This is a genomic window from Streptomyces sp. NBC_01016 (assembly GCF_026341035.1).
Taxonomy (GTDB): Bacteria; Actinomycetota; Actinomycetes; order Streptomycetales; family Streptomycetaceae; genus Streptomyces.
This window is the reverse complement of sequence record NZ_JAPEOQ010000001.1, coordinates 4053319-4110989: the sequence shown is the minus strand read 5'-3', so window position 1 is coordinate 4110989 and position 57671 is coordinate 4053319. Positions and strand designations below refer to the sequence as shown.

The window sequence follows — 57671 nt, the reverse complement described above, 5'->3', positions numbered from 1 at the left end:
ACTTCTTGCGCTGGCGCAGGTCGCTCCAGGTCTGCTTGCCGGTCGACTCGGGGTCGCCCCAGATGCCGAGCAGGTCGTCGACGGCCTGGAAGGCGAGGCCCAGGTGGTAGCCGTACTTCTCCAGGGCGTCGGCGGTCGCGTCGTCGGCGCCGCCGAGGACCGCGCCGATGGAGGAGGCGCAGGCGAGCAGCGCGCCCGTCTTGTTGCCCTCCATCTCCAGGCACTCCACGACGCTGACGCGCTCGCGGTGCTCGAACCCGATGTCCTGCGCCTGGCCGTCGATGAGGGCGCGGGTCGCGGTGGTCAGGCGGCGCGTGGCGCGGCCCGCGTCGACGGTCTCCAGCTCCAGGATGACCTCGTTGGCCAGCGCGAAGAGGGCGTCGCCGACGAGGATCGCCTGGGCGGGGCCGTGCACCTTCCACACCGTGTCGCGGTGGCGGCGCTGCTCGTCACCGTCCATCAGGTCGTCGTGCAGCAGCGAGAAGTTGTGGACGAGCTCGACCGCGACGGCGCCCGGCACGCCGACCTCCGGGTCGGCGCCCGCGGCCTGTGCGGACAGCACGGCCAGGGCGGGGCGCACGGCCTTGCCGCCGTCACCGTCGGCCGGGTTGCCCTCGGCGTCGATCCAGCCGAAGTGGTACGCGGCGACGGTGTCCATCGGTGACGCCAGGCGGTCCACCGCCGCCTTCAGCACGGGGGTGGCCAGGGTTCGGCCGCGCTCCAAAAGCGCGGTCACGTCCACCGCGTCGGCAGCCTCTGGGGCCGAGGGCACAGGTGGCACAGTCTCTCCTTGTGTAACCGGATACAGCGTTGTCGGCTTGTCGACCTGGGGCAGGGCGTTGGTCACGTCCACCCGGGGTAGGTCGCTGGTCACGTCCACCGTGGGAAGTTCGCTGGTCACGCCGCCTCCCGGTATAGATGGCCGCGGGGGCGGCCGAGCGCGGCGAGCGCCGCGTCGGCGGCACTGGTGCCGCTGCGGACAGCGCTTTCCATGGTCGCGGGCCACCCGGTGGCGGTCCACGCGCCGGCCAGGTACAGGCCGGGGGCATTGGTGCGGGCCGTGGGCCGCAGCGCGCCGACTCCGGGGGTCGGCGCGAAGGTCGCCGTCCGCTCCCGGGTGACGAAGAAGTCGTGGATCGTGGCGCCGCGCGCGGCGGGCAGCAGCCGCTCCAGCTCCGGCAGGTACCGCTTGCGCAGCTCGGCGACCGGCGCGTCGATCTCGTCCTGCGCGGCCGACTGGGAGACGGCGAGGTACTGGGCGCCCGGCAGCGTACGGGCGAGTCCCGAGGCGTCGGTGCGGTCGAAGACCCACTGGACCGGCGAGCCGAGCGCGGTGAAGAAGGGCTGCTTGAGGACCTTGCGGCCGTAGACGACGTGCAGGTTGAGGATCGGCGCGGTGCCGATGTCGAGCAGCCGGCCGGCGTCGTCGAGGGCTCCGGCGGGCAGCAGGTCGTGCGCCTCGCGCTGCGGCACGGCGAGCACGACGGTGTCGGCAGCGAGGATCTGGCCGGAACTGTCCGGCCCTTCGGGAACCTCGACGGCCCAACGCCCGTTGTCCGTACGGGAGATGGAGGTGACGCGTGTACGGAGTTCGGTGCGTACGCCCGCGGAGTCGAGCGCCTTGCGGGCGAGAGTGTCGTGGAGTTCACCGAGGGGCACCTTGGCCCACCCGATGTCGGCGGCGCCGGGCTCGGACAGCAGCCCGGTCTTGAAGACCATGGCGGCCAGGCCCAGCGAGGAGTCCCCCGCCACCGCGTTCAGGGTCGCGACGCCGACGAGGTCCCACAGCGCATCGATGGCCCGCTGCGTCTGACCGTGTTCGGCCAGCCAGGAGCCGAAGTCCCGTTTGTCGAGCGCCGGATCGGTGGGGTCGAGGCCCTTGAGGGCGAGCGCGGCGCGGCCGACGTTGGCCCGCTCGGCGAGCGACAGGTGCGGGTACGTGGCGAGGCTCTTGGCCAGGTGCAGCGGCACGGGCAGCGCCGAGCGCCGCAGCCGGCCGAGCCGGTTCCTCTCTGCGTCGAGTACGGGCACGTCGAGTCGTTCCTGCAGGGGCGCGAGCGCGGCGGCGTCGACGCGGTCGAGGAACCAGCGGTAGGCGGTGCAGCAGCGCAGGTACACGTGCTGGCCGTTGTCGACGGTGAGGTCGCCGCGCTTGAAGGAGAACGCGAGGCCGCCCAGCCGGGGGCGCCCTTCGAGGAGCGTGACGTCCATGCCTCCGTCGGCGAGCGCGAGCGCGGACGTGATCCCCGCGAGCCCACCGCCGACGACCACCGCGGTGGGGCGCCCGCGGTCCCCCGCGGCGTCCGCCTGGCGCACGTCGCCGGACGTGCTCCCCTCGCTCATGCGCCCTCCCCCTGGGTGGTGCTCTCGGTGGTGCGTACGGCCCCTGTGGGGCCGGGTTCGACGGATGTGGCGAACACGCGACCGACCGTTGCATGCAGGGACGCCTCGCCGCTGCGGAGGGTTGCCCGCCGCTTCGGTCCGGCTACGCCGCTCTGCCCCGCGCTTGCCATCAGGCGCGCCTCCTGGTGGTGCCGCGGGTGGCGCCGCGCACGACGGTGCGGGTGTCAAGGCCTGACAGGCCGCGCACGGCGACGTACGCTTTCTCGTGCCCGGGCAGCGAGACCCGGCCGCGCAGCACGGCCTCGGGGTCGCGCTCGATGCGGTCGAGCAGCCGGCGGTAGATGCCGGCCATGGCGGCGACGCAGGCGCCGGAGCGCCGGTCGAGCATGGGCAGCAGCCGGTAGCCCTCGGCGAACAGGGCGCGGGCGCGCCGCACTTCGAAGTGCACGAGCCCGGCGAAGTCCGAGCCGGCGGGCGGCACGGAACTCTGGAACCCCGCCGAGCAGCCGAACTTGGCGAGGTCGTCGGCGGGCAGATAGGTGCGCCCGTCGGCGGCGTCCTCGCGCACGTCGCGGAGGATGTTGGTGAGTTGGAGCGCGAGGCCGAGCGTGTCGGCGAGCTCCGGCGCGCGCTCGACACCGCGCGCCCCCGGTTCCGTACCGAACACGCCCAGCGAGACCCGCCCGATGGCGCCCGCGACGCACCGGCAGTAGACCTTCAGGTCGTCCCAGGTCTCGTAGGTCTCTCCGCGCAGGTCCATCAGGACGCCGTCGATCAGCTCGTCGAGCGCGTCCAGCGGGATCGGGAAGCGGCTCGCGGCATCGGCGAGGGCGACGGCCACCGGGTCGGTGTCGTCCTCCTCGACCTTGCCGTCCTGGACGCGGCCGAGCAGCGCCCTGGTCTCGTCGAGCCGGTGCGCCTTGATGTCGGGCTCCAGGCCGCCGTCGCCGATGTCGTCGACGCGGCGCGAGAACGCGTAGAGCGCCGACATGGCGCGCCGCTTCGAGGTCGGCAGCAGCCGGATCCCGTAGGCGAAGTTGCGGGCCTGCTGCCCGGTGACGGTCTCGCAGTAGCTGTATGCGGCGAGCACCGGCGCCGACACGGTCTGGTCAGACTCCACGGTGTTGCTCACCCCTCTCCTCGCAGAGTCGCTCCCACCTCGCGCAGCAACCGCGCCTTGGTGGGTTTGGGTGGTCCCGGAAGCACGTCGTACGAAACGGCGGTGATCGCGTGGACCGCCGCTTTCCCTCCTGCGACGAACCCTGCCAGCAGCAGCTTCAGCCTGCCGTGGACGCTACCCACCAGCGGGGTGCCTTCATTCAGCAGCTTCAGGGCGCGTTCGGCCTCGTACGCGACCAGCGCGCGCACCGATGCGCCCGCGCTCGGGGCGGCGAGATCCGTCTCGTCGACGTGGAACTTCTTCAGGTCTTCGGCCGGCAGGTAGATCCGGTCGCGGTCCAGGTCCTCGGCCACGTCCTGGAGGTGCTCGACGATCTGGAGCCCGGTGCAGACCGCGTCCGAGAGGCGGATGCGCTCGGGGGTCGCGGTGCCGGTGATGGCGAGGACGAGGCGGCCCACGGGGTTGGCGGACAGCTCGCAGTAGGCGAGCAGGTCGTCGTACGTCTCGTAGCGCGTGACCAGCTGGTCCTGGCGGTTCGCGGCGATGAGGCCGAGGAACGGCTCGGGGGTCAGCGAGCGGCGGCGGACGGTGGGCTGCAGCGCCTTCAGGAGCGGGTGGCGGGGCGGGCCGTCGGAGTCGCCGAAGACCCGGCGCAGGTCGGCCTCGAAGGCGTCCAGCATCGCGAGGCGGTCGTGCGCCTGATCGGGTGACACGCCCAGGAAGCGGGCGTCCGCGCCGCCGGGTGCGAGGTCGCCGTCACCGATGTCGTCGACGAGGCGAGCGAACCCGTATACGGCCATCAGGTCGTCGCGCCAGGCGCGGGGCAGGAAGAAGGGGGCCACCGGGAAGTTCTCCTCGGCGGCCTTGTCGAGGGTGGCGCTCACCGGGCTCGCTGTGTCGACAGGGCTCTCGGGGCGCACTCGGGGGTGCGCGCTCACCGGGTGCGGCCCGCTTCCCCGAGGACGGCGAAAGCCCCGTGGAGCTGGAGAGTTTCCATAGCCATTGCCGTCACAACTCCCGTTCTACACTGCGGACCCAATGCATCTCATTTCGGACACGCCGCCCGGTCGCCCGCGCGGCGACCCGGCCCCGCAGGGGTCGGGATGTCGCGCCTTATCGCCCCACATGCCGCGATTGAGGCCGGTACAGCTTACGTTGTACAACGCCCGCCCTCGCGTCGGGGTGTTCTGCACATCACAACAACACACCGATTGACGCCAAGATTCCTTCAGGGCAAGGAAGTTGACCCGCCCTTGACCGTGATCGTCAATTGCTTGGTACCTACAGGCATATCAGAGGCCCCACCGGACGGAAGCCGGTAGGGCCTCATATGACGTGGTCCAGAGGCGGGCGGTTACTTGCCCGTGAACTTCTCGTACTCCTTGAGTACCTCGGCCGTCGGACCATCCATACGCAGTTCCCCGCGCTCCAGCCAAAGGACGCGTTCACAGGTGTCGCGGATGGACTTGTTGTTGTGACTCACCAGGAAGACCGTTCCGGCCTCCTTGCGCAGTTCACGGATGCGGGCCTCGGAGCGCTTCTGGAACTTGCGGTCACCGGTGGCCAGCGCCTCGTCGATCATCAGCACGTCGTGGTCCTTGGCGGCCGCGATGGAGAAGCGCAGACGCGCGGCCATGCCGGACGAGTACGTCCGCATCGGCAGCGTGATGAAGTCGCCCTTCTCGTTGATGCCGGAGAAGTCGACGATGTCCTGGTAGCGCGACCTGATCTCCTCGCGGGACATGCCCATGGCGAGACCGCCGAGGATGACGTTGCGCTCGCCCGTGAGGTCGTTCATCAGGGCCGCGTTCACGCCGAGCAGCGAGGGCTGGCCGTTCGTGTAGACCTTGCCCTTCTCGGCGGGCAGCAGGCCCGCGATGGCGCGCAGCAGGGTCGACTTGCCGGAGCCGTTCGACCCGATGAGGCCGATGGCCTCGCCGCGGTAGGAGGTGAAGGAGACGCCCTTGACGGCGTGCACCTTGCGCACGCCGCGCTCGTCGCCGCGCTTGACGATCCGGCTCAGTGCCGAGGTGGCGCTGCCCTTGCCGGTCTTGGCGCCGTTGACGCGGTACACGATGTGCAGCTCGTCGGCGATGACCGTGGGGACGTGCGCGTCGGTGGGGTTGTCGAGATCAGCCACGGCCGTACCGCTCCTCTGCCTTCCAGAAGTAGATGAAGCCGCCGACCGCGACGACCAGGGCCCAGCCGAGCGCGATGAACCACACGTGGTGCGGCAGGTTGCCCCGGTCGTACCCGTCGATGAGCGCGAAGCGCATCAGGTCCATGTAGACCGCAGCCGGGTTCCATTGCAGGACGTCCGTGACCCAGGGCGCGACGTTCTTGTCCGCGAGCATCGTGGGGATGCTGAACATGACGCCGGACGCGTACATCCACGTACGCATGACGAACGGCATCAGCTGGGCGAGGTCCGGGGTCTTCGAGCCCGCCCTGGCCATGATGAGCGCGAGTCCCATGTTGAACAGGAACTGCAGGGCCAGGATCGGCACGATCAGCAGCCAGGACAGCGACGGGTAGCTACCGAACGCGCACGTGATGACGACCAGCACGATCATCGAGAACAGCAGCTGCTGGAGCTGCTGCAGCGCGAAGGAGATGGGCAGCGAGGCGCGCGGGAAGTGCAGCGCGCGCACCAGGCCCAGGTTCCCGGAGATCGCCCGCACGCCCGACATCACCGAGGACTGCGTGAACGTGAAGACGAAGACGCCCGTCACCAGGAACGGGATGAAGACGTCCTGCCCCATGCCCCGGTCGGTGCCGAGCAGCTTGCCGAAGATGAAGTAGTAGACCGCCGCGTTCAGCAGCGGTGTCGCCACCTGCCACACCTGGCCGAGCTTGGCCTGGCTGTACTGGGCGGTCAGCTTCGCCCGCGAGAAGGCGAGGATGAAGTGACGCCGCCCCCACAGCTGCCGTGCGTACTCGAACAGTCCGGGGCGGGCCCCGCTCACGGTCAAGCCGTACTTCGCGGCGAGCTCCCGCCGGGAGAGCCCGTCGTCCGGCGACGGCGTCGCGCTCACCGCGACACCGGCGTCATGCGTTGTCTCACTCACAAGAGGAACTTTCGTCTTCAAATGCACGGCCTGCCGTCAGGCACGAGCTTGTCAGATGACAGGGGGTCGGCCCAGTCGGGTCAGCCGCCACACGGTACGCCACTTCATGGGACGCCTGGGCCCGCAGGGGGTCGTCCAGCCTTCCTTGAAGCCGCCCAGCCAGGCCTTCAGTGCCGGGCCCGAGGGCCGGCGGGCCAGGGTGAGGAGCAGCCAGACGCCGAGGTACACGGGCACCAGGAGCGCGGGCAGATTGCGGCGGGCCAGCCAGACCCGGTTGCGGGCCACCATGCGGTGGTAGACCGCATGCCGGGACGGGGCCGTGGTGGGGTGGTGCAGCACCATGTCGGCGCGGTAGTCGATCATCCAGCCCGCGTCGAGGGCACGCCAGGCGAGGTCGGTCTCCTCGTGGGCGTAGAAGAACTCGGCGGGCAGCGGTCCTGCCTCGGCGATGACCCGCGTACGCACGGCGTTGGCACCGCCCAGGAACGTCGTCACGCGCGAGGAGCGCATCGGGTCGGCGGCGCGAAGCCGCGGCACGTGCCGGCGCTGCGTCTCGCCGGTGTCCGGGTCCGCGATGCGGAAGCTGACGATGCCGAGCTTCGGGTCGCCGGTGAAGGCCTCGCGGCACTTCTCGGCCGTGTCCGTCAGCGGAAGCAGCCCGTCGTCGTCCAGGAACATCAGGATGTCGACGTCGGAGCCGGACGGGCCGAAGGCCTCGATGCCGACGTTGCGGCCGCCGGGGATGCCGAGGTTCTCGGGCAGCTCGATGGTCCGTACGCCCTCGGGGACGTCCGGGACCGGGGAGCCGTTGCCGACCACGACCACCTCGACGGGGTCGCCGTCCTGCTTGGCGACCGAGTCGAGGAGGGCGCGCAGCTCGGCCGGCCGGTTGCCCATGGTGATGACAACCGCGCCGGCCTTCAACTGCTGTGTCCCGCCGCTCACTTGAGCCTGCTCGAAGCGAGGATGGACACGAGGTGGAGCAGGGTCTGGAGGAGCGCGATGCCCGCCAGGACGGCCACACCCAGGCGCGAGAAGAACAGGTCGCCCCTGATCTGGTCCACGACCGCGAGGACCAGGATGAGGAGCGTCGCCTCGATGCCCAGGATGAGCCGGTGGAACTTCAGCATGGCCGCGGCCCTGCGGGCCAGGGCCATGCCGGAGGAGCGCATCTCGGACGCGGACTCCTTGACCTGCTCCTTGCCGGTCGCCGCGCGGGCGAGCCCGACCAGGTCCGTCTCGGCCTTGATCAGGATGGCGCCGAGCGCGGCGAGCGTGCCGAGGAAGGCCCACAGCCAGTCGATGCGTCCCGTGCCGAACAGGTCGGCGGCGCGCAGCCCGAAGCCGACGAGGACGGCGGCGTCGGTGAGGTACGCGCCGACCCGGTCCATCCACACGCCGGCCAGCGAGTACTGCTTGCGCCAGCGCGCGATCTCGCCGTCGACGCAGTCGAGCAGCAGGTACAGCTGCACCGCGACGACGCCGAGGACCGCGCCCCAGATGCCCGGCACCAGGAGCGCCGGGGCCGCGAGGACACCGCAGACGGTCATCAGGTAGGTCAGCTGGTTGGGCGAGACCTTGGTGTTCACCAGGTGGCGGTCCACACGCAGCGAGAGCTCGCGCATGTAGAGCCGGCCCATCCAGTGCTCACCGCTCCTGCGGTCCTTCACCCCGGCGGGGTGAACGACCGGGCGGAGTTCAGCTACCGATGGCTTTTGCATAGTCGGCGTAGGCGTCCCTGATCTGATCGGTGGAGAGGTCGAGGTGCTCGAGGATCGTGTAGCGGCCCGGACGGGTCTGCGGAGCGAACTCCACGACCTTCACGAACTCGTCCACGCTGAAGCCGATCTCCTCCGGCAGCACCGGCAGGCCGTGCCGGCGCAGCACCGAGGCCATGTACTTGGACTGCTCGTGGGCACCGCGCAGGTGCATCGCGAACGCCGCGCCCAGGCCGCACTGCTCGCCGTGGCTGGCGGCGCGCTTGGGGTAGAGGAGGTCGAAGGCGTGGTTGATCTCGTGGCAGGCGCCGGAGGCGGGCCGCGAGTCACCGGAGACCGACATGGCGATACCGGTGAGGACCAGGCCCTCCGCGAGCACCTGAAGGAAGTCGTCGTCGCCGACGCCGCCGGGGTGCCGCAGGACCGCCTCGCCCGCCTGGCGGGCCATGGCGGCGGCCAGGCCGTCGATGTCCTCGCCGCGCTCACGGGCGCCCAGCTCCCAGTCCGCGACCGCGGAGATGTTGGAGAGGGCGTCACCGATGCCGGAGCGCACGAAGCGCACCGGGGCCTCGCGGATGATGTCGAGGTCGATGACGACGCCGATCGGGTTCGGCACACCGTACGAGCCGCGGCCCGCGTCGTTGTCGAGGGTCGCGACGGGCGAGCACAGGCCGTCGTGCGACAGGTTCGTCGCGACGGCGACCAGCGGCACGCCGACGCGCGCGGCCGCGAACTTGGCACAGTCGATGATCTTGCCGCCGCCGAGGCCGACCAGGGCGTCGTAGCGCCCGGCCTTCTTGACGTCGTCGGCGAGCTTGATCGCGTCGTCGATGGTGCCGCCGCCGACCTCGAACCACTCGGCGCGGGGCAGCGAGGGCTCCAGGCGGGCCCGCAGGGCGGCGCCCGAACCACCGCTGATCGCGATGGCCAGGCGCCCCGTGGACGACGAGATCCTCCCGTCGGCGAGGACCTTGGCCAGGTCGTCGAGCGCCCCGGACCGAATGTCGACGACGACCGGCGAGGGGATGAGTCTCGTCAGTACTGGCACGCGATCTCCCGCCCCTTGGCCAGGTCGTCGTGGTTGTCGATCTCGACCCACGGGACGTCGCCGATGGGCGCGACGTCGATCTTGAAGCCGCGGTTCACGAGCTCCTGGTAGCCGTCCTCGTAGTACAGCTGCGGGTCACGCTCGTACGTGGCCTTCAGGGCGTCGGCCAGCTCGTCGGCGGCCTCGCCCTCGATGAGAGTGACGCCGATGTACTCGCCGGTGGCCTCGGACGGGTCCATCAGCTTCGTGATCTTCTGGACGCCCTTGTCGGGGTCCACGACGACCTTCATCTCCTCTTCGCCCAGGTCCTTGACCGTGTCGAGCGCGAGGATGATCTTCTTGCCTTCGCCGCGGGCGGCGAGCAGCGTCTTCTCGACGGAGACCGGGTGCACGGTGTCGCCGTTGGCGAGGATCACCGTGTGCTTCATGGCGTCACGGCCGCACCACAGGGAGTAGGCGTTGTTCCACTTCTCGGCCACGTCGTTCTCGATCAGCGTGAGCTTCAGGCCGTACTTCGCCTCGAGCGCGGCCTTGCGCTCGTAGACGACCTCCTTGCGGTAGCCGACGATGATGCCGACCTCGGTGAGGCCGATCTCCGCGAAGTTCTTCAGCGTGAGGTCGAGTACGGAGAGCTCGTTCTCGGTCCCCTCGCCCACGACGGGCACGAGCGCCTTGGGAAGCGTCTCGGTGTAGGGACGGAGCCGGCTGCCGGCGCCGGCGGCCAGGACGAGGCCGATCATGCGGGTTCTCCTTCATCGTGTACGGCGGGCTCTCCGCGCTGAGCGGAGGCGACCCAGAAGCGGATGCTCTCTGCGAGCACCACGAGTGCCACGGCCACGGCGAACACCGTGAGTGCAGTGGCGAAATCTGTGGGGGTGAGCAGCGCGGCGAGGACCGTGACCACCAGGGTCCGGCCTTCGTGCCCGCCGATCGTCCGCACCAGCCAGTGCGGGGGTGCCCCGGCGTTGCCGCGAATGCGGTACACCGTGTCGTAATGATGGTAGGCGACCGCCGCCACGAGCCCGAAAGCCGCGGGCAGGGCGCCCTGTACGTCCGCGCGGGCGGCGAGGACGAGAATCGTGAGGTACTCCCCGGCCCGGAATATCGGGGGCACGAGCCAGTCGAGGGAGCCCTTGAGGGGGCGGGAGACGGCGAGGCCCGACGTGACGCAGTACACGGCCGCGGCCACGATCGGCCAGACGCTGCCGAAGTCCGTGAGCGCACTCACCGCGACGACCGCGACGGCTCCGACGGCGGCGACCACGGGAGCGGCCTTCGCCTTGACGGCCTTCGCGACCACCTCGGCGATCGGTCCGGAGTCGGCGAGGTCACCGAGCGCCGCGGCGGCCCGGTCCGTACGGCGCGCCCTGCGGGTCAGCGAGCGCAGGACGCGGCCCGCGGTCGTGTAGCAGGCGGCGAGCGCACAGCCGATGAGCAGCATGTAGAAGGTGATGCGCGGCGTGGTCAGCGCGGTGAACAGCGCGATCAGCGCCCAGCGTTCACCGATCGGCAGCACGACCATGCGGCGGGCCCAGACGGTCCAGCCGACGGAGTCGAGCTTGCCCGAAAGGGACGCGGTGGGGCTGGCCCCCGCCAATTTACCCAGCGCCTCGGCGTCGTGGTTCGCCTCGTTGAACGAGAAGTCGATCACGTGCCGGCCGGTCTGCAGCACCATCGCGCCCAGCGCCAGCGCCCATACGTCGTCGCCGCTCGCGTTGGCGGCACCGAGCGCGAGGCCCGCGTAGTAGGCGTACTCCTTGGCCCGGTCGAACGTCGCGTCCAGCCAGGCGCCCATCGTCGAGTACTGCAGCGAGTAGCGGGCGAGCTGCCCGTCGGTGCAGTCCAGGACGAAGGAGGCGAGCAGCAGGACGCCCGCCGCGACGAACCCGCCGCGCGTTCCGGTGGCCGCGCAGCCCGCCGCGATCACCGCGACGAGCAGCGACGCGGTGGTGACCTGGTTCGGGGTCAGGCCCCGGCGTGCGCACCAGCGGGCGATGTAGCGGGAGTACGGGCTGATGCAGTAGGTCGTGAAGAAGCCGTCGCGCGCCTTGACCGCCGTACGCAGCCGGATCGCCTCGTCGTCGACGGAGGCGAGGGCCTGCCGCGCCTCGTTGCGGGCCTGCGGGTCGGCGGGCACCGCGGCGACGAGCTCACCGAGCTCGGGGTGGTGCACGTCGGTGCCGTCCGCCTCCAGGCTCTTGGCCACGACGTCCGGGTCGACGCCGGTCCGCGCGACCGCGCGGGTCAGCGCCTGGCGGGCGGCGGGCTGCGCGGTGACCGCGCCGGGGATCGCCGACGCGGGAAAGCGCGGGTCGGTCAGGCCGAGGCGCAGGGCGTGGACATGGCCCACGAAGCCCGCGTCGACGACCGCGACCCGCTGCTCGCCGGGGACGGCCGCGAGCGCCTCTTCGGCGTCCGCGGGGTCCTGGGCGAGCCGCACGTCGAAGCCCAGCGCCCGCAGATCTCCCTCCAGGGACGATCCGGGAACCGGCTGACCGGTGACGATGGCGGTCGACAGACGAACTCACTCCTTGGGTGCCGACGCGAGAGTGCGCCGGGCTCATGCATGGTGGAGCACCCGGCGCGGATACGCGGCCGGGCGGCATGTCGGCAGAGGCTATCGGATGGCGCTACCGGGCGTTCGCTGCCCGTTTACCGACCGATTGGCCCCTGTCTCATGCGGTCCGCGCAGGGCCGACCGCGCGCTCATCATTGACGATCAAGTACTCGAGCCACAAACCAGGGGTGACCGGGGTCCGTAACCGGCGGTAGCCGCGCGGGGCGACCGGGATGACGCGGTTCGGTCTTAGGGTGGTGCGCCATGACGTGGCTGATCACCGGCGGAGCCGGATACATCGGGGCCCATGTGGCGCGGGCTATGACGGAAGCGGGCGAGCGGGTCGTCGTCCTGGACAACGTGACCTCGGGGGTGCCCTCGCGGCTGCCCGAGGCGATCACGCTGGTGCGCGGCTCGACGCAGGACACCGAGTTGGTGGCCCGGGTGTGCGCGGAGCACGAGGTGACCGGCGTCCTCCATCTCGCCGCGCACAAGCAGGTCGGCGAGTCCGTGGAGAAGCCGGAGCTGTACTACCGGGACAACGTGGGCGGGCTCGCCGTGCTCCTGGAGACGGTCGCGGCGGCCGGGGTGCGCCGCTTCGTGTTCTCCTCGTCGGCGGCCGTCTACGGCAACCCGGATGTGGGCCTCATCACCGAGTCCACGGCCACCGTGCCCGTGAACCCGTACGGCGAGACGAAGCTCGCGGGCGAGTGGCTGGTGCGGGCGGCCGGGCACGCGCACGGCATGGCGACGGCCTGTCTGCGCTACTTCAACGTGGCGGGCGCCGCGGCCCCGGAGCTCGCGGACATCGGCGTCTACAACGTGATCCCGATGGTCTTCGACCGGCTGTCGCGCGGCGAGGCCCCGCGGATCTTCGGCGACGACTACCCGACGCCGGACGGCACCTGCGTACGTGACTACATTCACGTCGCCGACCTCGCCGAGGCACACCTGGCGGCGGCCCGCCGACTGTCCGGACCCGACGCGAGCGGCGACCTGACGCTCAACATCGGCACCGGGCAGGGCGCCTCCGTGCGCGAGCTGATCGATCTGATCGCGGACGTGTCCGGGAACGACACCCCCGCGATCGTCGAGCCGCGCCGTCCCGGCGACGCCCCGCGCGCGGTCGGCTCCTCGGCGCTCGCCGAGGAGGAGCTCGGCTGGAAGGCGCAGCGCGGGGTGCGCGAGATGGTCGAGTCGGCCTGGGCCGGCTGGTGTCTGCGGCACCCGGAGGCGACCGGGAAGTGATCACGTCGGCGCCCTGACCTGCGTACACGCCTCGTATCGTTTGCGCAGGTCAGGACACATGACAACGGTGTTCACCGCCATGTTTGCGGATACCCCCTACCCGTAGTTCACTGTGATCGTCGCCCCCGACCAGGGCAACGCGCCGGATCGATACGTAGGGGGTTTTCGATGGGCCTCGGGCACGATCACGACCACGGGCACAGTCACGGACCGACGACCGGGACGGCCGCCGCCGCACACCGCGGACGGCTGCGCGTCGCCCTGTCGATCACGCTGACCGTGATGGTGGTGGAGATCATCGGCGGCATCGTCGCCGACTCGCTCGCCCTGATCGCCGACGCCGCCCACATGGCGACGGACGCGCTCGGCCTCGCGATGGCCCTGATCGCGATCCACTTCGCCAACCGGCCCGCGAGCGACCAGCGCACCTTCGGCTATGCGCGCGCCGAGATCCTCGCCGCGCTCGCCAACTGTCTGCTGCTGCTCGGCGTCGGCGGCTACGTCCTGTACGAGGCGATCCAGCGGTTCATCGAGCCGGCCGAGACGGCGGGCGGGCAGACGATCGTCTTCGGTCTGATCGGCCTGGTGGCGAACATGATTTCGCTGTCCCTCCTGGTGAAGGGCCAGCAGGAGAGCCTGAACGTGCGCGGTGCCTTCCTGGAGGTGGCCGCCGACGCGCTCGGTTCCCTCGCGGTACTGATCTCCGCCGTGATCATCCTGACGACGGGCTGGCAGCTCGCCGACCCGATCGCCTCGCTCGTCATCGGCCTCATGATCGTCCCGCGCACGGTGAAGCTGCTGCGCGAGACGCTGAACGTGCTGCTCGAATCGGCCCCCAAGGGCGTCGACATGGCGGAGGTCAGGGCCCACATACTGGCGCTGCCCGGCGTCGAGGACGTGCACGACCTGCACGCCTGGACGATCACCTCGGGGATGCCGGTGCTCTCGGCGCACGTGGTCGTCAGCACGGAAATGCTCGGCTCGATCGGCCACGAGAAGATGCTCCACGAACTGCAGGGCTGCCTCGGCGACCACTTCGACGTGGAGCACTGCACGTTCCAGCTGGAGCCCACCGGGCACGCCGAGCACGAGGCGCGGCTGTGCCACTGAACGACATCCCTTCACTCAAAGGTTCTTAGGTTGACCGACAACACGAAGCCCGCATGGCGTCCGCGCCCCGAGACCGGGGACGACCGGGCGGCCGTGCACGCCGTCAACGCCGCCGGGTTCCCCACCGAGGCCGAGGCCGACCTCGTCGACGCCCTGCGCGCCGACAAGGACGCGTGGCTCGAGGGGCTGTCGTACGTGGCCGAGGCCCCGGACGGCGCCGTCGCCGCGCACGCCCTGATCACCCGCTGCACCGTGGACGGCGCGCCCGCCGCGGCGCTCGCGCCCTGTGCGGTGCTTCCGGAGTACCAGCGCACGGGGGCCGGTTCGGCCGTCGTACGTGCGGCGCTGGAGGCGGCACGCGCGCGTGGCGAGCGACTTGTGCTGGTCCTCGGGCATCCGGAGTACTACCCGAGGTTCGGCTTCACGCCCGCCTCCGGGTACGGCATCCGGCCCGGTTTCGACGTGCCGGACGAGGCGATGATGGCCCTCGTTCTGGATGAACGGGACGATTCCGGGCAGCTCCCGCGGGGCACGATCACCTACCCGGCCGCGTTCGGCGTCTGACCGGCGCCTACGGTGGTCCCGCCCGGCCTCCCGGCCGGACGGGGCTTGCGGGACGCCGACTGCGCGGGGGCTGTCCGTCCCGTACGGCAGACTTGGTTCGAGGAACGAAACGAAGGATAGGTATGCCGATCACACCTGCCCCCACGACGAACAGCTCGTCGAACGGCACCGCGGAAGCGATCTTGCTGGAACTCGTCGACGAGGACGGCAGGACGATCGGCACGGCGGAGAAGCTCGCGGCGCACCAGCCGCCCGGGCAGCTGCACAGAGCGTTCTCCGTGTTCCTCTTCGACGAGCAGGGCCGGCTGCTGCTGCAGCAGCGGGCGCTCGGCAAGTACCACTCCCCCGGCGTCTGGTCGAACACCTGCTGCGGCCACCCGTACCCCGGCGAGGCCCCGTTCGCGGCGGCCGCGCGGCGCACCTTCGAGGAGCTCGGCGTCTCGCCGTCCCTGATGGCCGAGGCCGGCACGGTGCGCTACAACCACCCGGACCCGGAATCGGGCCTGGTGGAGCAGGAGTTCAACCACCTGTTCGTGGGCCTCGTGCAGGCATCGCTGAACCCCGACCCGGAGGAGGTCGGGGCGACGGCGTTCGTGACGGCGGACGAGCTGGCCGAGCGGCACGCCAAGGACCCGTTCTCGGCGTGGTTCATGACGGTCCTCGACGCGGCGCGGCCCGCGGTCAGAGAGCTGACAGGCCAGTCGGCGGGCTGGTAGCCGTCTCGGGCTTGAGGGGCAGGGCGGCCCAGATCACCTTGCCCCCGCTCGCGGTGTTGGCGACGTCGCAGACGCCACCCGCCTCCGCGGTGATCTCGCGGACGAGCAGCAGGCCGCGGCCGCCGGTCTGACCGCTGGTGGCCTCGAGTGCCGTGGGCTTGTAGGGGTGGTCGTCCTCCACGGACACCCGCACCCACTCGGGCCCCACGGCGACCTCCACGGCGAGCATGGGTGAGACCACGGCGGCGTGCTTCACCGCGTTCGTGACGAGTTCGGAGACGATCACGAGCAGCCCGTGCACCAGGTCGTCAGGGGCGGGCACGCCCTGCCGGGTGAGCAACTCCCGCACCGCGCGCCGGGCCTGTGGCACGGAGGCGTCGACCGCCTGCGTCGTGAACCGCCACACTCCCTCGTACGGGAGCGGCCCGTCCGCGGGGCGGTCGGGGGGCGCTCCCCCGGTGCCCTGAGGACGTGGGCGGGATCCCCACCCGTGGTCGCTCATTGTCAGGTCGCCGCCCTTGCGCTCGATTGTCACCACGCTTCGAGTGTTGGGAATCACCTGCTCCAGGCCGTGGGACTGACCAGAAGTCAGCGTGTATCGACGGCATTTGATCGTTGATGGTCGACCGAGCCAGAAAAGCGATCGATCCCGCCCTCATTACGCCCGACTTGCACCTTCTTCAGCTTGTTCTACGAGCTGCCCGACACGCCGACCGGGCCGGCCGCCCGGTTAGCATCCGCCCCATGTCTCCCGTGTCCCCGCCGCAGCTCACGCACAGCGTCGCCGAGGGTGTCGCCACCGTCGTGATCGACCACCCGGCCAAGCGCAACGCCATGACCGACGCCATGTGGGCGTCCCTGCCGCCGCTCCTCGAACGGCTCGCGGCCGATCCGGAGGTACGGGTTCTCGTGCTCACCGGGGCCGGCGACACGTTCTGCGCCGGGGCCGACATATCGACTCTCGGCGAGGGGTCGGCGCAGGGGCTCGCGGTCGCGGCGGAGGACGCGCTCGCCGCGTTCCCGAAGCCGACGCTCGCCGTGGTGCGCGGGTTCTGCGTGGGCGGCGGCAGCCAGTTGGCGGCGGCCTGCGATCTGCGCTTCGCCGCCGACGGCGCGCGGTTCGGGGTGACCCCGGCCAAGCTCGGGATCGTCTACCCGGCCTCCTCCACGCGCCGCCTCGCCGCGCTCGTGGGCCCGGCGACCGCCAAGTACCTGCTGTTCTCGGGCGAGTTGATCGAGGCCGAGCGGGCGCTGCGCACCGGGCTCGTGGACGAGGTGCTGCCCGGGGACGCACTGGACAAGCGGGTCGCCGAGTTCACCCGCACCCTCGCCGCCCGCTCGCAGTTGACGCAGGCCGCGGCGAAGGAGTTCGTGACGGGCCGCACGGACCGGGACGCGCACTGGGCCGAGCAGGCGCGCGCCGGCGGCGAGAGCGCGGAGGGCGTCGCCGCGTTCCTGGAGCGGCGCGCGCCGCGGTTCGAGTGGACGGTGGGGGCCTAGGGGCTCAGGGGGCCTAGGGGCTGCTTTCGAACCCCCGTCGCTCAGCCGGTCGGGCGGAACCTCGCCACGATGTGCGCCGGGGCCTTGTCCGGGGAGCCGGCGTCGTAGGGCGGCTGCGGGTCGTACTCGGTCATCAGCTGGATGGCCTGGGCGGTCTCGTCCCCCGCGATCCGGCCCGCGAGGGCGAGGCCCATGTCGATGCCGGACGAGACGCCGGCCGCGGTGACGTACTTGCCGTCGAAGACCACCCGCCGCCCGGTCGACCGGGAGCCGAGCCGGTTCAACTCCTCGAGGGCGAGCCAGTGCGAGGTGGCCTCGCGCCCCTTCAGCAGGCCCGCGGCGGCGAGCGCGAGGGAGCCCGTGCACACGGACGTCGTCCAGGTGCTGGTGGCGTCCACGGAGCGCAGCCACTCAAGGAGCGGCCCGTTCGCCGTCTGGTCGCTCTGCTGGGGGCCGCCGGGCACGACGACCACGTCCGGGGAGCCCACCTCGTCGAAGGTCTTGTCTGCGACGAGCGCGAGCCGCCCCGTGTCGTCCCGCACGGGACCGGTCCGCTCGGCCACGAAGACGACGTCGGCGCCCGGAATGCCGCCGAGGGTCTGGTACGGGCCGATGGCGTCGAGGGCGGTGAACCGCTCGTAGAGGGCGATGGCGATCTGCATGTCATGCCTTTCGGGTCGGGTGCCGTGCTGCTGGGCTGGTCAGGGGCCCACAGGTGCGTGGAACCGGCGCCGGTACTCGGCCGGTGACGTGCCGAGGGTCTTGAGGAAGGCGCGGCGCATCGCCTCCGGGGTGCCGTAGCCGCTCGACCGGGAGATCTCCTCGACGCCGCCCTTGGTGTCCTCCAGGAGGCGGCGGGCGTGCTCCACGCGGACGCGCTCGACGTACCGGCCGGGCGTCAGGCCCGTCTCCGTACGGAAGGCGCGGGCGAAGTGGCGCGGGGAGAGCCGGGCGCGGGCGGCGAGAGCCTCGACGCAGAGGTCGGCTCCGGGGTGCTCGGCGATCCACCGCTGCACCTCACCGAGCGGTTCCTTGGTGGCCGTCTGGGCAGCGAGCTGCGTACTGAACTGGGCCTGGTTTCCCGGGCGTCGGAGGAACACGACCAGGGCACGGGCGATCCGCAGCGCCACCTCCCTGCCGTGATCCTCCTCGACCAGGGCGAGCGCGAGGTCGATGCCCGCGGTCACCCCCGCCGACGTCGACACACGACCGTCGCGTACGTAGACGGGGTCGGGGTCCACAGTCACCTCGGGGTACTGGCGGGCCAGGGTGTCGCAGAACGCCCAGTGCGTCGTGGCCCGGCGGCCGTCCAGGAGCCCCGCCCGCGCCAGCAGGAACGCGCCGGTGCACACCGAGACGGTGCGGCGGGTGAGTGGGGCGCGCTCGCGCAGCCAGTCGACCACGCGCGGGTCCGGGGCGCGCGTGCCGTTGCCGCCGGGGACCAGGAGCGTGTCCGCGGCCGGCGCGTCGGCAAGGGTGTGGTCCGGTGTCAGGGTCAGTCCGCTCGACGTGCGGACCGGGGCGCCGTCGGCCGAGGCGGTGCGCACGCGGTAGGCGTCGCCCGCGCCGGAGAAGACCTCCACGGGGCCCGTGACGTCGAGGCTCTGCACGTGGTCGAAGAGGAGGACCAGGACGGTACGCGGCGGCATGCGGCTCATTCTTCGGCGCCCGCCGCATGGCCGCAATGACGAATCCCCCACCTTTCCTGCCATGGCCCGGCGCCCGGTACTGCCACCCGTACCGACCGGTCGGTAACGTAGGCGCATGACTTCGGACCCCCGCCTGCGCGCCGCCCGCCACTGCCACAACGTGCTCAACCCGTTCCACTCGACGCACTACTTCTCGCCCGACCTCGGCAAGGAGCTGGCCGCCATCGGCGTGAGCGACTCCTCTGCGGCCTACTTCGCGGCGCGTTCCGCGCCCATGGGGGCCGTCGGGGCCGGGACCGTGACCGCCACGTTCTACAACTTCAAGCACGACCTGGTGGCCCGGCACGTGCCGGCCGTGTGGGAGACCGCGTCCCCGGAGGCGGTGCTCGCCGCACGCGCGCGTGCCGTCGACTCGACGCTGAGCCGCCTGCTCGGCGCGGAGGCGCTCGCCTCCCAGGAGATGGCCGAGGCCGCCGAGCTCGCCCTGCGCGCCGCTGAGGCGTGCACCCGGCACGCCCGCCCGCTGTACGCCGCCCATGCCGACCTGGACGTGCCGGAGGAGCCGCACATGGCGTACTGGCACGCCACGACGCTGCTGCGCGAGCACCGCGGCGACGGGCACATCGCGGCGCTGCTCGGCGCCGAACTCGACCCCGTGGAAGCCCTCGTGAGCCACGTCGCGACCGGCAAGGGCATGGCCCCGAAGTGGCTGCTCGCCACCCGCGGCTGGGACAGGTCCGAGTACGACGCGGCCGCCGAGCGGCTTCGCGCGCGTGGACTGCTCACCGCCGACGAGGAGTTGACGCTCACCGAGCAGGGCGTGACGCTCCGCGCCGAGATCGAGCACCGTACCGACGCGCTCGACCGCGCCCCCTACGAGCACCTCGGCGAGGCGGGCGTCGCCCGGCTGACCGAGCTGGCGACGACCTTCATCGGCGCGGCCCTCGGCAACGGCGCCTTCCCGGCGGATCTGATCGGCAAGGCCGCCTGAGGACTCATCCCGCGCAGGCGAGGTACTCGTGTGTTCCGGCCGCTTACGTGGCCGGGACACACGAGAGGAGAACCTGCATGTTCCGTGCCATCGCCGACATTCTGCGTCAGATCGCGGGCGCCATCGCCACCGTCGTGGCCTTGCCCTTCCGGGCGCTCGCGCGCCTGTTCGGCGGCGCCTCCCGGTCCGGCCGTGCGCACCGCGTCTGACCTCCCTGATCCCCGAGTGTCGGTGCCACCTGCCACAATTGCCGCGCAACCTCAGTCGACATAGGCGGTACGGGATCGTGGCGACACCCACAGTTGGCACCACTGCTGGATCCGGGTTCGGATCCATCGAGAGCAGGATTGCCGAGGAACTAGGCGTACGGGAGCGGCAGGTGAAGGCCGCGGTCGAGCTGCTCGACGGCGGCTCGACCGTGCCCTTCATCGCCCGCTACCGCAAGGAGGCGACGGAGTCCCTCGACGATGCCCAGCTGCGCACCCTGGAAGAGCGGCTGCGGTATCTGCGCGAGCTGGAGGAGCGGCGCACCGCCGTCCTCGACTCGGTCCGCGAGCAGGACAAGTTGACCGCGGAGTTGGAGGCGCAGATCCGCGCCGCCGACACCAAGGCGCGCCTGGAGGACATCTACCTGCCCTTCAAGCCCAAGCGCCGTACGAAGGCGCAGATCGCGCGCGAGGCGGGGCTCGAGCCGCTGGCGGAGGGGCTGCTCGGCGACCCGTCGGTGGAGCCCCAGGCCGCCGCTGCCGCGTTCGTGGACGCCGAGAAGGGCGTCGCCGACGCGCAGGCCGCGCTCGACGGGGCCCGCGCGATCCTCACCGAGCGCTTCTCCGAGGACGCCGACCTGATCGGCGAGCTGCGCGAGCGCATGTGGGGGCGCGGCCGGCTCGCGGCGAAGGTGAAGTCCGGCAAGGAGGACGCGGGCGCCAAGTTCGCCGACTACTTCGACTTCGCGGAGCCCTTCACCGAGCTGCCCTCGCACCGCGTCCTGGCGATGCTGCGCGGCGAGAAGGAGGACATGCTGGAGCTCGTCCTGGAGCCGGAGGAGCCGGCCGCGGACGCCGAGGCCGGGGCTTCGACGTCCTCGACCGCGTCCCCGTCCTCGTACGAGCCGATCATTGCCGACCGGTTCGGGGTCAGGAACCAGGGCCGTCCGGGCGACAAGTGGCTTCAGGACACGGTCCGTTGGGCCTGGCGCACGCGCATCCTGGTGCACCTCGGCCTCGACCTGCGCACCCGGCTGCGTACGGCCGCGGAGGACGAGGCGGTCAAGGTGTTCGCGTCGAACCTGCGCGACCTGCTGCTCGCCGCCCCCGCGGGCACGCGCTCGACGCTGGGGCTCGACCCCGGTTTCCGTACGGGCGTGAAGGTCGCGGTCGTCGACGACACGGGCAAGGTCGTCGCCACCGACGTCATCCACCCGCACGTCCCGGCCAACCGCTGGGACGAGGCGATCGCCAAGCTGGCGAAGCTCTCCAAGGAGCACGCGGTCGACCTGATCGCGATCGGCAACGGCACCGCGTCCCGCGAGACCGACAAGCTCGCCGGTGAACTCATCACCAAGCACCCGGAGTTGAACCTCACCAAGGTGATGGTGAGCGAGGCGGGCGCCTCGGTGTACTCGGCGTCGGCGTTCGCCTCGCAGGAACTGCCCGACATGGACGTCTCGCTGCGCGGGGCCGTCTCCATCGCGCGTCGCCTTCAAGACCCGCTCGCCGAACTGGTGAAGATCGACCCGAAGTCGATCGGTGTCGGCCAGTACCAGCACGACCTGAGCGAAGTGAAGCTGTCCCGCTCGCTCGACGCGGTCGTCGAGGACTGTGTGAACGGTGTCGGAGTGGACGTGAACACGGCCTCCGCGCCGCTGCTCGCGCGCGTGTCCGGCATCGGCGCGGGGCTCGCGGAGAACATCGTGACGCACCGCGACTCCAACGGCCCGTTCACCAACCGCAAGGGCCTCAAGGACGTGGCACGGCTCGGCCCGAAGGCGTACGAGCAGTGCGCGGGCTTCCTGCGGATCCGTGGCGGCGACGACCCGCTGGACGCGTCGTCCGTGCACCCGGAGGCGTACCCGGTGGTGCGCAGGATGGCGAAGTCGACGGGCGGCGAGGTCGCCTCCCTCGTCGGTGACGCGGGGTCGCTGCGCTCGCTCAAGCCGGCCGACTACGTGGACGACACGTTCGGTCTGCCGACCGTCACGGACATCCTGAAGGAGCTGGAGAAGCCGGGGCGCGACCCGCGGCCCGCCTTCAAGACGGCCACCTTCAAGGAGGGCGTCGAGAAGATCGGCGACCTGGAGTCGGGGATGGTGCTCGAGGGTGTCGTGACGAATGTCGCCGCCTTCGGGGCGTTCATCGACATCGGTGTGCACCAGGACGGGCTCGCGCACGTCTCGGCGTTGTCCCGTACGTTCGTCAAGGACCCGCGCGATGTGGTCAAGCCCGGCGACATCGTCAAGGTGAAGGTCCTCGACGTCGACGTGCCGCGCAAGCGGATTTCGCTGACGCTGCGTCTTGACGACGAGAAGGCGAAGGCCTCCGGCGGGAATGGGGAGCGCGGCGCCCGTGGAGAGCGCGGCGACCGCGGTAACCGTGGTGGTGACCGCAAGCCGCCGCGGCAGACCCGGCAGGGTGGATCCGGCGGCGGCCAGACCGGTGGCAAGAGTGGCGGCAAGGGGGGCGGCAAGGGCCGTCCCGCGGTGCCGCCGGCCAACTCGGCGATGGCGGACGCGTTGCGTAAGGCGGGGCTGGCGTAGGCACCCGGGGTTGATGTCAGCGGGAACTGCGCGCCGCTTCGTGGCTGGGCGCGCAGTTCCCCGCGCCCCCAAACGGGTCGACCGTAGCTGGGCGCGCCCGCGCGGCGGAGCCGCACAAACACCACAGCCCCGCGCCCCCAAACGGGTCGACCGTAGCTGGGCGCGCCCGCGCGGCGGAGCCGCACAAACACCACAGCCCCGCGCCCCTTAAAGCTCGGTCACCTTGCCTGACGTCACCTCGAGGCGGCGGGTTGTCTGGACTGCGTCCAGCATTCTGCGGTCGTGGGTGACCAGGAGGAGGGTGCCCTCGTAGGTCGACAGGGCCGACTCCAGTTGCTCGATCGCCGGGAGGTCGAGGTGGTTCGTCGGCTCGTCCAGGACCAGGAGGTTGACGCCTCTGCCCTGGAGGAGGGCGAGGGCCGCGCGGGTGCGTTCCCCCGGGGAGAGGGTGGCCGCGGGGCGCAGCACGTGGTCCGCCTTCAGGCCGAACTTGGCGAGCAGCGTACGGACTTCGGCCGGCTCCATGTCGGGGACGGCCGCACCGAAGGCTTCGAGCAGCTTCTCGGGTCCGTGGAACAGGGCGCGGGCCTGGTCCACCTCGCCGACGACCACGCCCGAACCCAGCGTCGCGTGACCGGAGTTCAGGGGGACGCGGCCGAGCAGCGCGGCGAGCAGAGTGGACTTGCCGGAGCCGTTCGCGCCGGTGATCGCGACGCGGTCCGCCCAGTCGATCTGGAGCGTCACCGGCCCGAAGTCGAAGTCCCCGCGCCGTAGTTGGGCGTCCCGCAGTGACGCCACGACCGCGCCCGAGCGGGGTGCCGCCGCGATCTCCATGCGCAGCTCCCACTCCTTGCGGGGCTCGTCCACGACGTCGAGGCGCTCGATCATCTTCTGCGTCTGGCGGGCCTTCGCGGCCTGCTTCTCGCTCGCCTCACTGCGGAACTTGCGGCCCAGCTTGTCGCTGTCGGTCGCCTTGCGCCGCGCGTTCTTGACGCCCTTGTCCATCCAGGTGCGCTGCATCTGGGCGCGGCCCTCCAGGGCCGACTTCTTGTCGGCGTACTCCTCGAACTCCTCGCGTGCGTGGCGGCGCGCGACCTCGCGCTCCTCCAAGTAGGCGGCGTAACCGCCTCCGTAGAGGTTGATCTCCTGCTGGGCGAGGTCGAGTTCGAGGACCTTGGTGACAGTGCGGGTGAGGAACTCGCGGTCGTGGCTGACGACGACGGTGCCGGCGCGCAGGCCGCGCACGAACGTCTCCAGGCGGTCCAGGCCGTCCAGGTCGAGGTCGTTGGTCGGCTCGTCGAGGAGGAAGACGTCGTAGCGGGACAGGAGGAGGGAGGCGAGTCCCGCGCGGGCCGCCTGGCCGCCGGACAGGGACGTCATCGCCTGGTCGAGGCCGACGTCCAGGCCGAGTTGTTCCGCGACCTCCTCGGCGCGCTCGTCCAGGTCGGCGCCGCCCAGGTTCAGCCAGCGCTCCAGGCTCGTGGCGTACGCGTCGTCGGCGCCGGGCGCGCCGTCGACGAGGCCCTGCGTGGCCTCGTCCATGGTGCGCTGCGCCTCGCTCACGCCGGTGCGGCGGGCCAGGAACTCGCGGATCGTCTCGCCGGGGCGGCGGTCCGGCTCCTGCGGGAGGTGGCCGACGGTGGCGGTCGGCGGGGAGAGCCGTGCGTCTCCCTCCTCGGGGGTGGCGAGGCCGGCGAGGAGGCGCAGGAGCGTGGACTTTCCGGCTCCGTTGGCGCCGACGAGTCCGATTACGTCGCCGGGGGCGACGACGAGGTCGAGACCGGAGAAGAGGGTGCGGTCACCGTGCCCCGCGGCGAGGTTCTTGGCTACGAGCGTTGCAGTCATCAGGGGGGTGATCCTAGTCGGGGGTGAGGTTGCGCGGCGGCGGGTGGTGTGGCGGGGGCCGGGGCGCTTGGCTGTGGCGGGGTCGACACGTGTCGTCACGGGGACGGTGGGCCCGGGCACACCACGGGCCGCGCCGCACCACGCCGATCCGCCACGGCCCACGCCGGCCCCGACCGGACCCGACCCGCCATGCCCCGACACGCCACGCCGCGCCCCGCCCCGCCCCGTCCCACGCCGCGGGGACCGCGCCCGCACCCCCTACCGCTCCATACGCGCCACCAACACGCTCCCCGTCGTGCGGGCCACCAGGAAGGATGGGGCCCTGGTTGCCTTGGGGTCGAGGGAGATGCGGTGGCGGCCGGGGGGCAGGACCGCGTCGAAGACGTCGTGGTTGTGGGTGCGGTAGAGGCGGTCGAGGCGGTAGGCCGTGATGTGGACGCGGCACGTGGAGGTGACCTCCACGCCCGCCTCGCCGTCGGCGGCGACGAGCCGCGTCAGCCGGCGCTGCGCCGGCGGGACGCGGTCCAGGGCGCTCTCGATCTGGGCGACGAGGAGCGGGATGATCGGTGCGTAGCCGTCGACGTAGGCGACGTCGGCTCCGGCACGTTCGAACTCCCTGTGCACTGAAGCCCGTTGGGGCTCCTCCACCGCGCGGCCGAAGGCCACCACCCCGTACGTGCGCAGCTCCTCGGGCGGTACGCCGGACGCGTCCTGCGTGATGTCCGCGCCGACGCCGATGGTGCGCAGCGCCGCCGCGAGCCGGGCGAGGACGGCGACGCGGGCGCCGATCAGCAGCACCTTGCGGCGCGGCGGTATGAACAGGCCCTCCCCGTGAAGCAGTTGGCCGAGCACAGTCCGGTACTCGGTTGCGCGGAAGCGGAACGGGCCGATGCCGTGGTAGCCGTTCAGCTCCAGGTCGACCCGCTCGTCGGTCTGCCAGGCGAAGTCCCGCCACACGTAGGCCCCCACCCCCTCCCCGTTCCGCTCGATCAGTGCCGTCACCGCCCCGCACTCGATCCCCTCGCACTCCGGGCACCCGTAGATCACGCAGCGCCCGCCGGGCAGCGGCGCCTCCGCCTCCAGGAGCAGGCGCTTCACGTGGTGCGCGAAGATCGCGGGCGGGATGTCGGCGGCGAACGGGGAAACGGCGTCCAGGTCGGAGAGTTGGAAGAGCAGCGGGCGGCCGTCGACGATGAAGTCGACGAAGTCCCGGTGCACTTGGTAGTCCCCGTCCGCGAGGACTCCCCCGGCGCGCATCGCCGGTGCCAGGCCGAAGGTCGCGTAGTCGTCGGCAGCAGCCATGGTGCGAGTATTCCCGTCCGCACCCGCCGTGAGCGCGGCATGCCACATTCCGCCTGCTTCCGTTGGCATCCATGTAGCGTCCATGGATGATCAGTGACAGCAGCGGCAGTGAAGTGATCGTGGTCGGCGGCGGGGTCATCGGCATGACCACCGCCCTGGAACTCGCGCGCCGCGGGCGCCCGGTACGCGTGTGGTCGCGGGACGTCGCCGAGCGGACGACCTCGGCGGTCGCGGGCGGGCTGTGGTGGCCGTACCGGATCGACCCGATGGCGAAGGTGGGCGCGTGGTCGCTGCGCTCGCTCAGGCGGTACGAGGAGTGGGCCGCGCGCCCCGAGGAGACCGGCGTGCGCCTGGTCGACGGCGTACACGGGGACTCGCGTCTGGACGGGCTCGGCGCGTGGGCCTCGGAGGTGGCGGGCCTGCGCGACACCCCGCGGGGGCTCGCTGCACGCCTCCCGCTGATCGACATGCCGGCCCATCTGGCGTGGCTGCGCGAGCAGTTGGGCCGGGCCGGCGTCATCGTCGAGGCGCGCGCCGTGTCCTCGCTCGACGAGGCGCTCGACACCGCGCCGACCGTCGTGAACTGCACGGGGCTCGCGGCCCGCGAACTGGTGCCGGACGACTCCGTGCGCCCGGTCCGCGGGCAACTGGTGATCGTGGAGAACCCGGGCGTCGACACGTGGTTCACCACCGTCGCCCCCGCGTCCGACGGGACGACGTACTTCCTGCCGCAGCCGGGGCGCCTGCTGCTCGGCGGCACCGCCGAGGAGGACGCGTGGTCGCTCGATCCCGACCCGGCCACCGCCGAGGGGATCGTGAAGCGCTGCGCCGAGGTGCGTCCCGAGATCGCGGGCGCGCGGATCCTCGACCACCGCGTGGGCCTGCGCCCGGCACGTCCTGCGGTGCGCATCGAGCGTGAGGTCAGGGGCGCCGGGCGGGTGCTGGTGCACAACTACGGGCACGGCGGCGCCGGGGTGACCGTGGCGTGGGGCTGCGCCGAGGAAGCGGCCGAGCTGGTCGAGGCCGGTTAGCCGAGGCCGGACGAACGGGCACATGGACACACGGATAAACGGACACGGGCAAACGGGTGGGGGCGTGGCCCGTGTCGGACCACGCCCCCACCCGTACCTACGTCCTCAGTCGTCGTGGTGTTTGCCGATCGGGTCGCCCTCGGTCTCCAGGCTGCTGCCGGGACCGATGCGGATCTCGAACTCGCCGCCGTACTTCTCGTGTCCTGCGACGACCGCCTGCTCGACGACCTCGATGCCCATCTCGCCACGGACCATGAGCGGGTCCTGGCGCAGGTCCTTCAGGAGCGACCAGCACATGCCGATCATGACGAGGACGAACGGTGCCGCCACGAGGATCGTCAGGTTCTGCAGGCCGGTGAGCGCGTCCCCGGAGCCGTTGCCGATCATCAGCATGATCGCGCCGACCGCACCGGTCACGACGCCCCAGAAGACGACGACGAACTTTCCGGGTTCGAGCGCGCCCTTCTGCGAGAGGGTGCCCATGACGATCGACGCGGCGTCCGCGCCGGACACGAAGAAGATGCCGACCAGGATCATCACGAGCAGGCTCGTCGCAGAGGCGATCGGGTACTCCTGAAGCACGCCGAAGAGCTGGGTCTCCGGGGTGTCGGCGCCCTTGAGGGCGCCCTGCTCCTTGAGGTTGATCGCGGAACCGCCGAAGACCGCGAACCAGATCAGGCTGACGGTCGAGGGCACGAGGATGACGCCGCCGACGAACTGACGGATCGTCCGGCCCTTGCTGATGCGCGCGATGAACATGCCGACGAACGGCGACCAGGAGATCCACCAGGCCCAGTAGAAGACCGTCCAGCTGCTGAGCCAGTCGGCGACGCCCTTACCGCTGGACGCCTCGGTGCGCCCGATGAGTTGCGGGAAGTTGTCGAGGTACGCGCCGAGCGAGGTCGGCAGCAGGTCCAGGTTCATGATCGTCGGGCCCGCGATGAACACGAAGACCACCAGGACCAGCGCGAGCACCATGTTGATGTTCGACAGCCACTGGACGCCCTTCTCCACACCGGAGATGGCGGAGAAGACGAACGCGACGGTCAGCACCGCGATGATCGAGACGAGCAGCCCGGTGCTGACGTCGTCCATCCAGTCGGCCGCCTTGAACCCGGCCCCGATCTGCAGGGCGCCGAGTCCGAGGGAGGCGGCCGAGCCGAACAGCGTCGCGAAGATCGCGAGGATGTCGATGACACGGCCCCACGTGCCGTGCGCGTGCTTCTCGCCGATGAGGGGCACGAAGACGGACGAGATGGTCTGCCGCCTGCGGCGCCTGAACGTGCTGTAGGCGATGGCCAGTCCGACGACCGCGTAGATCGCCCACGGGTGCAGCGTCCAGTGGAACAGGGTGGTGGCCATGGCGGTCTCCATGGCCTCGGCGTCGTCGGCCGGGTCGGTGCCCGGCGGCGGCGTCGTGAAGTGCGCGAGCGGCTCGCTCACTCCGTAGAACATGAGCCCGATGCCCATGCCCGCGCTGAACATCATCGCGATCCAGGAGACCGTGCGGAACTCCGGCTCCTCGCCCTCCTTGCCGAGGGGGATCTTGCCGTAGCGGCTCATGGCGAGCCACAGGGCGAAGACCACGAAGCCGGTCGCGGCAAGGACGAACGCCCAGCCGCCGTTGTGCATCAGGCCGCCGAGCAGCGTGGTGGACACGCTCTCGAGGTTGTCCGTGGCCACGGCGCCCCAGACCACGAAGGCCAGAGTGAGCACGGCGGTGACGCCGAACACGATCCGGTCCGTGGCGGGGCTCTGCGCGGCGGTCGCTCCCTCCTCGGGGACGGGCGTATCGCTGGGGGGTTTCTGAGGGCTTGTCACCCACTACGACCTACCACACCTGACACGCCGGTAACCCGATCAGCAGTGTGTGTCGGGCTCCCCTTCCGTCAAGTGGTAGGCCGCGCGCGCGTCGAGGAGCAGTGCGACCAGGGCCCGTTCGGACTGACGCAGGGGGACGAAGGCTCCGTTGCCCGACTTCTTGACGGTGATGCCGTGCAGCGCCAATTCGTCTTTGAATTCGGCGTATTGCGTCTCGTTCAGCCGGTAGCCGCACGGTGGATCCGTGATGACCTCCGCGGCTTCGGCGGGGTCGTTGTCCGCACCACCGAGATAGATCGGCCCCCGGTCGGTGAAGCCCTTGGCGCGGGCGGCCGTGGTGGCGGCCTCGATCGCGCCCCGGTTCTCCGAGGTGTACGCGAACAGACCGCCGAGCGCGGCGAGTTGGGAGTCGCGGCGCCGCTGATTGACCAGCGCCGGGTCGTTCTCCTCGGCGGGGGTGCCGGGGTCGACGCGGCTCTCGATGAGCAGCCCGACGGAGTGCTTGACGCCGGAGACGTTGCGCAGGATCCGCTCCTGCCCGTCCCCCGCGGTCTGCTTGATCGGCTCGCCGGTCTCCGGGTCGGTCCAGATGCCGTACGTGCCCGTGGAGTACCCGGCGTCGCCCGCGGCGGGGCGCACATGGTCGAGGGACAGCGACTCGGCCTGATCGTGCACGGCGGGGTCGGTGTTGAGGTTGCGCGGCCAGAGGTCGAACAGGTCCTTGTCGTAGTACTTGGGGGTGGCCCCGTACTCGTGCAGGTCGTAGATGACGTCGGGCTGCCGGTCGCGGATGACGGCGGCCATCGCCCGCGCCTCTGCCGTCTTGAGCGCGATGTGGTCGCGGTTGATGTCGATGCCGTCGGAATTGCCGCGGGTGTCGGCGGCGTTGCCGTCGGGGTTGGCGGTCGGCACGACGAGGAGGGTCGTACGGGACAGGAAGCGCTGGGTCGCCCTGTCCTTGGTGTAGGCGAGGTCGCGGATCTTCGTCAGGCAGGCCTCGCGGCCCGACGGCTCGTCGCCGTGCTGGGAGCAGATCAGCAGCACGGTGTTGGGCGCCCGGTGGGCTCCGATGCGGACGAGGTTCAGCGGGCGGCCCTGTTTCGTCTCGCCGATCCGGGAGACGGAGACCCGGTCGGAGGCCTTGTCGACGGTGGCGAGGAGCTGCTTCTCCTCGGGCTGGGTGGTCCAGCGGGCGCCGTCGGTCTCCTCGAATCCGGTGCGGGGCGGGGCGTTGGTGCCGCTCGCACCGGCCGGGGCCGCCACCACGAGGGGCGCGGTGAGCGCGACGACGGCGGTGGCCAGGGCGAGGGTGCGGGGACGTGCTCTCATCGGGTGCTGCCTCCCGGTACGGGGCGGTCGAGGCGGTAAGGGCTCACGCCGTCGGCCGCGGACTTTTGGGGGGTGGCGGTGGTGGAGCCGGACGTGGCGGCCGCGAAGGCCGAGGCGCCGCCGACGACGGGGACGCGGGCCGCGGTGCGGGCGAGGTCGAGGGAGAGGGTCGGCTTGGTGGACGGAGGGTCGATCAGGTCCTTGTCGGTGCCGGCCACGACGAGGGCGAGCCGGTGCCCCTTCGGTACGACGTGGTCGCTCGCGGCGAGGTCGATCGTGAGGGTATAGGGCTTGCCGGGTGTGAGCGCGGTGCCGTGCTTCGGGTTCGTGGAAGTGCCGAGGTCGGCCCAACCTCTGCTGAACACCGTCGAGTTGACGTCGGTGGTCGCGGTCGCGGTGGTCAGGTAGCAGGAGCTGTCGCCGGTGGTGCTCGGCCCCCAGCAGCTGCGGTCGGTGCCGGTCGTGATGCCCTCGCCGGCGCCCGCGTAGTCGCGGATCGTGGCGGGCCCGACGTCGACGAGGACGGCGCTCAGGTGCGCGCTGGACATCGTCGGGGTCGCGGTGACCGTCACCTTCGAGGAGCCGGACAGACGCAGGTCCTTGGACAGCGGGCGGCTGAGGAACCCGGCCTTCTCGGCGGTCGGTTGCTGGATCTTCTCGGCCCAGTCGAGTTCGCCGAGCGCCGGGTTGTCGGTGAAGGTCTCGGTGCCGGAGCCGGTCTTCAGGCCCAGCGTCCCGACGCCGGCCTTGTCGCCCTTGGCGGGACGCAGCGCGGCGGTTTCTGTGGCACGCGGAGGCCACACCTTGTCGGTGCTCCAGTGGTCGGGGGCGCGCTCGATGTCGGCCATCGGCTCGCGGTCGATTCCGTTGGCGTAGCCGAGGAGTTCGTGGTCGAACCAGCGGTGCAGGGTGTCGACCCAGGCGCCGCGGCGGGAGTCGAAGGGGTCGACGTGGCCGGTCTGCGCGAGCCAGATCTTGCGGTCGACGCCGTTCTTGGCGAGGGCGTCCCACCACTGGCCGAAGTGCTTGGCGCGCACGTTCAGGTCCTGCATGCCGTGCACGACGAAGACGCTGGCGCGCACGTTGTCGGCGTCCTTGACGTAGTCGCGGTCCTGCCAAAGGCCGGTCCAGTCGCCGGTCCGGGGCGCTTCGTCGACCAGCTGTTTCTGTACGGCGGCGCAGCGCGCCTTCGCGTCCGGGCTCTCGACGTAGTCGGACAGCCACTCGGGGCCCGAGTCGTAGAGCGGGGCGCCCTGTTGGAAGTAGTAGTCGTACCAGGAGGAGATCCCGCCGATCGGCACGATGGTCTCCAGGCCCTCGACGCCGGTCGCGGCGACGCCGTTGGCGACGGTGCCGTCGTAGCTCTTGCCGATCATGCCGGTGCGGCCGTTGGTCCAGTCCGCCTTGGCGCGTTCGCCGCCGGTGCGGGTGGTGTAGCCCTTGGCGCGGCCGTTCAGCCAGTCGACGACGGCCTTCGCGGAGCCGATGTCGTAGGCCCCGCCGACGTCGGCGCAGCCGTCGGAGCGGTTGGTGCCGAGCAGGTCGACGCCGACGAACGCGTAGCCGCGGGGCACGAAGTAGTTGTCGTAGAAGAGCGGCATCTGTACGACGTTGCCGTCCGCGTCGTACGTCTTCTTCTGGCTCTCGTTGCCGCGCCCGCAGCAGGAGTAGTACGGACTGGCGTCCATGATCACGGGGATCTTGCGGCCCTGGGCGGCGGGTTCGCGGGGCCGGACGATGTCGACGGCGACCCGGTCGGACTTCCCGTTGTCGTCCCCGTCGAGCCGGGTGTCGACCCAGACGGACTCGCGGACGGCGTCGGCGTAGGAGTAGACGGGCTTGGACTCCGTCGGCTTGGCGGGGGCGGCCGACGCGGTGGCGCCTGCCCCGACGAGTGCGGACAGCAGTGCGACGGTGACCACGACCGCGAGGGTTCTCCAGCGGTGCGGGTGGCGATGGCTGCGTCTGGCAGGTATCGGCATGGCGCGGAAGCTACACGGGTCAACTGCCGTGCAACAGAGGGCCGTAGGTGTGGAAGACAGGTCCGTGGGGTGCAAAGGCACATGTCGGCCAGATGACGATCGTGTGGCTGGTGCGGCCATGGACATGACCGGGGCACGGGGTGCTGAATAGGGTCGCTGTGTCGGCCACGGACGTGATCCGTACGGGGCCGGCAACCGCCTGACGTCCCCTACGACTTGGAGTTTCCGTGTACCGCAGACTCATCGCCCCCGGCGCACTCGCGGCCTCTCTGCTGCTGGCGATCCCGGCATCGGCCGCGGACTTCGAACCGGGGGCGTCGGGCATCGGTGATCCCTACTACCCGACGTACGGGAACGGCGGCTACGACGTCTCCCACTACGACCTGCGACTCAAGTACCAGCCGAAGACGGACCAGTTGGAGGGCACGGCGACGATTCTCGCCTCCTCCACGCAGGACCTGTCGCGCTTCAACCTCGACTTCGGGCTCACGGCGAGCGAGGTCCGGGTGAACGGCAAGAAGGCGAAGTTCGCGAAGTCCGACGTGCAGGAGCTGGAGGTCACCCCGGCGGCCGGGCTGCCGAAGGGCACGCCCTTCACCGTCGTGGTCAAGTACGCGGGCAAGCCGTCCGACGTGAAGCTCTGGGGCTTCACGTCGTGGCAGCGCACCCCGGACGGCGGCGTCGCGGCCAACGAGCCGGAGGCGGCGGCCTGGTGGTTCCCCTCCAACGACCATCCGCTCGACAAGGCCACGTACGACGTGTCGGTCGCGGTTCCCGACGGTACGCAGGCGATCTCCAACGGAACGTTGCAGTCGCAGAGTTCGAAGCTCGGGTGGACGCGGTTCAACTGGCGGTCGGCCCATCCGCAGGCCACGTATCTGTCCACCCTGGCGGTCGGCAAGTTCGACATCACGACGGACAAGACCGCGGACGGGCTCCCCGTCGTCAACGCGTACAGCAAGGACCTCGGCGCGAACGAGGGCGCGGCGAAGGCGAGCGTGGAGCGGACGACCGAGGTCGCCGAGTGGCTGGAGTCGGTCTACGGGAAGTATCCGTTCGAGGCGCTGGGCGGGTATGTGCCCAACGTGCCGTCGAGCTTTGCGCTTGAGACGCAGACGCGGCCGTTCTATTCGCCGAAGCAGTTCGCCAATGGGTCCAATGTGTCCGTTGTCGTTCATGAGTTGGCGCACCAGTGGTACGGCGACAGTGTCTCCGTGCGTGGGTGGAAGGACATCTGGATCAACGAGGGGTTCGCACGGTACGCGCAGTGGCTGTGGTCGGAGAAGGAGGGCGAGGGCACGGCCCAGGAGCTCGCCGACTACACGTACGCGCAGCATCCGGCGGACGACGCGTTCTGGACGGTGAAGCCGGGGGATCCGGGGGCGGAGAACCAGTTCGACGCGGCGGTCTATGACCGGGGGGCGCTTGCGATTCAGGCGTTGCGGAATGCCGTTGGCGAGAAGGACTTCTTTGCGATTTTGAAGGGGTGGCCGAAGCAGCACGCGTACGGCAACGCGAGTGTCTCCGACTTCATCGGGTATGCGGAGCGGGTCTCCGGAGAGCGGTTGGGTGGGTTGTTCGACACGTGGCTGTACCAGCCGTCGAAGCCGGCCGCGTCCGCGGTTTCGGACGGGTCCCGGGCGGCGCAGCCCAAGTCGTGGAAGCGGATTGCTGCCACGAATGGGGTGCACTCGGAGCGTTGATTCGCTGCGGCGGGGTTGCGGTCGCGGGGCTCTGCCCCGGGCCCCGCTGCTCAATCGCCGCAGGGGCTTGAATGGCTGCTCAATCTCCGTCGAGGCCTGAATTGCGCGCCCTTCGTGCCATCGGCAAGTAGCGGAAGCGTTCCGGGAGGCGGGGGGCCGCCAGCCTCACCAGTGCCGCGAAGCGGCGTAGGCGGCGTTCCTGTCTCGGGGTCCAAGGCAGGCCGATGGCATCCCTCGCCTCCGGGGGAAGCAGGCCCGTCGAGAGGAAGCTCATCGTGCGGGTCAGGAGTGGGCGCAGGAGCGGCCACAGGAGGGTGAGGACGGGGTGGTGGCCCGGTGGGGGTGGGAGGGGGCGGGTGCGGGCCGTCAGTTCGTCCACCACCGGGTTTCGCTGGATCTCCTGCGCGAGCGTCTTGCGGTAGTACGGCCAGAACTCCTCGACCGTCTGCGGCATGTCCCGGTCGTGGATGCCGAGGATACGGCCGACCATCAGCCACTCCGCGTAGAACCGCTCGTCCTCCTCGGGCGTGAACGGTGTGGCGAAGTAGCGGCGCGCGTAGCGGGAGACGGGGAAGCCGGTGGCGTGCACCCAGGCGTAGTAGGCCGGGGTGAGGGCGTGGTAGCGGCGGCCGTGCGGGTCGGTGCCCTGGATGGTGCGGTGGAGGCGGCGGAGCCTGCGACCTTCTTCGGCTGCCGCCTCTCCCCCGTAGACCCAGAGCATCACCGAGGTCAGCGAGCGTTCGCCGCGGCCCCAGGGGTCGGTGCGGAACACCGAGTGGTCGTCGACGCCCGCGCCGACGGCCGGGTGCGCGACCTGGAGCACGAACGCGGCGGGCAGCGCGAGCAGGGCGCGGATGTCCCCTGCCGTCTCCCAGAGGATGCCGCCGGGCGGGGGCGGGGGCGGGTCCGGGTCGTGCTGCTTCATGGGGGTGCTGCTCCTTGTGGTGCGTATGGAGCCTGCGGGTCTCGTCTCTGATCAAGTATGCGCGTCCGGGTCCGGTGGCCGGCGGCCGTCGTCCGCGTAGCGCTTCGCCAGGTCGGAGGCCAGCTCCGAGACGCAGGTGCACAGGTCCGTGACGGCCTCCGTGGCGGGCGCCGGGCGGCAGGGGACGACATGGGCCGGGAGCGGGGCCGGGGTCGGTGGCGGGGGCGGCTCCGGTGGGTCCGGCGCGGCGCGGGGGCGGCGCCGGCGGGCGGAGGTGATCCATGCCGTCGCCAGGGCCGCGAAGAATGCGGCCAGCTGCCCGATCTTGACGTGCGCGTCCCACGGAACCAGCGACATGCCTGTGTCCTACCCCCATGGCACGGGGCCCCAACGCACCGAGTGCGTCGGGGCCCCGTGAAGGAAGGCAGGCGGGCTCGGCTCAGTTGCCGTCGGCCACCTTCGTCAGCTCCTCCGACGCTATGCGGTCGACGTTGCGCCGCACCCGGAACCAGCCGATGAAGAGCAGCACCGCGACGATCGGGATCAGCATGAGCGTCTTGCGGCCGGTCTCCTCGTCGTTCCACATGAGGCCGAGCACGGAGAGCAGGAAGACGATCGTGACGATCTCCGTGAACGGGGAGAACGGCAGCCGGAACTTCGGGCGCTCGACCAGGCCCTGCTTGGCCCGGCGGACGAACGCCAGGTGGGCGACCATGATCATGACCCAGGTGCCGATGATGCCGATCGACGAGACCTCGATGACGATCTCGAACGCCTCGGCGGGCAGCAGATAGTTCAGGCCGACGCCCAGCACGCCGACACCCGCGGTGAGCAGGATGCCGCCGAAGGGGACCTGGCTCTTGTTCATCTTCGCGGTGAACTTCGGGGCGGAGCCCGACATGGCCATGGAGCGCAGGATGCGGCCCGTGGAGTAGAGGCCCGAGTTCAGCGAGGACATGGCCGCGGTGAGCACGACCAGGTTCATGATGTCGCCGACGCCGCCGACGCCCAGCTTCGAGAACAGCGTCACGAACGGGCTCTCGCCCGACGTGTACGACGTGGACGGCAGCAGCAGCGCGAGCAGCAGCACGGAGCCGCAGTAGAACAGGCCGACGCGCCACATGATCGAGTTCACCGCGCGCGGGACGACCTTCTGCGGCTCGGCGGTCTCGCCCGCCGCGACGCCGACCAGTTCGAGGGCGGCGTAGGCGAAGACGACACCTTGCATCACGAGGACCACGGCCATGGTGCCGCTGGGCATCCAGCCGCCGTTGTCCGTGATCATGTGCAGGCCCGGTGTGTGGCCGTCGACCGGGTGCTGCGTGGCCACCAGGAAGATGCCCACGAACAGGAACGCCACCAGGGTGGCCACCTTGACGATCGAGAACCAGAACTCCATCTCGCCGAAGTACTTCACCGAGACGAGGTTCACGGAGAGCACCACGGCGAGCGCGATCAGTGCGAGCACCCACTGCGGGATGCTCGTGAAGGCGCTCCAGTACTGCGTGTACAGCGCGACGGCGGTGATGTCGGCGATGCCCGTCATCGACCAGTTCAGGAAGTACATCCAGCCGGCGACGTAGGCGCCCTTCTCCCCGAGGAACTCGCGCGCGTACGACACGAAGGAACCGGACGAGGGCCGGTAGACGACCATTTCGCCGAGGGCGCGCACCACCAAGTACGCGAAGATCCCGCAGATCAGATAGGCGAAGACGAGGGCGGGGCCCGCGTCGTGGAGCCGGCCGCCGGCGCCGAGGAAGAGTCCGGTGCCGATCGCGCCGCCGATGGCGATCATGTTGATGTGGCGGCTCTTGAGGGCCTTGCTGTAGCCGGCGTCGCCCGCGTCGGCGGGCGCCTGGGAGGCATCTGTGCGGGATGCGTCCGTGGCCGTGTTGAGGGCGTCCTTGCTCACGAGGGGGTGTCCACTCTGTGGTGCCCGGCGACGTGGGGGCCGCCGGGGTCCGGAACGTGCTTCGGTCCGCATCACCCCTGTCGGCGTGCGGACCGAGGGGCACCTTCCCCCAAAGATCGCCCCCGATGCGGTGACGGAGATCACATAGCGGCGCTTCTCACATGCCGGGACGCCTCTGGACGTGGAACCGGAGGAGGCGTAGGGGGCGTCGACCACCCCTCTTTCCACTCCCCTTGGGTTTCACAACGTCGGTGTGTCAGCAATACTGTTGTACCCGGATCGCGGCGAGAGGCGAAGATGACGACGGACACCGAGGCCCCCACGCTGACCGTCGACGAGCTCGCGGCCCACGCCGGCGTCACGGTCCGCACGATCCGCTTCTACAGCACGCGGGGCCTGCTGCCGCCGCCGGTGATCGGGCCGCGCCGGGTGGGGCACTACGGGCCCGACCACGTCGCGCGGCTCGCACTGATCGAGGAGTTGCAGCACCAGGGCATGACGCTGGCCGCGATCGAGCGCTATCTGGAGCAGCTGCCGGCCGACCTGAGTGCACAGGATCTGGCGATCCACCGTGCGGTGGTGGCGAGTTGGGCTCCCGACACGGTCGAGACGCTGACCCGGAGCGAGCTCGACGGGCGCGCGGGCCGGGAGCTGACCGAGGAGAACCTCGCGCGGCTTGCGGCGATGGACGTGCTGACGCGGGAAGGCGACGACACCTACCGCTGCGACACGGGGCAGCTGCGGCTCGGCGTCCAACTCCTCGACGTACCGCTGTCGTTGGACGCGATCCTGGCCTCGCGCGAGGTGCTCGTGGAGCACTCGCGGGGCGCGGCGCAGGAGCTGGCCCGGCTCTTCAGCTCCGAGGTGTCGCAAAGGGCCGAGCAGGACGTGAAGTCGCTGTCGGCCCATATGCAACCGCTGGTCGTTCAGGCGCTGTTGACGGCGTTCCAGCGCTCGCTGAAGGAGGAGCTCCGGGAGGCGTTCCGTACGACGGAGCGCCTCCCGGAGCCACCGGGACCCGGCGTCAGTCCTTGAACGTCTCGCCCTTTTCTGCCTTCTCCACGAGCAGCGCGGGCGGCAGGAACCGGTCGCCGTAGCGCTCGGCCAGCTCGCGCGAGCGGGCGACGAATCCGGGCAGGCCGCCCTCGTAGCCGTTGATGTACTGGAGCACGCCGCCGGTCCAGCCGGGGAAGCCGATGCCGAAGATGGAGCCGATGTTGGCGTCGGCGACGGACGTGAGGACGCCCTCCTCCAGCAACCGCACCGTGTCCAAGGACTCGGAGAAGAGCATGCGCTCCTTCATGTCTTTAAAAGGCACAGTCTCGAACGGGATCTCGGTACCAGGCTTGGTGAAATGCTCGCGCAGACCCGGCCACAGACCGGCGCGCTTGCCGTCCTCGCCGTACTCGTAGAAGCCCGCTCCCCCGCTGCGGCCCGGCCGCCCGAACTCGTCGACCATCCGGTCGATGACCGCCTCGGCCGGGTGCGTCTCCCAGGTGCCGCCGGCCTCGACGATCGCCGCCTTCGTCTCCTCGCGGATCTTGCGGGGCAGGGTGAGGGTCAGCTCGTCCATGAGGGAGAGCACCTTGGCCGGGTAGCCGGCCTGGCCCGCCGCCTGCTCGACCGACGCGGGCTCGACGCCCTCGCCGACCATGGCCACGCCCTCGTTGATGAAGTGCCCGATGACGCGCGAGGTGAAGAAGCCGCGCGAGTCGTTGACCACGATGGGCGTCTTGTTGATCTGCCGTACGAGGTCGAAGGCGCGGGCGAGGGCCTCGTCGCCGGTGGCTCCGCCCTTGATGATCTCGACGAGCGGCATCTTGTCGACGGGCGAGAAGAAGTGCAGACCAATGAAGTCGGCCTGCCGCTCGACGCCCTCGGCGAGGGCGGTGATGGGCAGCGTCGAGGTGTTGGAGCAGAGCAGGGCGTCGGGGGCGACGATGTCCTGGATCTCCTGGAACACCTTGTGCTTGAGCGACGGGTCCTCGAAGACGGCCTCGATGACGGCGTCGCAGCCGGCCACGGCCTGCGGGTCGGAGGCCGGGGTGATGCGGGCGAGCAGCGCGTCCGCCTTCTCCTGGGTCGTGCGGCCGCGCTTGACGGCCTTGGCGCACAGCTTCTCGGAGTAGGCCTTGCCCTTGGCGGCGGACTCGGCGGACACGTCCTTCAGGACCACCTCGATGCCCGCGCGGGCGCAGGAGTAGGCGATGCCGGCGCCCATCATGCCGGCGCCGAGGACGGCGACCTTCCGGACCTTGCGGGGCTCGATGCCCTTGGGGCGGTTGGCGCCCGAGTTCACGGCCTGGAGGTCGAAGAAGAACGCCTGGATCATGTTCTTCGCGGTCTGCCCGGTGACCAGCTCGGTGAAGTAGCGGGCCTCGATGGCGAGGGCGTTCTCGAAGTCGACCTGGGAGCCCTCGACGGCCGCAGCGAGGATGTTGCGGGGCGCGGGGTACGGGGCGCCGTTCAGCTGCTTCTTCAGGTTGGCCGGGAAGGCGGGCAGGTTCGCGGCGAGCTTGGGGCTGGCCGGGGTGCCGCCGGGGATGCGGTAGCCGGGCTTGTCCCAGGGCTGCTGCGACTCGGGGTTGGCGTCGATGAAGGCGCGGGCCTTCTCGATCATCTCCTCGCGGGTGGCGGCCACTTCGTGGATCAGGCCGTTCTCCAGGGCGCGCTGCGGGGCGTACTGGGTGCCCTGGAGCAGCACCTTGAGGAGCGCGTCGGCGATGCCCATGAGGCGGACGGTGCGGGTGACGCCGCCGCCCGCGGGGAGCAGGCCGAGCGTGACCTCGGGGAGGCCGATCTTCGAGCCCGGCGCGTCGAGGGCGACGCGGTGGTGGCTGGCGAGTGCGATCTCGTAACCGCCGCCCAGGGCCGCGCCGTTGATGGCGGCGACGACGGGCTTGCCGAGGGTCTCGATGCGGCGCAGCGAGTTCTTGATGCCGATGCCGGTCTCGAAGACGGACCGGGCGTCGTCCGGCCCGGCCTTCATCATGTCCTTGAGGTCACCGCCCGCGAAGAAGGTCTTCTTGGCGGAGGTGTAGATGAACCCGCGGATGGACTCGGGGTTCGCGGCCAGCTCGGCCTCGGCGCGGTCGGCGATCGCGGCGATGGAGTCCTTGAACGCCTGGTTCATGGTGTTCGCGGACTGGTTGGGGTCGTCCAGGACGAGCGTGACGACGCCGGTGTCGTCCTGTTCCCAGCGGATGGTCGTGCTCTGCGTCATGGCTGTTCCGTCTCCGTGAAGTCTGGTGCGGCGGTTGGCTGTTGGGGTGGGACGCCCTGCTGGGCGACTACGCGGAGACGCGCTCCACGATGGTGGCGATGCCCATGCCGCCGCCCACGCACAGCGTGGCCAGGCCGTACCGCTTGTCCTGGCGCTCCAGTTCGTCGACGAGGGTGCCGAGGATCATCGCGCCGGTCGCGCCCAGCGGGTGGCCGAGCGCGATGGCGCCGCCGTTGACGTTGACCTTGTCCAGGGACAGGCCCATGTCCTTCACGAAGCGCAGCACGACCGCCGCGAACGCCTCGTTGATCTCGACGAGGTCGATGTCGTCGATGGTCAGGCCCGCCTTGGCGAGCGCCTTGCGCGACGCGGGCGCGGGCCCGGTGAGCATGATGGTCGGCTCGGAGCCGGAGACCGCGACGGAGACGATGCGGGCGCGCGGGGTGAGGTCGTATCGCTCGCCGACCTCGCGGGAGCCGATGGCGACGAGCGACGCGCCGTCGACGATGCCGGAGGAGTTGCCCGCGTGGTGCACGTGGTCGATCCGCTCGACCCAGTGGTACTTCTGCAGCGCCACCGCGTCGAAGCCGCCCAGGTCGCCGATGTCCTTGAACGAGGGCTTCAGCTTGCCGAGCGAATCGGCCGTCGTGCCCGGACGCAGGTGCTCGTCGTGGTCGAGCACGGTGAGCCCGCTGCGGTCCTTGACCGGCACGATCGAGCGCGTGAACCGGCCGTCCTTCACGGCGGCGGCCGCCCGCTCCTGCGACATGGCGGCGTACTCGTCGACGTCGCGCCGCGAGAAGCCCTCGATCGTCGCGATGAGGTCGGCGCCGATGCCCTGCGGCACGAACCCGGTCTCGTAGGAGGTCATCGGGTCCATCGCCCAGGCCCCGCCGTCCGAGCCCATCGGCACGCGCGACATCGACTCGACGCCGCCGGCGAGGACGAGGTCCTCCCAGCCCGAACGGACCTTCATCGCCGCCAGGTTGACGGCTTCCAGGCCCGAGGCACAGAAGCGGTTCTCCTGCACACCGGCCACCGTGTCGGGCAGTCCGGCCGCGATGGCGGCGATGCGCGCGATGTCGGACCCCTGGTCGCCGATCGGTCCTACGACGCCGAGCACGATGTCGTCGATGGCGGCCGGGTCGAGGTCGGGGAAGCGGGTCCGCAGCTCGTGGATCAGGCCGACGACGAGGTCGATCGGCTTGGTGCCGTGCAGGGAGCCGTTGGCCTTGCCGCGGCCGCGCGGGGTGCGGATCGCGTCGTATACGTACGCGTCTGTGGTCACGGGAGGTGCCTTTCGAAGAGGGGCCGTACAGGGGGTACGAAGAGGGGTCGGTCAGGTCAGCAGCGAGCGCCCGATGATCTCCTTCATGATCTCGGTCGTGCCGCCGTAGATGGTCTGGATGCGCCCGTCGGTGAACGCCTTCGCGACGCGGTACTCGGTCATGTACCCGTACCCGCCGTGCAGTTGGAGGCAGCGGTCGGCGACCCGCTTCTGCAGCTCGGTCGCCCACCACTTCGCCATCGAGGCGTGCACGGCATCGAGCGTGCCGTCCGAGTGGTCCTCGATGCAGCGGTCCAGGAACGTGCGGGTGACGGCGCACTCGGTGGCCATCTCCGCGATCTCGAAGCGGATGTGCTGCTTCGCGGCGAGCGGGCGCCCGAAGGCCTCGCGCTCCTTCACGTACTGGGTGGTGATCTCCAGGAGGTGCTCGGAAGCGGCGATCGCGGCGACGGCGATGCCCATGCGCTCCTGCGCGAGGTTCGTCATCAGGTGGATGAAAGCGCCGTTGAGCTCGCCGAGCAGGTTCTCCTTCGGGACGCGGACGTCGTTGAAGAACAGCTCGGCGGTGTCCTGGGCCTTCTGGCCGATCTTGTCGAGGTTGCGGCCGCGCTCGAAGCCCTCCATGCCGCGCTCGACGACGAGCAGCGAAAGACCGTGCGCGCCGCCCTCGGGCGTCGTCTTGGCGACGACGATCACCAGGTCGGCGAGTATCCCGTTGGAGATGAAGGTCTTCGACCCGTTGAGCAGCCAGTGGTCGCCCTTGTCCTCGGCGGTGGTGCGGATGCCCTGGAGGTCGGATCCGGCGCCGGGTTCGGTCATGGCGATGGCGCTGATGATCGAGCCCTCGCAGAAACCGGGCAGCCAGCGCCGCTTCTGCTCCTCGGTGCCGAGCGAGGTCAGGTACGGGCCGATGATGTCGTTGTGCAGGCCGACGGCGAGACCGGAGGCGCCCGCGCGCGTGAACTCCTCGGCGAGCACGGCGGGGTAGCGGAAGTCGGCGTTGCCGCCGCCCCCGAACTCCTCGGGCACGGCGAGCCCGAGCAGGCCCTGGCGCCCGGCGGCGAGCCAGGCCTCGCGGGAGACGACGCCGTCCTTCTCCCACTGCTCGTAGTGCGGCGTCACCTCCTTGGCGAGGAAGGTGCGCACGGTCTCGCGGAACGCCTCGTGCTCGGCGCTGAACAGGCGTCGTTCCATGCTCGCGATCAACTGCCTTTCGTAGTGGGATCGTTCAGGGCCGGTACGTCCCAGTCGCGGGCGACGTCGGTGGTGTCGGCGCCGGGCAGGGCGGGGCCCGAGTGGACGCTTGTGGGGGTGCCGGAGAAGCGGGGCGCGGGCGCCGGCTGGGTGAGGCCGCCGTGGTCGACGAAGGTGCCGCGGGCGGCGAGGTGCGGGTGGTGCGGGGCCTCGCCGAGGGAGAGCACGGGTGCGACGCAGGCGTCCGAGCCCTCGAAGACGGCCGCCCATTCGTCCCGCGTACGTTCCTTGAAGCGGGCGGCGACGGCCGCGCGCAGCTCGTCCCAGCGCCCCAGGTCGCCCCGGGCCGCGGCGACCTCGCCGAGCCCGAGCAGTTCGGCGAACTCGGCGTAGAACTGCTGCTCAAGGGCGCCGACCGCCATGTACTTGCCGTCGGCCGTCTCGTACGTGCCGTAGAACGGGGCGCCGCCGTCGAGGAGGTTGGCGGCGCGCCGGTCCTGCCAGCCGCCGGCCGCGAGCATCCCGTGGATCATCGTGCTGAGGTGTGCGGTGCCGTCGACGATCGCGGCGTCGACGACCTGGCCCGTGCCAGTGTCGCGGGCGTGGTGCAGGGCGGCGAGGACGCCGACGACCAGGTAGAGCGAGCCGCCCGCGTAGTCGCCGAGCAGGTTCGCGGGGGCCACCGGCGGCCGGTCGGGGTCGCCGGTCAGGCCGAGGGCGCCGGTCAGTGCGATGTAGCCGATGTCGTGGCCCGCGCGCTGAGCAAGGGGGCCTTCCTGGCCCCAGCCGGTCATCCGGCCGTAGACCAGCTTCGGGTTGCGGGCACGGCAGTCCTCGGGCCCGACGCCGAGCCGCTCGGCGACGCCCGGCCGGTATCCCTCGATCAACACGTCGGCGCGCGCGGCGAGTTGCAGCACCCGCTCGGCGCCGTCCTCGGCCTTCAGGTCGACGATCACGGAGCGCTTGTTGCGGTTCGTGGCGTCGTACTCCGGGGGGACCCCGAGCGCCTGCCCGCCGGGCCGGTCGACGCGTACGACGTCGGCCCCGAGGTCGGCGAGGAGCATCGCGGCGAAGGGTCCGGGACCGATCCCGGCCAGCTCCACCACGCGCACCCCGGCGAGCGGGCCGCCGCTGCGACCGCCGGTTTCCGTGCCTGCCACTGCCATCCCGCCACGCCCCCAGCTTGTGACACAACTGATGTAACACCATTGATGCTATGAACCCGTTCCGCTCAGCACAAGCCCCCGACAAGCAAGCGCTTAGCCAATTTCCGCCACGCGCGGGCACCCGGTACCGGCCGTTCCGCCCCGGGCGCCACAAGTGGCTACGTCCCTTCCGGTGACCACCCGGACGGCAGGGGTATTCGGTGATTTCTGACGGAAGTTGTCCGATCTGTGGAGGGAGACAAAACAGTGCACAGCAGGCGAATGATGGCACTGACACTGGTCACCGGGATCACGGCTCTGGGACTCCTGGGCTGCGGAGGGGACAAGGAGTCGTCGGACGAACCCTTCGCCGGCAAGAGCGCGGACCGGATAGCGGCCGACGCGGTGAAGGCCACACGGCAGGCCGAATCGATGCACATCAAGGGCACCACGCAGCAGAAGGCCGGCGGGCAGGTCACCGTCGACCTCACCGTGGACCAGCGCAAGAACTGCGAAGGCACCGTCAAGATGTCCGGGACGACGGCCGACGTGCGCCATCTCGACGGCACGCTCTACCTACGGGGCGACGAGAAGTACTGGCAGACGACGCTGAAGGAGCAGCCCGGGGCCACGAAGATGGTGCCGAAGCTCAAGGACAAGTGGGTGAAGACCCCGGCCGACGACGCGATGACCCAGGGCCTGTGCGACAAGCAGGGTCTTGTCGCGTCGATGGACGAGGACAAGTCCGAGCGCCAGGGGATGAAGAAGAGCGGGACCACGAGCGTCGACGGCACGAAGGCGGTCCGGCTCACGAAGAAGACCTCCGGGGGCGAGACCCTGTCGCTCTACGTCGCCGCCGAGGGCAAGCCGTACATCCTGCGCACCACGTCGACCGGCGGCAAGAACCCGAACAGCGCCACCTTCAGCGACTACGACAAGGCGGTGCGCCCGCAGGAGCCCTCGTCCGACGAGACCGTCGATCTCAAGCAGCTCGCCGGCGCGGCCCAGCGCGCCTGACCCGGCTCCGTCGCCCCGGCAACATGGGGCCCCCACCGACCTCGCTCCACCGTCCACGCTAGCCTCGGCCACCGACAACGGCACGCGACGCAGGTGATGGGTGGCATGAACGAGTCAAGCAGGACGTACGACGTGGTGCTGTTCGGGGCGACGGGGTTCGTGGGGGTGCTCACCGCCGAGTACCTCGCGGCCAACGCACCGAAGGGACTGCGGTGGGCGATCGCCGGGCGTGACACCACGAAGCTGGAGCGGCTGCGCGAGCGGCTGACCGAGATCAATCCGGAGTGCGCGGTGCTCCCGCTGATGCGCGTGGACGTCGCCGAGCGGGCGTCGGTGCGTGAACTGGCCGTCAACACACGGGTGGTGGCGACGACCGTGGGCCCGTACCTGGAGTACGGCGAGGCGCTCGTCGCCGCGTGCGCGAGCGCGGGCACCGACTACGTGGACCTCACCGGCGAGCCGGAGTTCGTGGACCTCATGTACGTCCGGCACGACGCCCTCGCGCGGGACACCGGCGCCCGCATCGTGCACGCCTGCGGGTTCGACTCCATTCCGCACGACCTGGGCGCGTACTACACGGTCAAGCAGCTGCCGGAGGGCGTCCCGCTGCGTGTCGACGGCTTCGTGCGGTCGAACGCGACGCTCTCCGGCGGCACGTTCGCGTCCGCCCTGAACCAGTTCTCGCGGGCCCGGCAGATGCTCTCCGCGCAAGCGGAGCGGCGCCGCCACGAGCCCCGCCCGATCGACCGCACGGCGTACGCGCCGACCGGCACCCCGCACTACGCCAAGGAGATCGGCGCGTGGGCCCTGCCCCTGCCGACGATCGACCCGCAGGTGGTGCAGCGCTCCGCGCGGGCCGTCGCGCGCTACGGCCCCGACTTCCGCTACCGGCACTACGCGGCCGTGAAGACGCTGCCGTTCGCGGTGGGTGGCGTGGTCGGCATGAGCACGTTGTTCGCGGCGGCCCAAGTGCCGCCGGTGCGGCGGTGGTTGAGCGGGCGGCTGAAGCCGGGTGACGGTCCCGACGAGGCGCGCCGGGCCAAGAGCTGGTTCTCGGTGCGGTTCGTGGGCGAGGGCGGCGGGCGCCGCGTCTACACGGAGGTGTCCGGCGGCGACCCCGGTTACGCGGAGACCGCGAAGATGCTCGCCGAGTCCGCGATCTGCCTCGTGCGCGACGAACTCCCGGACACCGCGGGGCAGGTGACCACCGTGGAGGCGATGGGCGACGCCCTCATCGAGCGGCTGACGAAGGCCGGGATCACGTTCCGGGTCGCGGCCGAGCGCTGACCTCGGCGAGCGCGTCCCGGCACAGACGGTCCGCCCGGCGTGTCGTCTCCGGGACGCGGTACTTCGGCGTGAGCGACAACGCGTGCGCACACGCGTTGTCGAGCGAGACCCGGTGCCCCACGGACACGTACACCGGTTTCACGCCGTCCTGGGTGCGCAGCGCGCGGCCGACCTCCTCGTCGCCGTCGAGCAGCGCCGCCGCGCTCCCCCGCTCCTCGCCCAACTCGCCGTGGGAGAAGACGAACGGGTTCTTCGCGACGCCCATGGTGGGCAGCCCGGTGAGCACCCCCAGGTGGCTCGCGAGGCCGAAGCGGCGAATGGGGTCTCCCCTGCTCGAGCGAAGCCGAGAGCTTGGGGAAGTGCGAGCCCGTAGCCGTCGCAGACCACGAGCCCGGGGTCGACGGTCAGCGCCTCCAGCGCGCCCACGACCGCCGGGATCTCGCGGAACGCCAACAGGCCTGGAACGTACGGGAATGCGACCTCTCCGACGGCCGTCGTCTCCTCGACCATGGCAAGCGTCGCCCCGTCCAGGACGACGGCGGCCGCGGCGACGACGCCCCGCTCGTCGTCGTAGGCGACGTCGATCCCGGTGACCGTCCCGGCGCCGGGCGGCGGCCCGACCTCGTCCCGTACGACGCGGTCGCGCAGCGCGTCCTGCATGCCGCGCGCCGCGCCCTCGTCCTCCGGCCAGCCGTCGGGGACCCCCGTGATCGTCACCATGCGTCGAGCCTAGAACAAGGCGCCGGCCGAACCTTCACGGCCGTCGACGCCTACAGCACCGCGGGCAGCTCCCTCTTGAGGATCTTGCCGGTGGGGCCCTTGGGCAGAGCCTCCACGAGGCGCACGGTGCGCGGGTACTTGTACGCGGCCACCCGCTCCTTGACGTAGTCCCGCAGTTCCTCCGCGGTGGCCGCCGTCCCCGGCTTGAGGGTCAGGACGGCGCAGATCTCCTCGCCGTGCAATTCGTGCGGGAGGCCGATGACGGCGGCCTCGGCGACGGCCGGGTGCGTGTAGAGGACCTCTTCGATCTCGCGCGGGTAGACGTTGTAGCCGCCCCTGATGATCAGGTCCTTCTTGCGGTCGACGATGAAGTAGTGGCCGTCCTCGTCGCGGCGGGCGAGGTCGCCGGTGCGGAACCAGCCGTCGGTGAAGGCCGCGGCGTCGGCCTCGGGCCGGTTCCAGTAGCCGCGCATGACGTTGGGGCCGAGGACCGCGATCTCGCCGACCTCGCCCTCGGCGACCTCCTTGCCCTCGTCGTCGAGCAGCCGGACCTCGACACCGTCGACGGGGACGCCGATCGAGCCGGGCTTGCGGACGCCGTCGACCGCGCCGAGCGTGACGACGGGCGAGGTCTCGGAGAGCCCGTACCCCTCGACCACCGGGCAGCCGAACGCCGCTTCGAAGCGGTGCAGCACCTCGACCGGCATCGCCGAGCCGCCCGTCGCCGAGACCCGGACCGTGTCGACGGACGCCCCGCCGGCCGCCTCCGCCGCCGCGAGCAGCGCCACGAACATGGTGGGCACGCCCTCCATGACGGTGACCCGGTCGCGGGTCAGGATCCGCAGCGCCTTCGCGGCGTCGAAGCGGGGCAGCAGCGTCACGCAGGCGCCGGTCAGGACGGCGGCGTTCAGGCCGCAGGTCTGGCCGAAGACGTGGAAGAACGGCAGGCCGCCGAAGACGGTGTCGTCGCCGGTGATGCCGAGCAGCCGGGCGACGGTCGCGGTGTTGCTGCGCAGATTGCCGTGGGTGAGGACGGCGCCCTTGGGGCGGCCGGTGGTCCCCGAGGTGTAGAGGATCACCGCGGCGTCGTCGTCCGCCCGGTCCACGACCGCGGAGTCCCCGTGCATGGCGTCGAGGGCGGCCGCGAAGTCCTCACCGGTCACGTCGGTGCACGTGATGCCCAACTCCTGCGCCGCGGCGGTCGCCTGGGGCAGCGCCGGGCCGCCGGTGAGAATGGTCCGGGCCGCGCAGTCACCGGCGCTGTAGCCGATCTCCCCCGACTTCAGCAGCGGGTTCATCGGGACGACGACGGCGCCCGCGCGCAGCGCCCCGTAGTAGGCCACCGCGAAGTGCGGGACGTTGGGCAGCACGACCGCGACGCGGTCGCCCGGTCCGACGCCCCGGTCGGCGAGCCATGCGGCCACCCGCGCGCTCCGCTCGTCCAGCGTGCGGTAGTCGAGCACCTGCTCGTCGAGGCGGAGCGCGGGACGCTCGGGGTGGGCCTGCGCGGTGTGCACCAGGTGGCGGGCGAGATTGGTCACCGTCGACCTCTTTCCTGCGGGGTGTTCCGTACTTGGCAGGGCGTACGTTGCCGGGCACTTCCTGCCGCGTCTTGACGACGCGCGACAAAGTCCTGGTGAGACGCGTCACTGGCGCCGACAACTTGTCCCAGGACGACAGGTGCTTGACGTCACGTGACAAGGCGCGGGGGTGTCATCGGGGCGATCGTGTGGCACACGCCTGCTCCCAGGGCCTCTCGGCCCCCGCGAAGAACGGTGCACGACATGGTCAACTCGCGGCCCCTGACCGCCCGCCGGATGGCCGGCTGGGGCGTCGGCGCCCTCGCGTCGAACGCCTTCAACACGCTGCCCGGCCTGCTGCTGCTCATCTACATGACGGACGCGCTCGGGGTTCCGCCGACGCTCGCCGGGCTCGTCGTCGCCGTGCCGAAGCTGTTCGACCTGGTGGCGAGCCCCTGGTTCGGTGCGGTCAGCGACCGTGAGGCGGCCCGCACCGGGCGCCGCCGCAGGCTGATGGCCTCGGGTGCGGTGATCCTGCCGTTCGCATTCGTCGCCACCTTCAGCTCCCCGGTACGCGGCGATGCCGCCGCCCTGTGGGTGTTCGCCGCGTTCCTCGCCGCGTCCGCCGCCTACCTGTGCTTCCAGGTGCCGTTCACCGCGCTGCCCGCCGAGATGGCCGAGTCCGGTGAGGCACGGACCCGGCTGATGACCTGGCGGACGTTCTTCTTCACGCTCGGCATGCTGGTGGGCGGGGTCGCCGGACCGCTGCTCACGAAGGACGGCACCCCGGCCGCGTACCGGACCATGGCCGTGATCATCGGGGTGGTGCTGCTCATCGTGCTGCTCCTGCCGGTCGCCACCACGCGTGACGTGCGCTCGCGTCCCTCCGCCGACGTGCGGTCCCTGCGCGAGGCCTTCCGTACGGCCAGGGACAACAAGCCGTTCGTGCTCCTGGCCGGCGTGCTGTTCCTGTACTTCGTGTTCACCGTCATGATGCTGACGGGCCTGCCCTACGTCGCCACGTACTTCCTCGGCGGCAAGGACCAACAGGCCACCGTCTTCCTGGTGTTCGCGCTCAGCTCCACGCTCGGCGTGCCCCTCGCGGGTGCCCTCGCGCGCCGCTGGGGCAATGTGCCGGTGCTGTTCGCCGGTCTCGCGCTGTGGATCGCCGGCGGCCTCGCCCTGTACGTCGCCGTGGGCGCGAGCACGACCGCCGTCGTCGTGGCGAGCGTGCTGCCCGCGCTCGGCCAGTCCGCCGGCCTCGTCGCCATGTACGCGCTGCTCACCGACTGCATGGGCTACCAGGCCGAGCGCACGGGACAGGACAGCGCGGGCGTGCTGTCCGGCGTGTGGACCGCGGTCGACACGGCCGGGCACGCGCTCGGCCCGCTCTGCTACACGGTCGTCCTCTCGTTGACCGGCTACGCGTCCGCCACCCTCGACCATCCGGTGACCCAGTCGGCGACCGCCCTCGAAGGCCTGCGGCTCGGCTTCTCCGTCCTGCCCGGCCTGCTCCTGTTGACCACCGTTCCGCTGGTGCTGCGTTACCGCCGCGCCGTCGCGGGCCTGACGAAGGCTCCAGACGTACGCCCCGCCGACGCCTGACCCGCGAGTCCCACCGCACCACCCGCACCACCCGCACATCCCGAAAGGACCACCCCCGTGGTGAACCCGGCCTACCGTGCCACCCTCCCGATCCAGCAGCCGAAGCGTCCGCACGCCACACCGATGGACGTGCGGGACGCGGCGCAGCCCGCGCCGCTGGATCGGATCCGCCCGCCGAAGGGCGCCCCCAACGTGCTGATGATCCTCGTCGACGACATGGGCTTCGGCGCCTCGTCCTCGTACGGCGGCCCGTGCTCCATGCCCACCGCCGAGCGGCTCGCGGAGGGCGGCCTGCGCCTCAACCGGTTCCACACCACGGCGATCTGCTCGCCCACCCGGGCCTCGCTGCTGACCGGCCGCAACCATCACACCGTCGGTGCCGCCGGCATCACCGAACTCGCCACCAGCCACGACGGATACACGTCCTCCCGGCCCGACTCCTGCGCCCCGATCCCCGAGATCCTGCGCCGCAACGGCTACAACACCTTCGCGTTCGGCAAGTGGCACCAGACTCCGGTCTGGGAGACCTCCCGCTCGGGCCCTTACGACCGCTGGCCGACCGGCGAGGGCTTCGAGCGCTTCTACGGCTTCATGGGCGCCGAGACCGACCAGTGGTACCCGAACCTGTACGAGGGCACCACCCCGATCACCACCCCCACCGAGCCCGGCTACCACCTCAGCGAGGACCTCGCCGACCGGGCCATCGCCGACATCCGCGAGCAGCAGGCCGTCACCCCCGACCAGCCGTTCTTCGGCTATCTCGCGTTCGGCGCCTGCCACTCACCGCTCCAGGCGCCGCAGGAGTACATCGACGCCTACCGCGGCGCCTTCGACCACGGCTGGGACGAGCAGCGCGAGCGGACGCTCGCGAAGATGAAGGACCTCGGCATCGTCCCCGAGGACTGCGACCTGAGCGCGCGGCCCGACGAGATCCAGGCCTGGGCCGACCAGTCCGAGGACGCGAAGCGGCTCTACACGCGGATGATGGAGGCGTACGCCGGCATGGCGACGCACACCGACGCGCAGGTCGGCCGGGTCGTGGACGCCCTGGAGGAGATGGGCCTGCTCGACGACACCCTGATCCTGTACGTCATGGGCGACAACGGCGCCAGCGCCGAGGCGGGTCCCGACGGCTGCGTCAACGAGTACGCGACGTACAACGTCGTCCCCGCGAGCGTGGAGTCGATGCTGGAGCGCGTCGACGAGCTCGGCGGCCCGGGCCTCTACAACCACTACCCGGTGGGCTGGGCGCACGCCATGAACACCCCGTACCAGTGGACGAAGCAGATGGCCTCCCACTGGGGCGGCACGCGCGTCGGCACGATCGTGCACTGGCCGGCCGGGATCACCCAACCCGGCGGTATCCGCGAGCAGTTCACGCACGTCAACGACGTGGCGCCGACCCTCCTCGACCTGGCGGGCATCCCCGAGCCGACGTCGGTCAACGGCGTGGCACAGAAGCCCATGGAGGGCGTCTCGTTCGCGTACGCGCTGAACGACGCGAACGCTCCCGAGCGGCACACCACCCAGTACTTCGAGATCTTCGGCAACCGCGGGATCTACCACGACGGCTGGTCCGCCTGCACCAAGCACGAGGTGCCGTGGGAACTCGCTGGCGAGCAGCGGCCGTTCAGCGAGGACACCTGGGAGCTGTACGCGCCCGGCGACCACGCCCAGGCGCGCGACCTCGCCGGCGAGATGCCGGACAAGCTGGAGCGGCTCAAGGAGCTGTTCCTCATCGAGGGCGCCAAGTACAACGTCTTCCCGCTCGACGACCGCAAGGCGACCCGGGTCTTCAGCGAGGAGGTGGGCCGGCCCACGGTCGGCAGCACGACGTCGGTCTCCCTCTACCCGGGCATGCGCGCCCTGCACGAGTCGGTGCTGCCCTCCACCCGCAACCGCTCCTGGACGCTGACCGCGGACATCGAGGTGACCGAGGAACCGGCGCGCGGCGTGATCGTGGCGCAGGGCAGCCGGTTCGCGGGGTGGGCGCTGTATCTGCGCGAGGGCGTGCCGGTGTTCCACTACAGCTGGGTGGACGTCGAGCGGTACGAGATCGCCGCGCCGGAGCGGCTGGCCCCGGGCCGGCACGAGCTGCGCTACCGCTTCACGTACGACGGCGGGGGCGTCGGCAAGGGCGGCCTCGGTGAGCTGTTCGTCGACGGCAAGCCGGCCGGTTCGACCCGCCTGGAGCACACGGTGCCGTTCATTTACCACATGACGGACGGCCTCGACATCGGTGAGGACAACGGCAACCCGGTCACCGACGACTACGGCACGGACCGCGGCGTGTTCACCGGCGGCCGCATCCACAAGGCCGTCCTGGGCAGCGGTGACGACGCGCACCGGGACCCGGTGGGCGAGGCGAAGGCCAAGGCCTCGCTCCAGTAGAGCGGGAACGGCAGAAGGCCCCGGGTGCGGAATTCGCACCCGGGGCCTTCTGCCGCCTCACACCTGATGCACCGGCGGCGGCGTCCAACTCCCGTCGGTGATAACGGACTTGGGCCAGTAGGCACGCAGCGTCAGCTCGAACGCGCCGCGGGGAGCCGGTAGCCAGTTGGCCCGCTGCCCCTCGGCGGGCGGCTCGTGCTGGATGTGGAGCGTGAGCGAGCCGTCGGCCGCGTACGTCATGGACCCGCTCTTCGTCCCGAGCGAGTAGCGGCCGAGCTCGTTCGGGGCGAAGAAGTGCTCCGGGTTGTAGAGCGTGAGCGACCAGAAGCCGTCCACCGGCGGGATCTGTCCGGCCGGGAACGTGATCGTGTAGCGCTTGTCGCCGTCGAGGCGCCGGTCCTGGCTGTCGTACTCCAGGAAGAAGTAGCGGGTCTCCTCGGGCTGGTTGACGTACATGTTGGATTTCGCCGTCGCCGTGCGCGTCAGGTAGTCGAAGCCCCAGCGCGCCACGTTGAGCGGAGTGTTCCAACCCCCGTCCAGGCGTGTGCCGTTGGTACGGAAGTGGAAGAGCGGCGCGATGACCGCGGCCTCCGTCTCGACGGCGGCCTCCCGCGCCGCCGCCGCGACGTCGGGGTCGGAGTCGGCCGCGGCGAGCAGCGCCCGCATCATCGCGTACCGGGACTCCTCACCCGGCAGCGGCGGCACGCGGTCGAGGATGCCGGGCAGCTCGTCGAAGAACGTCTCCGGGTCGACCCACTGGCGCTCCCCCGCCGAGGTGTCCCCGCCGGGGAAGTGCGGGACCTTGCGCCAGTCCACGGTCCGCGGGCTGCCGGTGTGGGCGCTGAGCGGATGGATGGCCATCTGGTTGAGGAGCGGCTGGACGGCTTCCAGGTCCTCGGGGGTGTCGTCGAGGAACACCCGGGGGCCCATGGCCACCAGCTCGGTGGGAGAGCGCAGGACGGCGGTGATGCCGTCGGGCACCTCCCCGTCCCAATTCGGTCCGACGACAAGGTAGTTGCCGGGCTCCGTGCCGTACTGGAGGCCGAGCCGGGAGAACTCCTCGCTGCGGGCGTCGTAGAGGGCGCAGACCCAGTAGCGGTCGCCGAAGTCCGGCACCTGGATGACGACCGGGTCGTCGTCCACCGCGCCGTAGCCGAAGCCGTAGACGACGTCCTGGTTGGGATGGGCCACCCAGCGCTGCGACGGGTCGACGTACCCGGTCAGCATCGCCACATGGCCGATGGGGGCGGCCGGCAGGACGCCGTCCACGAGGCCGGGTTCCGGAGCCGCGGCGAAGGAGGCGCGGCGGTGGAAGGCGTTGACGATCGGCCAGCCCCACACATAGATGTCCCGCGCGAGCAGCCGCGCGAACTCCGGTGTCATCACCGTGCCCGGCGGCACCCCTCCCGCCTCGCGGGCGGCTCCGGTGGCACCCATGCGGCTCAGGCCTCCTTGGGGGTGGCGTAGCGGGCGGCGCCGCCCGTCAGGTAGTTGACGTCGAGGCCCTGCGCGGCGGCGAGCTGCTGGGTGAGGCCCTGGATGGTCACGGCGTCCAGGACGGAGTGGAACTGGCCCTCGTCCGTGAAGTTGATGTTGGCGCCGTAGACGACGTACAGGACGACTGTGTCCTCGGTGTTGTCCTCCGACGCGTACAGCTTGTGGACCGAGGCGCCGGGCTCGTACAGGTACGAACCCTCGGTCTGCGGCTGGTCCGGGTACTCGCGGTAGGCCCAGGAGCCCTTGAGGGTGTAGGCGTGCACGGCGCCGGTGTGCAGGTGAATCGGCAGCTCGGCGCCCGGGGCGAAGTGGGCGAGCACGACCCAGACGCCGACCTCGGGGTCGAGGAAGAGCGGCTGGTAGTGGATGCCCGGGCCGAGCGAGTCCTTGATGACGGGGATGTCGTTGACGTTCAGCGTCAGCAGCTCGCCCTGCGGGAGCGACATGACGGGAAGCTTGGCGGCGGAAGGCTGGTCGGCCATCTGCTGTCTCCTCAATTCGTGTGGTGTGTACGGCTGTTGGGGTTGGTCGGTTGGGGTCGGTCAGAGTCCCGGGACGATGACGACCTTGGCGTCCTTGTCCGGGTCGGCGAGGCCCGCGCAGGCGGCCGGGACACCGGCGAGACCGACCCGGCCGGTGATGAGCGGCTCGGCGCGCAGCTCCCCGGCGGCGAGGTGGCCGAGGGTCTGCGCGAACTCCTCGACCGAGTAGTAGAGCGAGAAGACCAGGTCGATCTCCTTGAGCACTCCGAAGGTCGGCAGGAACGTGTCCTCGGCCATGCAGAGGCCGGCGACGACGACCCGCGAGCAGGCCGGGGCGCCGGCGAGCACCTGCTGGATGACGCCCGGTACGCCGACGCACTCGAAGACCACCGACGGGCGGAACGGCAGCTCGGGGAAGAGCGCGGTCTGCCGCCCGTAGCGGGCCTGGTCGTCGACGGCCGCGACCTCGTGCCACGAGTCGTACGGGGAGGTCTCGCGCGGGTCGACGACGATGTCGGCGCCCATCTCGGCGGCGAGAGCGCGCCGCGCAGGGGAGAAGTCGGCGGCGATGATCGGTCCTACGCCGCGCATCTTCAGTACGGCGATGACCGCGAGGCCGATCGGGCCGCAGCCGATGACGACGGGGACGTCGTCCGCGCCGAGCGCGCCACGGTTCACGGCGTGCAGCGCGACGGCCAACGGCTCGGTGAGCGAGGCCACTTCGCTGGACAGGTGGTCGGGCACCGGCATCATCAGCGCCTCGGTGAGCACCATGTACTCGGCGTAGCCGCCGGGCGCCTCGACGCCGCCGAAGCCGAGGTTGACCGGGGCGGGGCGGGCGAGCATGGGCGGCGACACGACCCGCGCGCCGGGCTGGTGCGTGCCCTGCGTGCCCGGACCGTTCCGCACGACCTCGGCGCAGAACTCGTGGCCCATCACGACCGGCTTGGCCGGGTCGAGCAGGTCGGCGCCGGTCACGGCCTTCACACCGGCGGCGAGCGCGTGGCTGTGCGTCACGCAGTGCAGGTCCGAACCGCAGATGCCGTTGGCGAGCGTCTTGACCAGAACTTCGCCGGGGCCGGGTTCGGGGACGGGCACCTCGGCGAGTTCGAGCGCGTTGTCCTTCAGGATGACCGCTTGCATCGTCATGGGGTTCCTCATTCGACGGGACGGCAGGACGTGGACCGCAGCGGGACTCGGGTCAGCTCGCGCTGTATCCGCCGTCGACCGGGATGGTCACGCCGTTGATCAGGCGGGCGGCGGGCGAGGCCAGGAACAGGGCGGTGCCGGCCAGTTCCTCCGGTTCGCTGAGCTGCCCGCTCGGGATGCGGCTGACAATCGCCTGCGCCGCCTCGGGCAGGGCGTCGAGCGACTGCGTCATGGCGGTGCGGATCCAGCCCGGCGCGATGCCGTTGACGCGGATGCCGTCGGCGGCCCAGGCGAGCGCGAGGGTCTTCGTCAGCTGTACGACGGCGGCCTTCGCGGCGCCGTAGGCGGGCACCAGCGGGGAGCCGAAGTAGCTGTACATGGAGCCGACGTTGAGGACGCTGCCGCCGGAGGCCGCGAGCAGCGGGCGCAGCGCGGTCGCCATCGAGAACGAACCGGTGAGGTGGATGCCGATGACCTCCTCGAAGGTCGCCAGCTCGTACTCCTCCATGGGCACGGCGCGGCCCGCGCACTGCACCAGCACGTCGAGCCGGTCGAGGCCCTCGGCGAGAGCGGTGACGGCGTCGGCGTCGCGCACGTCGAGGACGCGGTCGTCGATGCCCTTGCGGGGCTCGGCCGGAACCGGTGAGACATCCGTGGCGATCACCTGTGCGCCGGCCTCCACGAACGCCGCGGCGATCGCGCCGCCGATGCCCCCACGGCCACCGGTGATGAGAACAGTCTTGCCTGACACGTCGAAGTCGACGGGCATCCGAGGGCTCCCTTGCTCCGGATCCGGAAAAGTGAATGGCCCCCAGCTTGCGACTCATTGCCCGTCACGTCTTGACGTCGGACGACAAGAATTTGACACTTGGCGACATGAGTTCGCTGATCCGTTCCAGTTCCCTCACCGGCTTTCCCGCGCTGGTGGGCTCGCTCGGCGGGCAGGCCGAACCGCTGCTGCGGCAGGCCGGCATCCGGCCCGAGGCGATCAGCGACCCGGACGACTACATCTCGTACCGCGCGCTGGTCACGGTCCTCGACCTCGCGGCCAGGCGGCACGACTGCCCCGACCTCGGGCTGCGGCTCTCCGCGCACCAGGGCCTGGACATCCTCGGCCCGGTCGGCGTCATCGCGCGGCACGCCACATCGGTGGGCGACGCGCTGGACGGCATCGCCCGGTTCCTCTACCAGTACAGCCCTGCGATCGAGATCGCCGTGGAGACGGCGGGGGCGGAGACCGAGTACCACTTCCGCATCCGCCCGCGCGTGCTGCGCACGCTGATCGACGTGGCGCAGATCGGCGAACTGTCCCTGGGCACCAGCCTGCAGATCTTCCGCATCCTGATCGGGCCGGAGTTCACGCCGTTCTCCGCGTCCCTCCTGCACCGGCCCGCGGCGCCCACGGCCACGTACGAGGACTACTTCGGCTGCCCGGTGGCGGTCGAGCAGGACCACTGGGGGTTCCGCTTCTCCTCCGGTGTGCTGAACCGCCCGGTCGAGGGCAGCGATCCGGCGGTGCGCAGGCTCGCCCTCGAGTATCTGAGCGGCATGGTCGGCGGCGCCCTCGGCAACGGACTGCCCGCCGAGGTGCGCAGCACGGTCAAGCGCGCGCTGCCCACCCGGCGGTTCAGCCTGGAGGACGTGGCGGACAGCTTCGCCCTCCACCCCCGCACTCTGCAACGGCAGTTGGCGGCGCACGGGACGACGTTCCAGGAGATCGTCGACGACGTGCGCCACGAACTCGCCGACCGGTATCTGCGCACGACGGCGATGCCGCTCGCCCAACTCGCCGACGTGCTCGGGTACAGCGAGCAGAGCAGCTTCAGCCGCTCCTGCCGCCGCTGGTTCGGCTGCTCGCCGCAGGCACAGCGAGCGGCCGCAAAGGGACAGACAGGGCTGTGAGTTGACGAATTGTCAGTCACTGCGGCTATGAGTTGACGGGCTGTCAGCCGCTGCGCGCCACCTCGGCCGCGTCCCGCTTGAACGCCCACTCCATCTTCGGCTCCATCACGAACCGGAACGTCCGCTGCACCGGTGGTGTGCACAGCGCGGTGATCACGGTCGCCGCGATGAGTGTCACCACGATCTCGCCCCACGGGGTGTGCACCCAGTCGACCTCGTACCAGTCCCAGAAGCGGGAGCCCTTGGCGAGGAAACCGTGCAGCAGGTAGCCGTAGAGCGTGCCCGCGCCGAGCGCCGTGAACCAGAGCTTCCGCCCCGGCACCCACGCGAAGAAGCACGCGACCAGGATCACCGAGCAGCCGAACATGGCCAGCGTCATGGCCACACCGGTCCAGCCGGGCGCGCCCAACTCCTGGGCGCTGTCGCGGCGGTAGAACCAGGCGGCGTTCATCCGCGGCACCGCCCAGTACGCGAACAGCAGCGCCGCCGCGAACACCGGCACCGCGAGGATCCGCGTCTCCTTGCGGCGCACCAGCTGGAAGTGCTCCGGCTTCAGGCACAGGCCGAGGACGAAGAACGGCAGGAACTGCAGGACGCGTTGCAGGTCCAGGTCGTCGCCGATGCTGGGCGAGACGGAGGCGAGCGCCGCGATGGAGAGCGCCACCGGCAGCGGCCACCGGATCACCTTCCACAGCGGCGTGGTCAGCCGCCAGACGAAGAGCGCGATCAGGAACCAGGTCAGGTACCAGGGGTCGAGCAGGCTGATCGGATAGTCCGGGTCGTCGCCCGCCGTCCGCTTGAAGAGGGTGTAGGCGACCTCGAAGACGACGTACGGCACGGCCACGCCCGTGATCAGCCGCCTGAGCCGGCCGGGGCTCGCGTCGAAGGAGCGCGAGAAGTAGCCGGAGATCACGATGAACGCCGGCATGTGGAACGCGTAGACCGTGGTGTAGAGCGCGGCCGCCGCGCGGCTGTCGTCGCGCAGCGGCTCCCACGCGTGCCCCATCGCGACGA

General features: G+C 70.9%; 49 protein-coding genes and 1 pseudogene (2 of these 50 only partly in view). 16 read left to right on the top strand and 34 right to left on the bottom strand.

What is annotated here, in order from left to right; all coding sequences use genetic code 11:
• The 12 genes from OG746_RS18450 to OG746_RS18400 form a co-directional block, all read right to left on the bottom strand.
• Positions 1–772, bottom strand: partial view of a polyprenyl synthetase family protein gene (locus OG746_RS18450; RefSeq protein ID WP_266719051.1) — the 5' portion only. 287 nt of this gene lie to the left of the window's left edge; only the first 772 of its 1059 coding nucleotides appear in the window; the start codon lies at positions 770–772; its stop codon lies off the left edge, out of view.
• Positions 773–897: 125 nt separating this feature from the next.
• The gene (gene hpnE, locus OG746_RS18445) at positions 898–2343 is read right to left on the bottom strand and encodes a hydroxysqualene dehydroxylase HpnE (protein ID WP_266715843.1); all 1446 of its coding nucleotides are present in this window, start codon (positions 2341–2343) and stop codon (positions 898–900) included.
• Positions 2340–2513, bottom strand: coding sequence for a DUF6380 family protein (locus tag OG746_RS45555; RefSeq protein WP_353962428.1), 174 nt, complete (start codon positions 2511–2513; stop codon positions 2340–2342). The genes hpnE and OG746_RS45555 overlap by 4 nt, the downstream gene beginning before the upstream one ends.
• Positions 2513–3475, bottom strand: coding sequence for a presqualene diphosphate synthase HpnD (gene hpnD / locus OG746_RS18440; protein ID WP_266715841.1), 963 nt, complete (start codon positions 3473–3475; stop codon positions 2513–2515). The genes OG746_RS45555 and hpnD overlap by 1 nt, the downstream gene beginning before the upstream one ends.
• Entirely contained in the window at positions 3472–4383 is a 912-nt protein-coding gene (gene hpnC, locus OG746_RS18435; protein ID WP_524540471.1) for a squalene synthase HpnC, read from the bottom strand. Before hpnC ends, hpnD begins: the two co-directional genes overlap by 4 nt.
• Before the next feature lie 434 nt (positions 4384–4817).
• On the bottom strand, positions 4818–5603 hold the full coding sequence (locus OG746_RS18430) for an ABC transporter ATP-binding protein (RefSeq protein ID WP_266715838.1): 786 nt from the start codon (positions 5601–5603) through the stop codon (positions 4818–4820).
• Positions 5596–6531 (bottom strand): ABC transporter permease, encoded by a 936-nt coding sequence (locus OG746_RS18425; RefSeq protein WP_266715837.1) that lies wholly within the window; start codon positions 6529–6531, stop codon positions 5596–5598. The genes OG746_RS18430 and OG746_RS18425 overlap by 8 nt, the downstream gene beginning before the upstream one ends.
• A gap of 51 nt (positions 6532–6582) precedes the next feature.
• Positions 6583–7455 carry a glycosyltransferase family 2 protein gene (locus OG746_RS18420; RefSeq protein ID WP_266719050.1) on the bottom strand — a complete coding sequence of 291 codons (873 nt, stop codon included), beginning with the start codon at positions 7453–7455 and terminating at the stop codon, positions 6583–6585.
• Between the two features lie 17 nt (positions 7456–7472).
• On the bottom strand, positions 7473–8252 hold the full coding sequence (locus OG746_RS18415; protein WP_266715836.1) for a CDP-alcohol phosphatidyltransferase family protein: 780 nt from the start codon (positions 8250–8252) through the stop codon (positions 7473–7475).
• On the bottom strand, positions 8230–9297 hold the full coding sequence (locus OG746_RS18410; RefSeq protein ID WP_266715835.1) for an iron-containing alcohol dehydrogenase family protein: 1068 nt from the start codon (positions 9295–9297) through the stop codon (positions 8230–8232). The genes OG746_RS18415 and OG746_RS18410 overlap by 23 nt, the downstream gene beginning before the upstream one ends.
• A complete protein-coding gene (locus tag OG746_RS18405) occupies positions 9285–10037 on the bottom strand; it encodes a phosphocholine cytidylyltransferase family protein (protein WP_266715834.1) in 753 nt (250 codons plus the stop codon). The genes OG746_RS18410 and OG746_RS18405 overlap by 13 nt, the downstream gene beginning before the upstream one ends.
• A complete protein-coding gene (locus OG746_RS18400; RefSeq protein ID WP_266719048.1) occupies positions 10034–11815 on the bottom strand; it encodes a DUF5941 domain-containing protein in 1782 nt (593 codons plus the stop codon). Before OG746_RS18400 ends, OG746_RS18405 begins: the two co-directional genes overlap by 4 nt.
• 303 nt (positions 11816–12118) lie before the next feature.
• On the opposite strand from OG746_RS18400, the gene galE reads away from it, so the two are divergent.
• From galE to idi, 4 genes are all read left to right on the top strand, one after another.
• Positions 12119–13102 carry a UDP-glucose 4-epimerase GalE gene (gene galE / locus OG746_RS18395; protein ID WP_266715832.1) on the top strand — a complete coding sequence of 328 codons (984 nt, stop codon included), beginning with the start codon at positions 12119–12121 and terminating at the stop codon, positions 13100–13102.
• Positions 13103–13270: 168 nt separating this feature from the next.
• Entirely contained in the window at positions 13271–14212 is a 942-nt protein-coding gene (locus tag OG746_RS18390; RefSeq protein ID WP_266715830.1) for a cation diffusion facilitator family transporter, read from the top strand.
• Positions 14213–14242: 30 nt separating this feature from the next.
• On the top strand, positions 14243–14776 hold the full coding sequence (locus OG746_RS18385) for a GNAT family N-acetyltransferase (RefSeq protein ID WP_266715828.1): 534 nt from the start codon (positions 14243–14245) through the stop codon (positions 14774–14776).
• Between the two features lie 122 nt (positions 14777–14898).
• Positions 14899–15492: an isopentenyl-diphosphate Delta-isomerase gene (gene idi / locus OG746_RS18380; protein WP_266715826.1), complete on the top strand. Its 594-nt coding sequence runs from the start codon at positions 14899–14901 to the stop codon at positions 15490–15492.
• Here the strand turns inward: idi and OG746_RS18375 are convergent.
• The gene (locus tag OG746_RS18375) at positions 15458–15994 is read right to left on the bottom strand and encodes an ATP-binding protein (RefSeq protein ID WP_266719046.1); all 537 of its coding nucleotides are present in this window, start codon (positions 15992–15994) and stop codon (positions 15458–15460) included. The genes idi and OG746_RS18375 overlap by 35 nt on opposite strands.
• A 242-nt stretch (positions 15995–16236) precedes the next feature.
• On the opposite strand from OG746_RS18375, the gene OG746_RS18370 reads away from it, so the two are divergent.
• Positions 16237–16992 carry an enoyl-CoA hydratase/isomerase family protein gene (locus OG746_RS18370; protein ID WP_266715824.1) on the top strand — a complete coding sequence of 252 codons (756 nt, stop codon included), beginning with the start codon at positions 16237–16239 and terminating at the stop codon, positions 16990–16992.
• 41 nt (positions 16993–17033) lie between these two features.
• Here the strand turns inward: OG746_RS18370 and OG746_RS18365 are convergent, their stop codons facing one another.
• Together OG746_RS18365 and OG746_RS18360 are read right to left on the bottom strand one after the other, a co-directional pair.
• The gene (locus OG746_RS18365) at positions 17034–17654 is read right to left on the bottom strand and encodes a DJ-1/PfpI family protein (protein WP_266715822.1); all 621 of its coding nucleotides are present in this window, start codon (positions 17652–17654) and stop codon (positions 17034–17036) included.
• Positions 17655–17693: 39 nt separating this feature from the next.
• Positions 17694–18641 carry a GlxA family transcriptional regulator gene (locus tag OG746_RS18360; protein ID WP_266715820.1) on the bottom strand — a complete coding sequence of 316 codons (948 nt, stop codon included), beginning with the start codon at positions 18639–18641 and terminating at the stop codon, positions 17694–17696.
• 115 nt (positions 18642–18756) lie between these two features.
• On the opposite strand from OG746_RS18360, the gene OG746_RS18355 reads away from it, so the two are divergent.
• The 3 genes from OG746_RS18355 to OG746_RS18345 all read left to right on the top strand — a co-directional run bounded on the left by OG746_RS18355 (position 18757) and on the right by OG746_RS18345 (position 22387).
• A complete protein-coding gene (locus OG746_RS18355) occupies positions 18757–19632 on the top strand; it encodes an SCO6745 family protein (protein WP_266715818.1) in 876 nt (291 codons plus the stop codon).
• A 77-nt stretch (positions 19633–19709) separates the two neighbouring features.
• Positions 19710–19841, top strand: a complete 132-nt coding sequence (locus OG746_RS18350; protein WP_266715816.1) for an LPFR motif small protein — start codon at positions 19710–19712, stop codon at positions 19839–19841.
• Between the two features lie 77 nt (positions 19842–19918).
• Entirely contained in the window at positions 19919–22387 is a 2469-nt protein-coding gene (locus OG746_RS18345; RefSeq protein ID WP_323179626.1) for a Tex family protein, read from the top strand.
• Positions 22388–22594: 207 nt separating this feature from the next.
• On the opposite strand, the gene OG746_RS18340 is transcribed toward OG746_RS18345, so the two are convergent.
• Together OG746_RS18340 and OG746_RS18335 are read right to left on the bottom strand one after the other, a co-directional pair.
• Positions 22595–24232: an ABC-F family ATP-binding cassette domain-containing protein gene (locus OG746_RS18340; RefSeq protein ID WP_266715814.1), complete on the bottom strand. Its 1638-nt coding sequence runs from the start codon at positions 24230–24232 to the stop codon at positions 22595–22597.
• Between the two features lie 258 nt (positions 24233–24490).
• Entirely contained in the window at positions 24491–25534 is a 1044-nt protein-coding gene (locus tag OG746_RS18335) for an oxidoreductase (protein ID WP_266715812.1), read from the bottom strand.
• 86 nt (positions 25535–25620) lie between these two features.
• Here OG746_RS18335 and OG746_RS18330 point away from each other — a divergent pair, with 86 nt between their 5' ends.
• The gene (locus OG746_RS18330) at positions 25621–26565 is read left to right on the top strand and encodes an NAD(P)/FAD-dependent oxidoreductase (protein ID WP_266715810.1); all 945 of its coding nucleotides are present in this window, start codon (positions 25621–25623) and stop codon (positions 26563–26565) included.
• 105 nt (positions 26566–26670) lie between these two features.
• Here the strand turns inward: OG746_RS18330 and OG746_RS18325 are convergent, their stop codons facing one another.
• The 3 genes from OG746_RS18325 to OG746_RS18315 form a co-directional block, all read right to left on the bottom strand.
• Positions 26671–28299, bottom strand: coding sequence for a BCCT family transporter (locus OG746_RS18325; RefSeq protein WP_266719042.1), 1629 nt, complete (start codon positions 28297–28299; stop codon positions 26671–26673).
• A 126-nt stretch (positions 28300–28425) separates the two neighbouring features.
• The gene (locus OG746_RS18320) at positions 28426–29715 is read right to left on the bottom strand and encodes a M14 family metallopeptidase (RefSeq protein ID WP_266715808.1); all 1290 of its coding nucleotides are present in this window, start codon (positions 29713–29715) and stop codon (positions 28426–28428) included.
• Positions 29712–31697 (bottom strand): Xaa-Pro dipeptidyl-peptidase, encoded by a 1986-nt coding sequence (locus tag OG746_RS18315; RefSeq protein ID WP_266715806.1) that lies wholly within the window; start codon positions 31695–31697, stop codon positions 29712–29714. The genes OG746_RS18320 and OG746_RS18315 overlap by 4 nt, the downstream gene beginning before the upstream one ends.
• Before the next feature lie 227 nt (positions 31698–31924).
• Here OG746_RS18315 and OG746_RS18310 point away from each other — a divergent pair, with 227 nt between their 5' ends.
• The gene (locus OG746_RS18310; RefSeq protein WP_266715804.1) at positions 31925–33400 is read left to right on the top strand and encodes a M1 family metallopeptidase; all 1476 of its coding nucleotides are present in this window, start codon (positions 31925–31927) and stop codon (positions 33398–33400) included.
• 79 nt (positions 33401–33479) lie between these two features.
• Here OG746_RS18310 and OG746_RS18305 read toward each other — a convergent pair whose 3' ends face one another.
• From OG746_RS18305 to OG746_RS18295, 3 genes are all read right to left on the bottom strand, one after another.
• Positions 33480–34325: an oxygenase MpaB family protein gene (locus OG746_RS18305; protein WP_266715802.1), complete on the bottom strand. Its 846-nt coding sequence runs from the start codon at positions 34323–34325 to the stop codon at positions 33480–33482.
• A gap of 51 nt (positions 34326–34376) precedes the next feature.
• Positions 34377–34682: a hypothetical protein gene (locus tag OG746_RS18300; RefSeq protein ID WP_266715800.1), complete on the bottom strand. Its 306-nt coding sequence runs from the start codon at positions 34680–34682 to the stop codon at positions 34377–34379.
• Positions 34683–34764: 82 nt separating this feature from the next.
• Positions 34765–36237, bottom strand: coding sequence for an amino acid permease (locus OG746_RS18295; RefSeq protein WP_266715798.1), 1473 nt, complete (start codon positions 36235–36237; stop codon positions 34765–34767).
• Between the two features lie 297 nt (positions 36238–36534).
• Between OG746_RS18295 and OG746_RS18290 the strand changes: the two genes are divergently transcribed.
• The gene (locus tag OG746_RS18290) at positions 36535–37272 is read left to right on the top strand and encodes a MerR family transcriptional regulator (protein WP_266715796.1); all 738 of its coding nucleotides are present in this window, start codon (positions 36535–36537) and stop codon (positions 37270–37272) included.
• Here OG746_RS18290 and OG746_RS18285 read toward each other — a convergent pair.
• The 4 genes from OG746_RS18285 to OG746_RS18270 all read right to left on the bottom strand — a co-directional run bounded on the left by OG746_RS18285 (position 37262) and on the right by OG746_RS18270 (position 43108).
• Positions 37262–39460 carry a 3-hydroxyacyl-CoA dehydrogenase NAD-binding domain-containing protein gene (locus tag OG746_RS18285; protein WP_266715794.1) on the bottom strand — a complete coding sequence of 733 codons (2199 nt, stop codon included), beginning with the start codon at positions 39458–39460 and terminating at the stop codon, positions 37262–37264. The two genes, OG746_RS18290 and OG746_RS18285, sit on opposite strands and share 11 nt — an antisense overlap.
• A gap of 67 nt (positions 39461–39527) precedes the next feature.
• Positions 39528–40748 (bottom strand): acetyl-CoA C-acetyltransferase, encoded by a 1221-nt coding sequence (locus OG746_RS18280; RefSeq protein ID WP_266715792.1) that lies wholly within the window; start codon positions 40746–40748, stop codon positions 39528–39530.
• A 51-nt stretch (positions 40749–40799) separates the two neighbouring features.
• Positions 40800–41942, bottom strand: a complete 1143-nt coding sequence (locus OG746_RS18275; RefSeq protein WP_266715790.1) for an acyl-CoA dehydrogenase family protein — start codon at positions 41940–41942, stop codon at positions 40800–40802.
• 8 nt (positions 41943–41950) lie between these two features.
• Entirely contained in the window at positions 41951–43108 is a 1158-nt protein-coding gene (locus tag OG746_RS18270) for a CaiB/BaiF CoA transferase family protein (protein WP_266715788.1), read from the bottom strand.
• 246 nt (positions 43109–43354) lie between these two features.
• On the opposite strand from OG746_RS18270, the gene OG746_RS18265 reads away from it, so the two are divergent.
• Together OG746_RS18265 and OG746_RS18260 are read left to right on the top strand one after the other, a co-directional pair.
• Positions 43355–44104: a hypothetical protein gene (locus tag OG746_RS18265; protein WP_266715786.1), complete on the top strand. Its 750-nt coding sequence runs from the start codon at positions 43355–43357 to the stop codon at positions 44102–44104.
• 96 nt (positions 44105–44200) lie between these two features.
• Positions 44201–45391 carry a saccharopine dehydrogenase family protein gene (locus OG746_RS18260; protein ID WP_266715784.1) on the top strand — a complete coding sequence of 397 codons (1191 nt, stop codon included), beginning with the start codon at positions 44201–44203 and terminating at the stop codon, positions 45389–45391.
• On the opposite strand, the pseudogene OG746_RS18255 reads toward OG746_RS18260, so the two are convergent.
• Positions 45363–46111, bottom strand: a pseudogene (locus OG746_RS18255) (endonuclease V). The gene OG746_RS18260 and the pseudogene OG746_RS18255 overlap by 29 nt on opposite strands.
• 50 nt (positions 46112–46161) lie before the next feature.
• On the bottom strand, positions 46162–47652 hold the full coding sequence (locus OG746_RS18250) for a long-chain-fatty-acid--CoA ligase (protein WP_266715782.1): 1491 nt from the start codon (positions 47650–47652) through the stop codon (positions 46162–46164).
• 243 nt (positions 47653–47895) lie between these two features.
• Here OG746_RS18250 and OG746_RS18245 point away from each other — a divergent pair, with 243 nt between their 5' ends.
• Positions 47896–49236, top strand: a complete 1341-nt coding sequence (locus tag OG746_RS18245) for an MFS transporter (RefSeq protein WP_266715780.1) — start codon at positions 47896–47898, stop codon at positions 49234–49236.
• A 57-nt stretch (positions 49237–49293) separates the two neighbouring features.
• Positions 49294–51627, top strand: coding sequence for an arylsulfatase (locus tag OG746_RS18240; protein ID WP_266715778.1), 2334 nt, complete (start codon positions 49294–49296; stop codon positions 51625–51627).
• A gap of 57 nt (positions 51628–51684) precedes the next feature.
• Here the strand turns inward: OG746_RS18240 and OG746_RS18235 are convergent, their stop codons facing one another.
• Genes OG746_RS18235 through OG746_RS18220 form a run of 4 tightly spaced genes read right to left on the bottom strand, consistent with a single transcriptional unit; the run spans position 51685 to position 55524 of the window.
• Positions 51685–53064, bottom strand: coding sequence for a DUF1254 domain-containing protein (locus tag OG746_RS18235; protein WP_266715776.1), 1380 nt, complete (start codon positions 53062–53064; stop codon positions 51685–51687).
• 5 nt (positions 53065–53069) lie between these two features.
• Entirely contained in the window at positions 53070–53606 is a 537-nt protein-coding gene (locus OG746_RS18230; protein WP_266715774.1) for a 2,4'-dihydroxyacetophenone dioxygenase family protein, read from the bottom strand.
• A gap of 60 nt (positions 53607–53666) precedes the next feature.
• A complete protein-coding gene (locus OG746_RS18225; protein ID WP_266715772.1) occupies positions 53667–54755 on the bottom strand; it encodes a zinc-binding dehydrogenase in 1089 nt (362 codons plus the stop codon).
• 52 nt (positions 54756–54807) lie between these two features.
• Positions 54808–55524, bottom strand: a complete 717-nt coding sequence (locus OG746_RS18220; protein ID WP_266715770.1) for an SDR family NAD(P)-dependent oxidoreductase — start codon at positions 55522–55524, stop codon at positions 54808–54810.
• 107 nt (positions 55525–55631) lie between these two features.
• Between OG746_RS18220 and OG746_RS18215 the strand changes: the two genes are divergently transcribed.
• A complete protein-coding gene (locus OG746_RS18215; RefSeq protein WP_266715768.1) occupies positions 55632–56657 on the top strand; it encodes an AraC family transcriptional regulator in 1026 nt (341 codons plus the stop codon).
• A 43-nt stretch (positions 56658–56700) separates the two neighbouring features.
• Here OG746_RS18215 and OG746_RS18210 read toward each other — a convergent pair whose 3' ends face one another.
• On the bottom strand, positions 56701–57671 hold the 3' portion of the coding sequence (locus OG746_RS18210; protein WP_266715766.1) for an acyltransferase family protein. The gene runs 94 nt beyond the window's last position; 971 of the gene's 1065 nt are visible here — the last part of the coding sequence; its start codon lies beyond the right edge, outside the window — the gene reads right to left on this strand; the stop codon is at positions 56701–56703.

Coding starts and splice junctions, on each gene's coding strand:
- OG746_RS18285 (WP_266715794.1), bottom strand. CDS start 39,460: ATGACGCAGAGCACGACCATCCGCTGGGAACAGGACGACACCGGCGTC.
- OG746_RS18230 (WP_266715774.1), bottom strand. CDS start 53,606: ATGGCCGACCAGCCTTCCGCCGCCAAGCTTCCCGTCATGTCGCTCCCG.
- OG746_RS18300 (WP_266715800.1), bottom strand. CDS start 34,682: ATGTCGCTGGTTCCGTGGGACGCGCACGTCAAGATCGGGCAGCTGGCC.
- OG746_RS18320 (WP_266715808.1), bottom strand. CDS start 29,715: ATGAGAGCACGTCCCCGCACCCTCGCCCTGGCCACCGCCGTCGTCGCG.
- OG746_RS18350 (WP_266715816.1), top strand. CDS start 19,710: ATGTTCCGTGCCATCGCCGACATTCTGCGTCAGATCGCGGGCGCCATC.
- galE (WP_266715832.1), top strand. CDS start 12,119: ATGACGTGGCTGATCACCGGCGGAGCCGGATACATCGGGGCCCATGTG.
- OG746_RS18245 (WP_266715780.1), top strand. CDS start 47,896: ATGGTCAACTCGCGGCCCCTGACCGCCCGCCGGATGGCCGGCTGGGGC.
- OG746_RS18220 (WP_266715770.1), bottom strand. CDS start 55,524: ATGCCCGTCGACTTCGACGTGTCAGGCAAGACTGTTCTCATCACCGGT.
- OG746_RS18375 (WP_266719046.1), bottom strand. CDS start 15,994: ATGAGCGACCACGGGTGGGGATCCCGCCCACGTCCTCAGGGCACCGGG.
- OG746_RS18370 (WP_266715824.1), top strand. CDS start 16,237: ATGTCTCCCGTGTCCCCGCCGCAGCTCACGCACAGCGTCGCCGAGGGT.
- OG746_RS18360 (WP_266715820.1), bottom strand. CDS start 18,641: ATGCCGCCGCGTACCGTCCTGGTCCTCCTCTTCGACCACGTGCAGAGC.
- OG746_RS18415 (WP_266715836.1), bottom strand. CDS start 8,252: ATGCAAAAGCCATCGGTAGCTGAACTCCGCCCGGTCGTTCACCCCGCC.
- OG746_RS18275 (WP_266715790.1), bottom strand. CDS start 41,942: ATGGAACGACGCCTGTTCAGCGCCGAGCACGAGGCGTTCCGCGAGACC.
- OG746_RS18215 (WP_266715768.1), top strand. CDS start 55,632: ATGAGTTCGCTGATCCGTTCCAGTTCCCTCACCGGCTTTCCCGCGCTG.
- OG746_RS45555 (WP_353962428.1), bottom strand. CDS start 2,513: ATGGCAAGCGCGGGGCAGAGCGGCGTAGCCGGACCGAAGCGGCGGGCA.
- OG746_RS18305 (WP_266715802.1), bottom strand. CDS start 34,325: ATGAAGCAGCACGACCCGGACCCGCCCCCGCCCCCGCCCGGCGGCATC.
- OG746_RS18405 (WP_266715834.1), bottom strand. CDS start 10,037: ATGATCGGCCTCGTCCTGGCCGCCGGCGCCGGCAGCCGGCTCCGTCCC.
- OG746_RS18270 (WP_266715788.1), bottom strand. CDS start 43,108: ATGGCAGTGGCAGGCACGGAAACCGGCGGTCGCAGCGGCGGCCCGCTC.
- OG746_RS18390 (WP_266715830.1), top strand. CDS start 13,271: ATGGGCCTCGGGCACGATCACGACCACGGGCACAGTCACGGACCGACG.
- OG746_RS18355 (WP_266715818.1), top strand. CDS start 18,757: ATGACTTCGGACCCCCGCCTGCGCGCCGCCCGCCACTGCCACAACGTG.
- hpnE (WP_266715843.1), bottom strand. CDS start 2,343: ATGAGCGAGGGGAGCACGTCCGGCGACGTGCGCCAGGCGGACGCCGCG.
- OG746_RS18225 (WP_266715772.1), bottom strand. CDS start 54,755: ATGACGATGCAAGCGGTCATCCTGAAGGACAACGCGCTCGAACTCGCC.
- OG746_RS18330 (WP_266715810.1), top strand. CDS start 25,621: ATGATCAGTGACAGCAGCGGCAGTGAAGTGATCGTGGTCGGCGGCGGG.
- OG746_RS18340 (WP_266715814.1), bottom strand. CDS start 24,232: ATGACTGCAACGCTCGTAGCCAAGAACCTCGCCGCGGGGCACGGTGAC.
- idi (WP_266715826.1), top strand. CDS start 14,899: ATGCCGATCACACCTGCCCCCACGACGAACAGCTCGTCGAACGGCACC.
- OG746_RS18260 (WP_266715784.1), top strand. CDS start 44,201: ATGGGTGGCATGAACGAGTCAAGCAGGACGTACGACGTGGTGCTGTTC.
- OG746_RS18290 (WP_266715796.1), top strand. CDS start 36,535: ATGACGACGGACACCGAGGCCCCCACGCTGACCGTCGACGAGCTCGCG.
- OG746_RS18315 (WP_266715806.1), bottom strand. CDS start 31,697: ATGCCGATACCTGCCAGACGCAGCCATCGCCACCCGCACCGCTGGAGA.
- OG746_RS18235 (WP_266715776.1), bottom strand. CDS start 53,064: ATGGGTGCCACCGGAGCCGCCCGCGAGGCGGGAGGGGTGCCGCCGGGC.
- OG746_RS18335 (WP_266715812.1), bottom strand. CDS start 25,534: ATGGCTGCTGCCGACGACTACGCGACCTTCGGCCTGGCACCGGCGATG.
- OG746_RS18365 (WP_266715822.1), bottom strand. CDS start 17,654: ATGCAGATCGCCATCGCCCTCTACGAGCGGTTCACCGCCCTCGACGCC.